This window comes from Candidatus Chloroploca mongolica, from assembly GCF_004762035.2.
GTDB lineage: Bacteria > Chloroflexota > Chloroflexia > Chloroflexales > Chloroflexaceae > Chloroploca > Chloroploca mongolica.
Genome location: NZ_SIJK02000030.1, coordinates 1 through 49,337, shown reverse-complemented (window position 1 = coordinate 49,337; position 49,337 = coordinate 1). Strand labels below are relative to the sequence as shown.

The following is a 49,337-nucleotide window of genomic DNA, read 5'->3' as shown; positions in this document are numbered from 1 at the left end:
CACCCCGGCGAGGCCAGCGCCATTCGCATCAGTCACCTGACCGCTGACCGTATAGGTCAACAGACGGGCCGCAAAATTCTGTCCGGTCACATTGCCATTGACCGTCACATTCCGTGTCGCTGGCTCAAAGCGATACCCCTCCTTCGTCGGGGTCAGCGTATAGGTTCCCGGTGGCACGTTGTTCAGCGTATACGCGCCCTCGGCGTTGGTCGTCGCACTGCGGGTTCCATCGCTGACCGTCACCCCGGCGAGGCCAGCGCCATTCGCATCAGTCACCTGACCGCTGACCGTATAGATCGTCCGCACAGTAAAGGACCAATTGGATGACCAGCCACTGCCCTCGGCACCATCACCGGCCTGCAGACGCCAGGTATAGGCTCCATCGGCTAGGTTGGTCTGCCAACGGGTCGTCGCGGCCCAGGGCATCTCAGCGACAACCGTGCCTGCGCTATTGATCACTTGCAGCACATAGTCACGATAGTCACGCGGGCGATTATCGGGATCACCAGCATCATTCCAGGTAAACGTAACCGTCGGCCCAACCAGGGTGACTCCATTCGCGGGTGTTGCGTGCGTCGGCATATTCGGGGGGATATTGACCACCGTAAATGTGCGCGTCTGCAGCTGCCACTCGCCGGTCACCGTGCTCCGCGCATAGACATACAACGTATGCTGACCAAGACTCAATTGAGCCGAATTGATCACAAACTCAAAGCCAACATAGCGAAAACGCTCGCCATGCGCAGCAGCAAGATCATCACGACGCGTACCATACGTCGCAGCCACACCGTGGGCCCCACTTCCAGCGGGCCCATCAAAATAGATATGAACCGCATCGACACCGGTGCCGCTTGCCGCAGCGCGATGCATCGCCCAGCCTCTGATGAGAATATCGCGATTGACCGAGGCTCCATGTGCCGGATTATCAATAGCCATCTCTGGGGGTGGGGGAACCGTCCCATTGTAACGGCGAATATCCGATATTCTGCCAGGATCAAGGACTGAAGGACCAAGAGTAGAGGTTGAATATGAACTGGGATTGTTAATCGTATATCGGCCATCACTCCGCCTGCCGATCACAACAACCCAGTGTGCTCCACCATCGACACCTACAATCACCGGGCGTCGGTTGCGGAGCTCCGTATCAATGTCACCAGATCCTGAGTATGTTACCCCCGCAGGCATACACTGATTGCGCCAATAGAGCAGACATCCATTCAGATACCCTCCTTTATTCGTCAGGCATTGATTCAGTGCAGCAGGGTCGGTAAACGAAGGCTGATAATAATTGAAGAGCATCGCCATAGAAGTCATCGCACATCCATGGCTTCCAATCGTTACACTACATGTTCCCAGTCGATGCGAAGCCCACCGCGCATCACCTTGATTGAAGTAGGGCACGCTGATAGGGGCGATTTCCTGAGCAAGCATTGGCGGTGCAGCCTCACGATCAATGAGAGTAAAACCTTGATCAGTTGCATCTGGCGCAAGCCCAGGAATGAAAGTGGCAACGATGTCCGCAAAAACCCCTTCTTGTGAACCCCCAAACGGATAAATGAACTCATAAACATCCGTAGCATACGTAAGCAACAGATGGGTATTCCAATGATCTCCAGCAAACAAGCGATACGCACACGCATCATGCTGATTAACCACTAGATGTTGACAGGCTGCGGCAGTAGCTGCAGAGCGATGGTTGGATGGTGAGTCTAACCATTCTTCCAGAGAGAGCTGATCCGGATTCGCAAACATTTGCACTACCAACGGGCTAGTAGCATGATCAACCAAGATGTGCAGCACTCCCTCAGGTTGATAGAGCGTCGCTTTCCCGGTTGAAGGATACCAAAGGCGATAGCCCTGTTGCGTATTGACGAGTGGCTGCCAGATAGCAGTACGCTCGCTCGGCGCATGCCGGATTAAAGGCAACCACACTTGGGTGCGTTCAACCTGAAGCGGAAGCTCTGTCAGCGTGGTTGTTGCCGTCATCGGCAAGGTCGCACGAAGCGTTGCGAATGCAGGCTCAGACAAGACAGGGTGAGTCTCAAACTGCGCTGGAACAGCGGGCAACGATTCACGAGCCAAGATAGTCGCACCTACCGTTGCGTGTCGCAGATTAGGTGCGGCGAGCAGGATAATGAGTATGGTGAAGATCACCAGGCTAGTCATTCTCGCGAGCAAGGACGGGCGATTCATAGCAAAGCCTTCCTACAATGATGCGAGGGCAATCAATCATCAAGCAAGCGGACAAGCAAAGTCACTGCTTTCTCTCGACACACTATCCCATGACATGGTAGGGTTCAATGCCGCGACGTGCTACCTGTCATTTTCATATAAGACAAAAGTCTTACCTGGCGATAGTACTCAACCGCCGCTGCAATGCGGTTAGGGGCACCAAGTTTCTGGCGCAGGCTGAGCATGTGCTGGCGCACGGTGGAGAGCGAGAGGTGCAGGTGGGCGGCAATCACGCGATCACTTGCACCGCTGGCAACCATTTCGATCACCATCTGCTCACGTGGGCTCAGTGGGGGCGCGCAAGAGGTGCATGCGGTGAGTGGCGTGCCATAATAGAGGTCATACTTGAGCGCGGCAACGGTACGGTTCGCCGCGCCAAGTTTGTGACAGGCATGCTGAACATAGGTGGTGACGGTCTGGAGGCCAAGATAGAGCTGGGCCGCAATCTGGCCGTCGTTGTGCCCACAAAGAATGAGACGCATCACGTCATGTTCACGTAGGGTAAGGTGAGGGCGGTTGATCGTTGGCATCGCTTTGCTCCTCATTATCTGGAGAGATAACGCTCTCTATCTCATCTGTACCAGAGAGGGGCAAAAGACTCTTGTTTTTGCAATGGCGGCACACATTGTTCGTCTGGCAACGAGGTTTTCTGATGATTTGACGCAAAGGCGCAAAGGCGCAGATGGTATACTTACCGGCATCGTAGGTGTCTCAGATCGCGAAGACCCTCGTGTGACGACAGCAAAGGAGCACGCATGCGTTACCGACGCGTTTCAAGGAGTTTTGTCGCCTTGCACCCGCGCCCGATCGGGGTGATTACGTTTTATGGGGGGCAGTTTTTTGGACAGTTGCCAACGACGGCGTATGCCCATTTTCTGGAGAGTCTGTTTGAGGCGGGGTATAGCCTGATTGTGGTGCCGTTTCAGTTCGGCTTTCGCCACGATCTGATTGCGGAACAGCTTCTGGTTGAGCGCGACACGCTGCGTGAACGGCTCCCCAAGCTGGCCGAACTCCCACAGGCCTGGGTGGGGCATAGCGTTGGCTGTAAGTATCTGGCCCTGCTTGAAGCGTTCACCGATAGTGCCACGGGCAAGTTTGTCTTGCCAGGGATGAGCCTGGCATCGGCAACCCGTACTGGTATTCTTGATGAGCCGTCCCTCTTGCTGGCCCCCGATATGTCAGACACCAGGGATGCAGTGCCGTTTCTACCAGTTGTGCCTCGCTTGTTGGATCAGTTTGGCCTGGGCGTGCGGCCTTCCCGGGCCGAGACGCAACGCTTGATTGAGCAGGATGATCTCTTTGGATTGACGGCGCTCATCTCATTTGATCAGGATACGATTGCCGGGCGCGCCCACGATTCGCCCGAGGTCAGCGATGTGGCCTGGTTCCTCCAGACACTGGAAGCACGAACCTCGTATCCGGTGCTGCACCGCGAACTGGCCGGTGATCACCTCGAGCCGGTTGGCATCCGTTATGGTGACATGGTCTATAGCCTGCGGTCGGCAAGCCTGATTGGGAGCAAGTCGGTGCCACGGGCGATCGAGCAGACCGCGCTGGAATTTCTCGCCGAGCTTGGGCGTCGCCGCGACCGTGCGCCACGCAGCCTCAAGGCACAGCTTGCGTGAAAAGCCCACCGGGGCAGTTTCACAATATGCAGCGCAGGTGGGGCGACTTAGACGTCGCCCCGCCTGCGCTGCATTATACCAATGGTACTTGGAGGATGTAGCCTTCACCACCTCAGGGATTGGCGAAAACCAGGTTGATTGGGGGGCGAATGCTTCGGCCTTACACTACCTTGTGTTGGACTGCCAGGCCAACGGCTTCGGTACGGTTGGCGACCGACAGCTTGCTGAGGATGTTGTGGACGTGATGGCGTACGGTGTTGCGACTGATGAAGAGTTGCTCGGCGATCTGCTCGTTGCTCAAGCCGGCAACCATCAGACGCAGCACCTCGCGTTCGCGCTCGGAGAGGTCGCCACCGGGGATTGGCGGGGCATTCAGGGCGCTCACCAAAGCCCTAGTAACATCGGGGCTGAGCACCGGTGTACCGGCGAAGGCCGCACGAATGGCTGCGACCAGATCGCTGCCCTGGGCGTCCTTCAGGAGATAGCCGATCGCCCCGGCTTGCAACGCCTGCTGGACGATCTCGCCTTCGCCGAAGCTGGTCAGTGCCAGGACACGTACCTGCGGAAAGCGCCGCCGTAGCTCCCGCGTGGCGGTAAGCCCATCCATCACCGGCATCATCATGTCCATAATGACCACGTCGGGCGCGAGTTGCGCGGCGAGCTCGAGCGCTTCGCTACCGTTTGCGCCCTCGCCGACAATCTCAATGTTGTCGGAGCTTGCGAGGAAGTAGCGCAGGCCTCCCCGCACCACAGCGTGATCGTCAACTAAGAGCACCCGAATAGGTGGGTTGGTCATAAACTCCTCCGCGCTGCTCATATTCGATCGGTCTCACGTTCTGCCTGCCAACGGTTGTGCGTCAATCCAACGCTCGGCGGCGTCCATCGCCTCTTGGAGCGCGTGACCAACACGTTCGTCCACGATGAAAATATTTTTTCGACCGAGGGCATACAACAGCCCCGTCCGCTCGAGCTGAATCTCGACGGAGGGTGCCACCCCTGACAGCATCAGCCGACTATTCTGCCCGCGCAGCGCCTCGGCATAGCGGGCAATTACATCCATGAAGGTGCTGCCTAACTCTGTCTCGCCCCGCAGCACCAGGATCACGACGGCGTTGCGTGAGCTTTCTGTGACCGTCGGAAGTTGCGCGTTGAAGACCGGGGCGGCGGCGAAGAAGAGGCTGCCGTAGGGAACCAGAATGGTCACCTGGCGACCAGGCACCTCTGCTGGTGGCTCACCCTCGACGGGGAACTGCCCCGGCTCGATCTTCAGGGTTACCACCCGCACCCGGTTCGACTGCTGGAACACGTACAGCAGCACCGCCAGGCCCACGCCCATCAACACGGCGTATTGCAACGGAACCAGCAGCCCGGCGCTAAACGTCAAGAGCATCACGGTCTGCTGAACCACCCCGGTCTTCCAGACCGTCACCACCTGGCTGAGCCTGAGCGTACGGAAACCGATCACGATCAGCAGTCCCGCCAGGGCGGGCATCGCTATCAGGCCCACCAACCGCCCGAAGAGCAGGATGCCCAGGGCGATCACGATGCCGGCCACGATGTTGGCCAGGCGTGAACGGGCACCCGCCCCGATGACCAGCGACGTGGCCGACATCGACGCACCAACCGGCATGCCCTGAAGCACCCCGGCGACAATGCCCGCTGCCCCTTGCCCAACGAAGTCGCCCGATGCATTCGGGAAACGGCCATCGGGGTTGGCAACTGACGCGCTGATGCTCGCGCCCTGCACCAACCCGACAAAAGCGAGCGAGAGCGCGGGGATGAGCAGCACGGGCACGAGCGCCAGCGACGGCAGCACGGGCATTGGCAGCGAACTGGGGATGTCGGCAATATCCCTCGCCAGAGCAATCTGCTCGGCACCAGCCAGGGGGACGATCAGCGAGACGAAGAAGAGCGCGATCACCATGCCCAGCGCCTTCAGTTGCGTCCGCTCGAGGGTCAGGATCAGAATGATCGTCAGCACCCCGGCCGCCAGGGTCGGCACATGAACCTGCTCCATGTTGCGCAGGAGATCGAAAGTTCTGACCACACGGTTCGGCCCCGAGCTATTGTAGCCGGTGAAGTCATCCAGTTGCCCCAGGATGATCAGCAGGGCGACGGCGTTGACGAAGCCGACCATCACCGAGTTGGGCACGAAGCGCACCAACTGGCCAAGCTTGAACAAGCCCGCCGCGAGCATGAGCACTCCGGTCAACAGGGCCAATGTGAAGAGCGGGACGTTGGGATCCGACGCCTGCGTCACCAGGGGCACGCTGGCGATGATCAGCGCCATTGCACTGGTGGCCTGCACAGACATAAAGACCGAGCTGGTGAAGAACGCGCCCGTGATCACGCCGGTCATGTAGCTGTAGAGGCCGTAGACTGGATTGACCAGCGCAAGCAGGCCCGCGGCCAACCCACCGGGGATGCTCTGGATGCCCAGCACCAGACCGGCGCTGAGATCCTCGCGGACGGTGGCGCGGTTGAAGAACTGCCGACCCCGGAACGGAAGATTCATGGTTCTCGCTTTCCAAAAACCGTTGCGTGCAGGATTTACGCCCAATTAGCTGCTGACATCGTACGTGCTCACATGTCGGGTAATCCTGGGCGCGAGGGCGTCCCGCCCTCGAAGGCTCCCCGAGGGCAGGACGCCCTCGCTCCCAGGCAAAGATAGTTACCCGACGTCCGGGAAGACCTGACGCCAGTCGTCGCGCATGCTGATCACTGTCCAGCCCTGGGTATGGGCCGCTTCCAGGGCGTGCTCGGCACCGGCTGTATAGGCGAACTCGCGCTCGGCATCGTCGTGCAGCAGGAGGAGGCGCAGCGCCGGCAGCGCAAGGTCGCCCGCGTACTGGAGCATCGCCAGGTCGCCGTTGGAGTTGCCTGCGGCAAGGATCGGGCGGCGCCCAACGACACCCCAGATCTGGATGGGCTTATTTGGCCCGTCGTCAACCACATCAAGCTCGGCCTTCTGCACGATCGTTCCGACACCGTCACGCACTTCATAGGCATAGGCCACCGTGCTGCCGATCACGCGCTCACGGGGGATGGCGTAGAGTGCCTCGGCGATGCCACGCAGAAACTCGCGCCCGCTCCCCGAGACGATATAACAGGTGAAGCCGTGGCTTTCGAGAAAACGCAGCAACTCGAGCATCGGTTGATAGACCACTGCGGCATAGGTACGGCCGAGGGTGGGGTTGCGCTCATGGGAGACAAAGGCCGCAGCCTCGGCCTCGACCTCTTCGACGTCCCGGCCATCAGCGAGGGCGAGGATGCCGTTAAGCATGAGCCTCACGTCGGTGTGATCACCCTGGTAATAGCGCGTGATCGCCCCCCCCAGCCAGGCGTAGTCTTTGTGATACGCTGCCTGCCACGGTTGTCGCGCACGCAGGGCCGGGTCTTGCTCGGCCTGCGTGACCAACTTGCGTAGCAACAGATCGAGTTGCGCGTAGAGCGGCTTTTCACACCAGAGCGTGCCATCGTTGTCGAAGACGGCGACCCGCTCGGCGGGCGGCACGTAGCACGAACTGGTTTCGTCGGTGACGGCGTCCACGAAATTGAGGATCGCCTGGCAGGTCGGCGTGTCGTTCCAACTGGCAAGGTTGTGAGTTGTCATAGATTAAGGGAGTGTGGGAGAACCTGGTTCTCCCACACCATAGTTTAGTTATTGCTCAACGCCTCTTCCATCTTCGCCATCACCTGATCGATACCGAAGCTGGCCGCCTTCATGCGCGGCGGGAAGGCCATGAAGCTCGCGAGGAACTGCTGCACGATGAACTGGGCCGCGTAGATCATGTAGGCCCGGTCGATCATCCAGTCCCAGTAGGTGTTCGAGGTGATGTCCGCCCGTTCATACGGGTCAGTGCGCAGGTTGAAGATCTTGGGGATGCGCAGGAAGACGAACGGCTCGGCCCAGATCTGGACGGTTCCGGCCATGCGCTGCTCGGCGAAGACCACCTTCCAGTTGTCGTAACGCAGCGACACCAGGTCGCCATCGTCCGAGAAGTAGAAGAAGCCTTGGCGCGGCCCCTTTGCCTCCTCGCCAGTGAAGTGTGGCAGGAAGTTGTAGCCGTCCAGATGAACTTTGTACGTCGTGTCGCCGACCTGGTGGCCCTCCTTGAGCTTGGCCCCGATCTCTGGCTCACCGGCGGCGGCGAGCAGCGTGGGTAGCCAGTCCTCGAGGCTGATGATCTCGTTGGAGATCGTGCCTGCCTTGATCTCGGCAGGCCAGCGCACCAGCATCGGGATGCGATAGGCACCCTCCCAGTTCGAGTTCTTCTCGTTGCGGAAGGGGGTCATCGCGCCGTCGGGCCAGGTGTTCATGTGCGGGCCGTTATCGGTCGAGTACATCACGATCGTATTGTCAGCGATGCCAAGCTCGTCGAGCAGGTCGAGCACGCGGCCCACGTGTTTGTCGTGTTCGACCATGACATCGTGGTACTCGGACTGCCAGCGCCCGGCCTGGCCAAGCACGTGGGCCGGTGGATGGACGCGGAAGTGCATCCAGGTGGTATTGAGCCAGGCGAAGAAGGGCTTGTCGTCGGCATGGGCGCGTTTGATAAAGTCCTGGGTAGCCTCAACGAACTCGACGTCGCAGGTCTCCATGCGCTTGCGGGTCAACGGGCCGACTTCCTCAATGCGCTGTTTGCCGACGCGACCCCAACGCGGATGCTCGGTCGGGTCGTCCTCGTCGGTGGCCCACGAGCGGATCATGCCGCGTGGCCCGAACATCTGCGTGAAGTTAGGAAAGTCCGCCTCGGGCGGGTAGTCCACGTGCTCTGGCTCCTCTTCGGCGTTGAGGTGATAGAGATTGCCAAAGAACTCGTCAAAGCCACGGGCGGTGGGCAGGTACTTGTTGCGGTCGCCGAGGTGGTTCTTGCCGAACTGACCGGTGGCGTAGCCCAGCGGCTTGAGCAACTCGGCGATCGTGGGATCCTCGGGCTGGATGCCCTTATCCGCCCCCGGCATGCCCACCTTGGTGAGCCCGGTGCGATAGGGACTCTGGCCGGTGATAAAAGCCGAGCGGCCCGCGGTGCAACTCTGCTGACCGTAACTGTCGGTAAAACGCATGCCCTCGTTGGCAATGCGGTCAATGTTGGGCGTACGATAGCCCATCAACCCATCGCTGTAACAACTCAGGTTGGTGATGCCGATATCGTCGCCCCAGATGAGCAGGATATTCGGTTGCTTGTCGGTCATCTGCAAGTCCTCACTTTCCGGATAGACTTAAGACACATTCAAAAACGGGCAGTAAATAGTTCCGTGTGGGCGCTTCCCTACCAGAGCTTGCCCCTACGCACAGGGTTGATGCAAAGTCCTTCTGATCGTCCGCAGATTACGCAGATTACGCAGATTAGGGCTTCCGCATCTGCGTAATCTGCGTAATCTGCGGATGCTATCTAACCCTACTGGGACTTTGCATGAGCCCTGCGCCCGCGCAGGCAGTGCCGTTAGCGTGACGCTTGCTCAGCTTGGCGTTTCATCGCCAGTTCTTGCTGGAGTGCGAATCGCGAGCCCGGCTTGGCTGGCAGGATCGCGCCGATCAGCCAGAGGATGGGGAAGAAGATGCCGATGATGCCGAGTATCCCGTAGCCCTTCTGGAAGGTGAGACGGCAGACGGTAAACACGGCGGCGATGTAGATGCTGAGCAGCGTGACCGATAGGATCCAAAGCATCCAATCCTGAAAACTCATAAAAGATCTCCTGCCGCGTGCAGCGGCGTTATCAGACACATAGCATTCGGTTGGGCCAGGCAAATGATGCTGGATAGGCAATTGTCGGTCACGGAAACGATAGGTTATACCAATTCCGCTTGAAGGTGCCGCATTGTCATGCTGAGCGCAGCGAAGCATCTGTGTCGTCGGGACGCCCGAGACCCTTCGCTTCGCTCCTGAGAAACAAACCTCATGGTCGGATCGCAACGCCTCTGCGGTCATTCCGAACGAAGCCGCAGGCGCAGTGAGGAATCTGCCCTGATCGTCATGGAAGACCCCTCACGTTCGTTCGGGGTGACATGGGCGGGCCGGTGCAACACCCTGGTTGCTCACGGCATCACTGGCCCACAGGCCATGTGGTACTCAGAGTGACAATGCGGCCTCCTCAACGGTAAATGGTATTAGTGGGCGAGTCCGCCCCGGTCTTCGCCCGAGCAGGCTGCGCCCCGTGACAGTGCTTGAGCTTGCGCCCACTCCCGCAGGGGCAGGGGTCGTTGCGCCCTGCTTTTGCCAGGAGGCGCGCAAACTCGGCGTCGGCGCGCGCGAGGATCGGCATGACTTCGGCGGCGCTGCGCCCCTGACGAAGCAAGCCGGCGATGATCCGCAACGGCTGATCGATATGAGTGAAAAAGGCTTTGTAGCCCGCGCAGAGGTAGTTTAGCCCCGGTTCGCCATCGGGGGTCAGGATGAAGCGGTTCTTTGGGCATTCGCCGTTGCAGGCAAAGCGCACCGGGCATTGCCGACAGTATTGTGGGAGCGTATCGCGTTTGTCCTGGCCGAACTTCTTCATCTGATCCGAACTCACCAGTTCGATCATTGGCACGTCTTTGATGTTGCCGAGCTTGTGCTTTGGCTCAACAAAGTGATCGCAGGTGTAGAGGTCGCCGTTGTGTTCGAGGGCCGGGCCGAGGCCACAGGTCTGGTCAAAGACACACATCCGCGGGCTAAGACCGAGCCAGCTACGAGCGGCTGCCTCGAAGGTCTGCACAAAGACCTTGCCCACGTCGTTCCGCACCCATTCATCGAAAATCGTCGTTAAGAAGCGCCCGAACTGCTCGGCCCCTACCGAGCGCTCCGAGACGGTATCGCCCTCCTGGATCAGCGCCCGCCCGTCGGTGTTGATCCGTTCGACCACCGGGATGAACTGCATCCAGTCGGTGCCAACTTCGTCACGCAAGAAGCGATAGACCTCGAGCGGATGCTCGGCGTTGGCGCTGTTGACGGTGGTGAGCACATTGAAGTCGACGCCATGCTGTTGGAGCAAGCGCACGCCGCGCATGACCTTGTCGAACGTCGGCTTGCCGCCCTTATCATAGCGATAGATGTCGTGCAGGTGGGCGGGGCCGTCGAGGCTAATGCCGACCAGGAAGCCGTGTTCCTTGAAGAAGGCACCCCACTCGTCGTCGAGCAGCGTGCCGTTGGTCTGAATAGTGTGCTCGAAGCGCATCCCTGGGCGGCGGTGGCGCTCGGCGATCGCCATGGCGTGACGGAAGAAGTCGAGACCCATCAGGGTCGGCTCGCCGCCCTGCCAGGCAATCGTGACGTGGTCACTGGCGTGACCGGCGATCAACTGGCCGATGTAGGCCTCCAAGACATCGTCGGCCATGCGGAACCGGGAACCGGGATAGAGTTGCTCTTTGGCGAGGAAGAAGCAATAGGCGCAGTCGAGGTTGCAGATCGCCCCGGTGGGCTTGGCAAGGACGTGAAACGCGGACGGTCGCGCCCCGTTGGACGTGACCGGCGCGGTGGGATTGGCACCTGTGCTGAGGGCGACCATGCCTCCTCCTTCTATACGACAGCGCGGCTTACCAGTCCTGGCTGAGCTCAGCGAGGATGGCATCGGCGGTGGCACTCGCCTCATCAAGCGTAGCTTCGCTGATCAGTTCGGCGTCGACCAGGATGTCGATTGCCTCAGGGGCATCCGCCTCGGTGAGCAAGCCGGCGACGACGAGGGCGCGCACGGCCTCGGCGGCGACGGTGGAACGGAACGCTTCGACGCCAACGACAGTGGTAATCGCCGAGGCCATCGCCTCGCGCTGAACTTCTTCGGCGGCAGTCAGCGTGGTAAGGGTATCAAGCAGTGCCGCACCACGCGCCGCAGCCGCCCGCTCGATGGCGACCTCGGCCTCAACGATCGCGTTGAGCTCTTGACCAACGGCGAGCAACGCATTGCGGGTGAGGAAGCCCTGGGTAACCATGTGGCCCCCGGCCTCAGTGATTGCGGCCCCAAGACCAAGCGCCCAGGCGTGCTCTACCAGCACGAGCGCGGCGGCCGTTCCGGGCGCAAGGTCAGTGACCGCCGCACGGATCACATCAAGGTCAAGCCCAGCCCCGTGCTCGGGGCTCAGCATGGTCTCGGCTCCTGGTGCTTGCTCGGTGTAGGTCTCGACCGTCGCCACGAGGCCGAGCAGCGGGTCGATCAGGGTACCGAAGCTCCTCACACTGCCATCGGGCAAATCCCGCTCGTGGAGGGTATGAACAGTGCCATCAGCCTCTTTCAGCACAAACTGCAGGTCAAGAATCCGGATCATGCCGTGGCTGCGCAACTCGTCGAGCTCACGCAAAATCTGGCCCTCGAACCGGTCAACGCGGTCAAACGCAAATGTAAGCACCTGGATTGGTCCGCTTTGCATTGCTGTTCCTCATTTCCATTATCGTTGGTGGGCGGGCGAAGCTTCGCCCGCCCACCAACGAAAGATTCTATCGTCCACCGTGAGCCATCATATCGATCACAATCGCCACCGCGAGGATCAGCCCCTCGTTCTGACCTGGCTCCACCGCGACACCATAGGTATCGCGCAGACGAAACCACTTCTTCGAGACCTCGGCAATCTTGCGGTCGCCGTCGCCGATGGTATATTCGTGGTGGAGAATATTGCCCTGTACCTCGAGGTCAGGCCCACCGCCGATCTTCACGGTCCAGCGGTCGCGCACCGGAGTGATGAGCGCCTTACGCACCGTTGCCATGGTCTTGCCATCAGGCCCCTCGATCTCCATCGTGTCGCGCACGCGGAGCATCCGCTCCTGGACTCGACACTGCAGGTTGCCCTGAAGATCCTCAATAAGCAAGGTCTTGCGGATGCGCAGCGCCTTGCCGTCAACCTTATACGCACGTCGGCCGTCGCTATCTTCGATCCAGAAATCGTCGCCGATAGCGACCATCCGCTGGCGTACCTGGTAGCGCACCGCAGTTCCACGGCGTCCGAAGGTTTCACGCTCCTGTTGGCGATCTTCGCGCCGAGCTTGTTGTCGTCCGCGCATTGTTTGCTCATCCTTTCGTTCTTGGTATGAACCAAGGTTTCAGGCTCGTTGACCGTTCTGAGACCTCAAAGGTCTTGAAGACCTTTGAGGTCTGACACTCAGGCGTCCCCACACCCGAGATGCTTCGCTACGTTCCGAAGCAACAGGTGCTACGTACACCATAGTAGCGCGGGCTTCCAGCCCGCAAACCCCACGCGGGCTGGAAGCCCGCGCTACCATATGCGCTACCAGATGACACGGTCGCGAGCATGTCAGGAAACGTCGTTGACAGATTATTCATGTAGATATCAGTACGTTGTGCTCAATGATTATATAACAGTCGCGTCCGTGGCGGAAGAACTGTTTGCTTGGTTTGCTGATGGCTCTTGTAGATAGTTAGAACGGGGCAGATGAGGACAAGCATCCGCCTATCCAAGAGGATAGTCCGCCCTCCGTCATACGACCTTATACTTCATCGTATGCACAGCTTCACCGGTTCTCCCATACGTGCATACGCGTGCGTCACACGCTGGGCGGTAGTTGTCGTCCTGATGCTGATGCTGCTTGCCCCTGTCCACAGTGTCGGTGCGGGCGAGGCGGCTATGGCTGCGGGGCAATTAAAGGTGCGGATGCTGAGCATTGCCGAGGGGCTTCCCCACCCTACGGTGTATGCTATTGCCCGCGACCACTTCGGCTTTCTCTGGCTCGGCACCCTCGAGGGGTTGACGCGCTACGACGGCCATCGTTTTGTCATCTACCGTCCCGATCCAACCAACCCGAACACGCCCGTCAGTGGTCAGATCGAAACGCTCTATACTGACCGTGAGGGCATGCTCTGGATAGGCACGCTCGCGAGTGGCCTCAATCGCTACGACCCACACAGCGAGCAGTTCACCCTCTACCGCCACGACCCCACCGACCCAACCAGTCTGAGCAGCAACGCCGTGCGTGCCATCTTCGAGGATGCGGCGGGCACCCTCTGGGTCGGCACACTGGATGGAGGCCTGAACCGGCTCGACCGTGCGACGGGACGTTTCACCCGGTACCGCCACGACCCGAGCGACCCGTTCAGCCTGAGCGATGATCGGGTTACAGATATACTCGACGATGGGCGCGGCGGGCTCTGGGTTGCCACAGGGGGCGGGCTGAATCGGTTCGAGCCTGCGACCGGATGGTTCACGACCCAGCGCCATAACCCCGCCGACCCGAACTCGATCGGTGGCGATGCGGTTGCGACACTCTTTCGCGACAGCACCGGAGTGCTGTGGATCGGCGTCACCGGTGCCGGCCTCTACCGCTACGACGAGACAACCCAACACTTCACCAGCTACGCCGGACTGCCAAACAGCAACGTGGTGGATCTTGCCGAGACAACCCCGGGCGAGCTCTGGGTCGCCACGTATGGCGGCGGTCTTGTACAGTTCGACGTAGCAAGCGGTCGCTTCACCAACTTCAATAGCCTCGTGGTGCAAGGTGGTGGGCTGGCGACCGAGAGCATCGAACGACTCTTTCCGAGTGAAGATGGGTTGCTCTGGGTCGGAACGGAGGATCGTGGCGTTGCGATGGTGAACCTCCAGCCAGGGCCCTTCACGGTTCACACGGCGAGCCCCGACCCGCAGGCCCAGCCCAACGCCCTCCGGCCTGGGATGATGCGGGCCACCGCCGAAGATCGAGACGGCGCGCTCTGGCTCGGCGTGGCCGAATCGGGCCTCGCCCGCTTCGACCGTGAGCGAGGCGTAGTGACGCACTACCGCCACGACCCTGCCGACCCCAACAGCCCCGCCGGCAACCGGCCCCAGGCCCTGCTGCTCGACAGGAACGGGACGCTGTGGATCGGCTACCACACCGGCCTCGACCGCTTCGACCGCACGACCGGCCAGTTCGTCCACTACCCCGCCAACCCCGCCAATCCTGAGGCGCTGAGCCACGGCGACATCTTCGACCTGTACGAGAGCCGCGACGGGGCGATCTGGATCGCCACGCGGGGCGGCGGACTGCTTCGCCTCGATCCACAAACCGAACGCTTTACCCGGTATCGCCACGATCCTGACGATCCGACCAGTATCAGTTCGGACAACGTCGGCGCGATCGTCGAAGACCAGTGGGGCAACCTCTGGCTCGGCCACGAGGGTGCCGGGGTGAGTCATCTCGACCAGGCGACTGGTCGCTTCACCAACTATCGGCACAATCCAAACGACCCGAACACACCGGGGTCGAACACCGTCCTGGCACTCTATGCCGACCCGGCGGGCATGCTCTGGGCGGCTACCTGGAATGGCGGGTTGAATCGAATCGACCCGGCTACCGGACGCTTCACGCGCTACACCGTCGCCGAAGGGATACTGAGCGCCAAGCTGAATGGCATCCAACCGGACAACGAGGGCAACCTCTGGCTCACGTCAAACCAGGGTCTGATCCGCTTCGACCCGCGCACCGGCAAGAGCGTGGCCTATACCGCTGCCTCGTCAGGCTTACCACCAGGGGGCTTCCCGCTGAACGGCTCGGCACGCACGCGCTCTGGCGAACTTATCATGGGCGGGTTCGACAACTTGGTCACTTTTTTTCCTAGCGACGTGCGACCGCAGACCGACGTCGCACCGGTGGTGTTTACCAATGTGCTGGTCGCCAACCAACCGCTTGTCGTCGGCCCTACGGCACCCCTGACCACCACGATCAATGCGGCGAGCGAACTGCACCTCACCTATCGCGATCAGGTGCTCAGTCTCGAGTTCACCGCCCTCGACTATCGTGCGCCCGATGCGGCACGTTACCGCTATCGCCTGGTTGGCTTCGCGCCAGAGTGGGTCGAGGTCGACAGCGAGCGCCGCCTCGCCACCTACACCAACCTCAACTCGGGCAGTTACACCTTCGAGCTTCAGGCCGCCAATGGCGAGGGTGTCTGGGGTGACGCGCTACGGCGGCTACGCATCACCGTTGTACCGCCCTGGTGGCAAACGTGGTGGTTCACCCTGCTGAGCGGTATGCTCATCCTGGGGAGCGCCGTTGGTGGGGTGGGTCTGCGCCTGCGAGGGGAGGAGCGCCAGCGTCATCGGCTCGAGGCCGAAGTCGCTACCCGCACCGCCGCTCTCGCCAACGCCAACAGCAGCCTGGAACGCCAGGTGCAACTCGAGCGTACGCTGATCATGAGCCTCGATCTCGATGCGCTGCTCGGCGGTATCCTCGATCAGATCGGGGAGGTGGTACCCTTTAGTACCGGAGCAATCTTCACGCTCAAAGAACAGACGCTGACCCTTCGCGCCTTGCGAAGCCAGAAACTCGCGCAGCGCAGTGACCCACTACACCTTGATCTCGGCCAGATCCCGTTGCTCCATCACGTCCTTGCAGCAGGAACGACCCAGGTGCTCAGGACTGCCGACATTGATGGCAAAGCACTGGACTATGTTGGCACGATGCTCGGGCAGTCGGTGAGTGCCCAGGCATGGCTGGTGGTGCCACTGCTCGTGCAAGAGCGGGTGATTGGTGTCCTGGTGCTCACCCACCCGCAGCCAGATAGCTATGGTTCGCTGGAGATCGCGCAACTCGAGCCCTTTATCAGCCCGGTCGCGCTCGCGCTCGAGAATGATCGCCTGCGCGAACACGCGCGGAGTGCCGCGACCCTGGCAGAACGCGCCCGCGTGGCCCGCGAGTTGCACGACGCTGTCACGCAGACCCTCTTCTCTGCCAGCCTGATCGCCGAGGCTCTGCCCGATGCCCTGGCGCGTTCGCCCGAACGGGCCATTGTCGGCGCAGAAGAGTTGCGCCGACTGACCGCTGGTGCGTTGGCCGAGATGCGTACGCTGCTGCTGGAGTTACGGCCCAAAACCTTAACCGAGATGTCCCTGGGGCGGCTCGTGCAGATCCTTGCTACCTCGCTGCGCGGCAGCCACAGCGCCGTCACGATCACGGTGAAGATCGCCAATGACTGTACTCTGGCCCCGGACGTGCAACTGGCCTGCTACCGCATCGCACAGGAAAGTCTGAACAATGCGGTCAAACATGCCGCCGCTACGACGATTGTGGTGAGCCTCGATTGCAGCCCGGATGAGGTCTTCTTACGGGTGAGTGACGACGGCCGAGGTTTTGCTCCAACGCATGGGTCACACAGCGGCCTGGGCCTAGAGATTATGCAAGAGCGAGCGAGCGAGATCGGGGCACAGCTCACGCTTGACAGCGAGCCCGGCGGGGGCACGACGATCAGCTTGCACTGGCAAGCGAAAAACGTCAGGCAATACGACTAGATGCGGCGTTCGGCAGGGCCTGGGATGGCAACCTGCGGATGGCTCTCGACGAATGCCGCCAGGTGCTCGCCGGTCAGCGTTGATCGCGCCGCCACCAGGTCAGCCGGCGTACCTTCAAAGACGATCCGTCCACCGTCGTGGCCCGCGCCCGGGCCGAGATCGATGATCCAGTCGGCATGCGCCATCACTGCCTGGTGATGCTCGATCACGATGACCGATGTTCCCGCTTCGACGAGCCGATCCAGCAGATCGAGCAACTGCTTGATGTCGGCCAGGTGCAGCCCGGCGGTCGGCTCGTCGAGCACGTAGACCCTGGCGTCGCCACCCATGTGCGTTGCGAGCTTGAGCCGCTGCCGCTCGCCGCCCGATAGCGTCGTGAGCGGTTGGCCGAGCCGCACGTAGCCCAGTCCTACGTCGGCCAGACGCCGGAGAATCGCCTGCGCAGCCGGTGTACGCGCCGCGCCGTCAGCGAAGAAGCCGACCGCCTCATCGACCGTGAGGTCGAGCACCTCAGCAATGTTGAGCCTGCCGAGCCGATACTCCAGCACCGACGCTTGAAACCGGCGACCCTCGCACTCCTCGCAGACGGTGGTGACGCCGGCCATCATCCCCAGGTCGGTATAGATCACCCCGACACCATTGCAGGTAGGGCAGGCGCCCTCGGAGTTGGCGCTGAACAGCGCTGGTTTCACGCCATTGGCTTTCGCAAACGCCGTGCGAATAGGGTCAAGCAGACCAGTGTAAGTCGCCGGGTTGCTCCGTCGCGAGCCGCGGATCTGGGCTTGCTCGATCGCCACCACGCCGTCCCGTCCCGACACCGAGCCGTGGATCAGCGAACTTTTGCCCGACCCGGCCACGCCGGTCACGACGACGAGCACGCCGAGTGGAAGGTCAACATCGACATGCTGCAAGTTGTGCGTGCAAGCACCGCGCACCGCCAGCACTCCCGACGGCGTCCGTACCGATGCTTTCAGCGAGGCCCGGTCCTCCAGATGACGCCCGGTGAGCGTGCCACTGGCCCGCAATCCGTCAACCGTGCCCGCGAAAACCACCTCACCACCAGCGGTACCGGCGCCAGGACCGAGGTCAACGACGTGGTCGGCGATGGCGATCACCTCTGGCTTGTGCTCAACGACCAGAACCGTGTTACCCTTATCGCGCAGCCGCAGCAGCAGGTTGTTCATGCGCTGGATGTCGTGGGGGTGCAGCCCAATCGTCGGCTCATCGAAGACGTAGGTCACGTCGGTGAGCGACGAGCCGAGATGCCCGATCATCTTGGTGCGCTGCGCCTCGCCACCCGACAGGGTACCCGACGGACGGTCGAGGCTGAGGTAGCCCAGCCCGATCTCCACAAACGAATCGAGCAGGTGTTGGAGCTTGGCGAGCAGCGGGGCCACCGACGGCTCGTTCAGGTCGCGCAGCCACACGGCCAGATCGTTGATCTGCATCGCGCAGACATCGGCAATGTTCTTGCCGTTGATCGTGGACGACCGGGCCCCTTCATTGAGTCGGGTACCGTTGCAATCAGGACAGATTGTGAACGTCACCGCCCGCTCCACGAAGGCACGGATATGCGGTTGCAGCGCCTCGATGTCCTTGGAGAGAAACGATTTCTGCACACGGGGAACGAGCCCTTCGTAGGTCAAATTGATACCGTTGAACTTAATTTTAACCGGCTCCTTGTAGAGAAAGTCGTGGAGCTCTTGGTTGGTATATTGGCTGATCGGCTTGTTCGGGTCGAAGAAACCCGATTCGGCGTAGATCCGCACTTCCCAACCACCCGCCTTATACCCCGGAATCGTGAACGGCCCCTCAGCGAGCGACTTGCTCGCATCGTACAGCTGGCTCAAGTCGATGTCGCTGATGCTGCCCATGCCCTCACAGCGCGGGCACATGCCGCCGTGGTAGACAACATCGCGCACCACGACTTTCTCGCCTTTGCCCTTGTCAACGCTCATTGACCCGCTGGCAGTACGCGTCGGGACGTTGAACGAGTAGGCGGTAGGAGGCCCAATGTGCGGCTGAGCAAGGCGGCTGAACAGGATCCGCAGCATCGCGTTGGCATCGGTGGCGGTGCCGACAGTGGAGCGGGCATGCGCGCCCATACGCTCTTGGTCAACGATGATCGCCGTCGTCAGCCCTTCCAGCACATCAACCTCGGGCCGCGCCAGGGTTGGCATAAAACCCTGCACGAACGCACTGTAGGTCTCGTTAATCAGGCGTTGTGACTCGGCGGCGATGGTACCGAACACCAGCGACGACTTGCCCGACCCCGAGACCCCAGTAAAGACCGTCAGCCGACGCTTGGGAATCGCAACATGGACATCCTTCAGATTGTTCTCGCGCGCACCCTTGACGCGAATCAGATCGTGGCAATCGGCGGGGTGCTGATTGGAAGGAGCCATACAAACCTCCGCAGGGAACCATTACATGGTGCAAACCGCTATACTTCGCGGCATTATAGCACATATGAACGCACAGCACACCCTCACCGTGCATTCCAACCAGGGCTGGTGCAAAGTCCCAGTAGGGTTAGATAGTGTCCGCAGATTACGCAGATTACGCAGATTAAAGCTTCCGCATCTGCGTAATCTGCGTAATCTGCGGACGATCGAGATGACTTTGCATCAGCCCTAGCATTCCAACCAGGGCTACGCTGAAAATGGGGGAACGTGGTTCCCCCATTTTCAGCGTAGCCCTTCCAATGTCACCGGGCAACGTATGCGTGGCGGTGCGGAGCAATGGTACAATCTCAGCAAGCCGCCATTTTGTCAGGAGAGCCATGTCGTGAGCCAACCCACCAGCTTTGAGCAACTCCCCGCCGACCTGCCCGTTCCCGAGGACGACGGTGCATGCGCCCACCTTGTCGGCTGTGCCGTGCCATCACTGGCGCTCACCGCGACCGATGGAAGCACGGTCAACCTTGCCGCACTGCCCAGTCGCACGCTCGTCTATTGCTACCCGCGCACCGGCGTGCCCGGCCAGGCGCTCCCTACCGACTGGGACACTATCCCCGGTGCTCGCGGCTGCACCCCAGAGGCATGTGGCTTCCGGGATCACCATGCCGAGCTTCGCGCTCGGGGTACGACGGTCTTCGGCCTGAGCACCCAGGATACCGCGTATCAGCAGGAGTTTGCAGCGCGGCTGCATCTGCCCTTCGCCATCCTCAGCGACGCCGAGTTCCGCTTGACCACCGCCTTGCGGTTGCCCACCTTCACCGTCGACGGGATGCGCCTGATCAAACGCCTGACCCTCGTGTTGCACGACGGAGTGATTGAGCACGTCTTCTACCCAATCTTCCCGCCCGACACCCATGCAGGGCAGGTTGTCGCCTGGCTCGCCGACCACCAGTCAGACCTGTCAGGTGTGCGCCGAGACGATCCTCCGGTACCCCCAGGATCGCTGTGGCGCACACCTGGCAGGTCTCCTGATCCAGCCGGATAGGTGCGCACCCATTCAACTGGGTCGGAGCGAAACCATCATTGTGCCGCGTATCAACTGCTCGCGCATATGCTGTAATATAGAGTAGCCCAACTCTACGCTCCCGATATACGCCAATTCCCTGGCAAAACGATGGGAGCACGAGAGTCGATCACAACGTGAGCCGCTCATACCAAGGAGAATCTCCATGAACGCCCTGTTTGGCGAACTGCTGCCGATGATCCTCGGCAACGTCCTGGCCCCCATCTGGCTCATCATTGTCCTGTTGCTGCTCGCCAGCCCGGGCGGCCTGCTCAAGGCCGCCGCCTTCGTCCTCGGCATGACCTTCATTCGCGTGGCCCAGGGATTGCTCTTTGGCGCATTACTGGCAGCTTCATCAGACGATGCAGCGGGAGAGAGCGGTCTCGTGGCTGCAACGCTGAAGCTCATCCTTGGCATCCTGCTCCTGATCGCTTCGTTCAAGAAATGGCGCAAGGAAGAGGATCCAGACGAACCACCGCCAAAGTGGATACAGTCACTCGACCAGACCACCGCCCTCAAGGCTTTTGGCCTGGGTGCGCTGGGCATCGCGATCGGCCCGAAACTCTGGGCCTTCACCCTCTCGGCCCTTGCCATCATCAACGGGGCGGAGATCGACCAAACCAGCGCGATCATCGCGTACGCGGCCTACATTTTCTTCGCACAGATCCTGCTCATCCTCGCAGTGCTTTTCGTCGCAGTTGCACCAAAGCGTTCCCGTGCGTTCCTTCAGCGTGCGACCGCATGGCTCACAACCTACAATCGCCCGATCTCCATCACGGCCGCGCTGGTGTTCGGCTTGTTATTCACATGGGACGGCGTAAATGGCTTCCTGAATAGATAGGCCGTCCAAAGGAGAACTATGGCACTGTTGCGCAGAATCTTCGCGGGCATTCTTTTCGTCCTTGCGCTGCTGACCTTCCTGCTCGCTGCGACCGGGACGATCGGGGCCTGGATCGCCAAAGCCACCGTCGATGAGACGACACTTGCCATGGTCGATGTCATTACCGACTACCTCGATCTGGCGATTCAGACAATTGACACCCTTGACAGTAATGTTGCTGAGGTAGAAGAGAGGCTCAGGTTGGTGCAAACCAGTTTGGCCTTCTTGCGTACCGAACGGGCCAATGGGCCAGTGGCGCAACAGATGCAGCAGGTCGTTACTGAGGAACTGCAACCTGCGCTGGAACAACTCACCTCTCGTGCCCAACGCCTCCGTGAGGGCTTAGAGCGCTTTAACCAGCGCATCGAGCAACTCAACCAGTTGCCCTTTCTCGACGTGCCCACCCTTGCCAATCCGCTGACGACCCTTGATAGCGAGATCACTGCCGCCCGCGATCAGACCCGTCTTGTGCGTACGGCCATCGAAACGCGCGATAACGTGCTCCTCCAGTCTGCCACCGACCGGCTCGAAGAACGCCTGAGCCAGGTGCGCGCCACGCTTGCCGAGGGCAGGGAGCGCACCAGCACCGTGCAATTGGCGCTGATCGATGTTCGCCAGGCCCTCACCTTCTGGTCAACGGTGAGTACAACCACCATCAGCGCCCTCCTGGTACTCTTTGCCCTCGGCCAGCTCAGCCTTGCCGCGCATGCCTGGGGGTGGATGTTCGGTCGGCAGCGCGAGGAGCGAAGCACCCGTCCCGCCCGCCGCCGCTAGTGGCACCGTACTTTGGCGTGCGGTTGATTTGACGCAAAGGCGCAAAGGCGCAAGGTTTTTCGCGTAGGTGAGCGCACCCTTCACGCCTTTGCGTCAGCTTAGTTGATTTGACGCAAAGGCGCAAAGGCGCAAAGGCGCAAGGTACGTCACCGCCTACTCATTGGCCTGTGAACGAGTTTCACCGGTATCGTCCGCAGCACGCTTCACGCCACGCAACCAGAACCACGCGACGGCGGCAACGGCCAGGCAGACGGCACCTGCCAGGATCAGGGCCGAGGCGACGCCAACACTAAAGGCTTCGCGGTACGCCGCCATTAGCCCAAGACCGACGATTGCGCCCGGTGCCTGGGCAATGTCGTCGGCGGTGATACCCTGGCGAAGAGCCGTATCAACGGCTTGCAGCGCGACGGCTTGCTGCTGCGGGGTCAGCGTCAGATCGGCCATGCGCAGCTTGAAGTCGGCAGTTCCGCTCAACGCCAGGACGGTAGCGAGCAATACGCCGGACAGGCCACTGCCGATGAGCCCGGCAGCCCGGTTGAGCCCTGAACTGAGGCCGATCAGGTCGGCTGGCAGGGCCGCAAAGAAGAAGTAGGCCCACGAGGCCGAGGCGATCAGGAAGCCGATGCCGAACAGCATCATCATCGGGATAATGAACAGGTAGGGCGTATTCGGGCGCGCCAGCGCGGTGAGCAACATCGCCACGCCCATCGCCGCCAGGCCGCCGCCCACCGATACATAGGCCGGCTGACTGGTGGTAAAGCGGGCGGCCCAACGTAGGATGAAGAGATTCCCGAGGAAGACCGGTGCCAGTGCGACCCCAGCAATGAAACCCGGAAGCTGCCGCGCAGTGAAAAAGAAGCCGTACAGCATCTGCGCATAGCCCACCAAGCCAAAGCTGAGGGCCGCCGAGACGAGCAGCAACAGCGACAGGAAGTGGCGCGGAACCTCGTTTGCCGCACCACGAAAGAGGTTCTGCCGACGGGCAAATTGGGTCCAGACGATCAGCAGCAGCAAGCCGAGCGCACTGAAAACGCCCGCCGTGACGGTGATCGGGTTGAACCAGGTGCCGCTAAGGCGGGCCATCACGAGGCCAAACATGGCGGCCAGAAAAACCATCGCCCATGCCGCAGCGGTGAGCGCTTCGAAGCGCCCGAAGCCGCCCTGGGCACGGCTTTCTGGAACATAACGCCAGGCAAGGTAGAGGCCTATCGCACCGACAACGATCGGCAAGACGAGCGCCGCACGCCAGCCCCACCAATACTCAAACGGAATGCCAAGCAGACTCGCCAGCACCCCCACACCCGTCACAAAGGTGTAAATCACCAGCGCCCGCGTGCGCTCGGTGCCCTCAAAGGTCAGGCGGATCAGCGCCAGGGTAAGCGGGAAGGCCAGGGCACCCATCACGCCAACCATCGCCCGTAAGAGGGTGAGCGCCAGCAAATTGGGGGCGAGCAGCGAGAATAGGTTGAAGAGCGTCGCCCCCACCGCGCCGATCAGCAGGATCTTGCGTCGGCCAAGCAGATCACCCAGGACGCCGCCGATAATCTGGAAGGCCACAAAGAGCAAGACACCCAGACTGGCGAGAATACGGTACTCGTTCCAGCCTGTCCCGAAGGCCGACGAAGGAATCTCGTAGCCAATCATCCATAAAAATGGCTCGGCTTGCAAGGCAAAGGCGACCGTGCAGCAAGCCGCCAGAATCCACCAGCGCTGCGGGTCGTCGTACTGGCGCGGTGATGGTACCGTCGGTACGTCCGTCACCGTTCTTCTCGTATCAGCCACATCGCCTGAATCGCTTGCCATCGTCACTCAACTCCTTCAATTGAATTGGGGTCACCAAACATCGTGTCCCACGTTGGGTACGAAGGAGAGATGATAAACAGAGCGTATGCAAAGTTGGTCAGTACTGCACCCGCCAGACGAACAGTTTTTGGCTCATCCCCATGGACATACAGGGCCTGCGGCCCCAACCCTTCAAGATCTGTTTTGTCTTAAGCGGCAACGCTCACCATCCTGGCATTGACAGGAAAAACCTGACCGCGAACAAACCGTTTACCTGCTACCTGCTTGCTACGCCCAGGATTATACTTAAGAATCATCAGCATTGTCAGCGCATTCCTCGGCGGATTAAGGTTCAACTTCATAAGGGCAGCAGCACAAGCAACAACAGTCACTTCAGCGGGCAAATGAAAGGATATAAGAAGATGGATAACGGAACTGAGCGCGCAAAGGGCAAGGTGGAGGAAGTCAAAGGGGCGGTGAAGGAAGGCATCGGCGATCTCATAGGTAACGAGCAGATGCAGGCAGAAGGACACGTTCAGAAGGTCGAGGGCCAGGCTCGCCAGGCCGTGGCGAAAGCGGATGAGCAGATCAAAGGCATCGGCGAGGAGGTCGGGGGCAAGGTTGAAGGCACGATCGGAAGCCTGATCAACAACGAGCAGATGCAGGCAGAAGGCAAGGCCAAAGAACTCAAGGGCAAAAGCCGCCAGAAGGCGAACCAGTAGGCTTTATCAATAGGCCGTATCACACACCAGGCCAACGTGCTGCTCTGCATATGCAGAGCAGCACGTTGGCCTGGTGATCATGTTGCTGCGTCTACGCGAATTTCCTGGTCAGCGCTGCGTTTTTTCTTCTCGGGCCGCTAGACCCTGGGCCTCAAAACTCGTGTACTGGTCAGTCCCCAGATATTACATCGTCTAACAGTCTGATAGCGCCCAAGCCACGCTTCTGATAAGATAAGCACAGCCATTGCGTTTGGCTTGGATGGGTATCGAGCGACATGCTGGTGGCATTCCGCTCCAGATGCCCTCAGCATCACACCACAGAAGGTAGCACGATCAGTATGACCTTTGAAATTATCATTATCCTGGTATTGATTCTGGCCAATGGAATCTTTGCAGGCACAGAATTGGCCATCCTGGGCGCAAAACGGGGACGGTTGGAGCAGCAGGCTGCCGATGGAAGTATCGGTGCGACGGCGGCCCTCCGGTTACAAGACGATCCCAATCGCTTTCTCTCTGCCGTCCAGGTTGGCATTACGCTGATTGGTATTCTCACCGGCGCGTTTGGCGGTGCCAGCATTGCCGCACGTCTGTCGCCGTCGCTAAGCAGCCTGCCTGTGGTTGGGCCGTATGCGACCCAACTCGCGTTTGGCATTGTGGTTCTGGTGATAACCTTCTTCACCCTGGTTTTTGGCGAACTGGTGCCCAAGCGGCTTGCGTTGCTCAAGGCTGAGCAGTATGCCATCCTGATTGCAACCCCAATGACCTTCATTGCCCGGCTGAGTAGCCCGGTAGTCAGCTTGCTCGCCTTTTCTACCCAACTGGTGCTGCGCCTCCTCGGTCTCGATAAGACCCTCCCGGCGCAGGTGACGGAAGAAGATATTCAGGCCCTGGTTCGTGAAGGTACGTCTGGGGGCGAGGTCACGTTGCACGAGCAGCAACTCATTGAGAGTATTTTTGAGTTTAGCGATCAGCAAGTGCGTCAGATTATGACCCCGCGGCGCGACATCGTTATGATCGAGGCTGAGGCAACCCTGGGTCAGATCATGCATCAGGTGCTGGAGGAGGGCTACTCGCGCTTTCCGATCTATCAGGATACGCCTGACCAGATCATTGGCATTGTCCATGTCCGTGATTTGCTGATGCTCTATCACCGCGAAGGCAACGATGCGCTGGTGCAGAGCGTCATCAGCCCGCCCCTCTATGTCGCCGAACATAGTCTGGCCGCTCAACTCCTGGCGACGTTTCGCAAACAGCAGCGGCATATGGCGATTGTCGTTGGCGAAGAAGGTGGGGTGGAAGGTCTGATCACGCTGGAAGATGTGCTCGAAGAGATTGTGGGCAACATTGAAGATGAATTTGATGAACCTGAACCCGAATTCATTGTGCGCCGCGAGGATGGTTCATGGCTCATTGATGGGCGTCTCCCAACTGATGATCTGAAAGTACTCCTGGAGGTAGAAGACCTGCCAGACGAAGCGATCTATCGTTATGATACGCTCGCTGGCCTGGTCATCACGTTGCTCGGCCATATTCCCACTACAGGCGATTATGTGGACTGGGATCGCTGGCGGTTCGAGGTCGTCGATATGGACGGACGGCGCGTTGACCGCATCTTGCTGACCAACAAAACCTAGAGGTGCGCACCCCTTCGCGTGCGCTTCTTTGACGCAAAGGCGCAAAGGCGCAAGGGTTTTCGCGGAGGTGCGTACCTCTTCGCGCCTTCGCGCCTTCGCGTGCGCTTCTTTGACGCAGAGGCGCAAAGGCGCAAAGGCGCAAAGGCACAAAGGTTTTCGCGAAGGTGCGTACCTCTTCGCGCCTTCGCGTGCGCTTCTTTGAAATGGTCTTAATGGCTAGCCGAGGCCCCGATCGCAAGCGGTAGCTGCATACGAAAGGCGGAACCCTGACCCACCCTGCTCTGTACCGCGACGCTGCCGCCGTGCGCTTCGACAATGTACTTCACAATCGCCAGGCCCAGGCCCATCCCACCGGTGGTGCGCGAACGTGTCTGTTCGACCCGATAGAAACGATCCCATAGATGCGGTAGATGTTCGGGCGCAATGCCTGGGCCGTTATCAATGACGGTGATGGCGGCCATATCGTTGGCAAGCGCTTCCAAGTGTACGGTCACCTCTGTGCCAGGCGGCGTATAGCGGACAGCATTCTCGATCAGGTTGCGCAAGGCCTGGGTCAAACGCTCGCGATCACCCTCGATCACGAGGCCGGGCGCGATGACGGGGGTAAAGCAGTGGGTCGCAAACAGCCGTACACTGGTCGTCGTCAGTTCGGCCACGAGCATATCCAGCGACACCGAGGCACGCGCAATCACCTGCGTGGCATCGGCCTGCGCAAGGAGCAGCAAATCGTTGACTAGGCGGCGCATGCGCTGCGCTTCATCGCTCGCCTCATCGAGACACAGTTGGCGTTCGGCGGGTGCGAGGTCACGCCGCAACAAAGCGAGGTTCGCCAGTACCACGGTCAGGGGTGAGCGCAGTTCGTGCGACGTGTCAGCCAGGAGGCGACGCTGTTGTTCCAGGGTCGATTCGACGGTTGTAACAAGATCATTGATTGTTGCCGCAAGCTGGCCCACCTCATCGCGGCGCGCAGGATCAGGCAGTCGCTCGTGGTAGTCGCCAGTCGCGGCAATCGAGGCCGCCGTGCGGGTCAGGCGCGCCATTGGTGCGAGGGCGATGCCCGTCAAGACGGCAGCGCTGCTGGCAGCAAACAGCAGCGCTCCGATGCCGCAGATCAGCAACAGGATCCGCGCTTGCGCCAGCGTACGTTCAATCGGTTCGAGCGACTCGGCGACGAGCAGCAATGCATCCGGTGCAAGCGTGGCTGGCGCACGGGTAACGAGTAACCGCAGATCTTCGTGATCGCCGGCCTGGACAGTTTCAATGACCTGGGGGCCTTCCAGGGCCGTGGCGAGCAACGGCAACGCCTCTGGCAGGCGATCCGCGCCCAGATTCGGTGAAGAGGCGAGCAGATCGCCAGACGGCGCACGCAGTTCCACGTAGATGCCCGGGGCGCTGAACTCGACCAGAGGCGGCAGATTGGGCAGGTTGGTGCTCGCCCCCGACAGTTTGGCCGCAATCAACTCCTCGCGCACCAACGCTGCCCGCTCCTGGAGCCGCACATCAATCTCAGCAAGCAGGTTGGCCTGCAAGATCAGGTAGAAGATCAGGGCAAACAAGCAAATGGCCGCTCCCGTCAGCACCGTGACCAGGATTGTAAGCCGGAGGCGGAGCGAGGCAGGGCGCTTCATAGGGCTTCCTCGCGCAGGCTATAGCCAATCCCACGCATGGTGTGAATGAGGCGTGGCTCGTGATTGCTCTCGAGCTTATCCCGTAGGCGTGCGATATAGACTTCGACCACGTTGCTTTCAACGTCATAGTTGCCCCAGACGCGCTCCATGATCTGTTCACGCGTCAGGACATGACGTGGTGAGCGCATGAGAATGTGCAGGACAGCGAATTCTCGGGCCGTCAAATCGAGCCGCCGCTCGCCCCGGAAGGCCTCGTAGGTCGCACCATTCAGGCGTAGGTCAGCAAAGACGAGCAGGTCTCCCGAGGCAGGCTGAGTGCGGCGCAGCAACGCACGGACGCGGGCCAGCAGTTCGTCGAAGTCAAACGGTTTGACCAGGTAATCATCGGCACCACTGTTCAATCCTGCCACCCGATCCGGCACCGAATCACGGGCTGTGAGCATAAGGATAGGCGTGTTTGTCCCGCGTCGCAACCGCCGACAGACTTCCAGGCCATCAATGTCAGGCAGCATCACGTCAAGAATGACCAAATCCGGCGGATCGTCGCGTGCGATGCGCAAGGCTTCTGGACCATTGACGGCCGTATGAACCGCGAAGCCTTCAAAGCGTAACCCTCGACTTACGACGCGGGCAATCTTTAAGTCGTCGTCAACCACCAGGATCGTCGTCATCACCCTTCTCCTTTTAGACCCACTACTCTTGCAAAGAAGGCAGCTATTTTGACGCAAAGGCGCAACGGCGCAAAGATTTTCGCGTAGGTGCTCTCACCCCTTCGCGCCTTCGCGCCTTCGCGTGCGCTTCTTTGAAAAAGATTGCTTTTAGACATGGTTTCAGAAGGGCCGGATCAGCTTTACCCTCGACGGTAGTGCCGACTTCAGTCGGCTTCCAGTTCAGCCGAGTGAAGTCGACACGACGATGAGCGCTAACTGGAAAGCTCCCTGAAACCTTGGCTTACGGTTGCATCGGAGTCAAGTATAGCATGTCCCCCTGTTAGCTTCTTGTTACGTCGTATTCATCACGGTGAAAGCTTTTGTTGGTATCATATGAAGTATGCAGAGTCGCTGGATGGTGGCTGAGATCAACACAGTGCGTATTTTTTTGGATCCGTTTTTTGATGCTACCCTTGTCGTATTAAGCAGCTTGCTCGCTGCCATGGTACTTATTCTCACCCATCGGCTGTTCAGATTCAACCTTTATCAGGCCTGGTTGGTGCTCCGCCAGATCGTAGGTTGGCTATTGATCATCATCGGGATCCTGGGTATGATTTTACCAGGGCCAGGCATCCCGTTCTTCGTCCTTGGTGTTCTGCTCGTTGGGCGACGGCATCATTTGATCCGCCGGAGTTGGGTCTTGTTGCGCTTGAACCTGCGTCGCCTCGGCCAACGTCCTGGACTGCTTGGGCATGCCGCACAGTTCGCGTATCGGCAAATTCAACGCACGCGTGCGCAGATCAGACCGATGCTCCGCAATGTGAGCGCGAGACACCACCGCCAGGGTGAGCATCGCCGCTAAGTAACACTGGCTTGAAGGACCTTCTTTTTGTAGAGCTACGGCACGTATCAACCCATATGAGTTTACTCTTTTTCATCATCTTCCTGACGCTGAGTGTCTCAGCCGTTTGTTCTGGAGCCGAAGCGGCGCTCTTCTCGGTCAGCATGGTGCGGGTTCGCCAACTCGCCGAAGGCGGTGGGGCTTCAGCTAAGGCCCTGTTGCAGATCCGCGAAAACATGGCGCGTCCGATCAGCACGATTGTGGTGCTGAATAATGTCGCGAATATCGGCGGGAGCCTGCTGATCGGTAACCTGGCGACGGAAGTCTTTGGCAGCCAGTGGATTGGCGTCTTTTCAACCTCGCTCACACTCGCCGTGATCATCTTTAGTGAGATCATCCCAAAGACGCTTGGCGAGCGTTATGCCGCGACGATCGCGCCAATCGTGGCCAGGCCTGTCCAGTTCTTGACGATCCTCTTTACGCCGATTGTCTGGCTCATCGAACGCATCGTTTCACCGATTGTCAGCACGAACCAGGCACCCACGACGAACGAAGCCGAAATTCGCCTGCTGGCGCGGATTGGTCAGCAGGAAGGGGTCATCGAGCGTGACGAGTCGGAAATGATCGAGCGCGTCTTCCGTCTCAACGATACGGTCGCCGGCCATATTATGACCCCGCGGGTCAGTATCACCTATCTCCTCGCCGACGATACGCTTGCTGAGGCACGCGAAACGATGCTGAATGCTGAACATTCGCGGCTGGTTGTCATTGGTGATTCCATTGACGAAGTGCGCGGCATCGCGTTACGAAGCGAACTGCTCGCGGCGTTGTTAGCTGGGCAGGAACAGCAGGTCGTCTCAGCGCTGATGCGCCCGGCAAACTTTGTGCCCGCCAGCATTCGGGCCGACAAACTGCTGGAAGTCTTCCGCCAGACGCGCCAGCACCTCTCGGTCGTCATTGATGAGTATGGCGGCCTTGCCGGCGTGGTCTCGCTTGAAGATGTACTTGAGGTGCTCACCGGCGAAATTGTGGACGAAACCGACCGGGTCGCCGACCTGCAAGCCGAGGCGCGCCGGAAGAATCAGAACCGCTTTGAGCAACCATCCGAGACCTGATGCGGTGAGGGTTGCCTGGATGGAACCCACGTTTCGCCGCATCTGATCGTGTGCATTGCCCCAGACCTGTGAGGAGGTTCACGATGTTTGAACGTATCGCCTTCGCGACCGACGGTTCGCCAGTATGCGAGCGAGCAGTCGACTATGTCGCCTCATTAGCGCATTGTTACGCCGCGCATGTCCTGGTGTTGAACGTTGCCGCAGCCCCACCAGTTGCGATGAGCGAGCCCTACCTCCATTATGCCTTGTTAGCCAGACGCCAGGAAGCCGCCGCCTGCGTCGATCAGGTACGCGAGCGCCTGCGTGGCATGGGGATCATCGAGGTTGAAATGGCCGTGCTTGAAGGCCGTCCTGACGAAGCCATCCTTGAACAGATCGAGCAATGGGGCGCCACCTTGCTTGTGATCGGATCGCACGGCGAGCACCCGTGGCGCGATCGGATCTTGGGCAGTGTGAGTCTGGCCCTAACGCAGCGTGCTCCATGTCCAGTTCTGGTGATGAAGTGACGGCTCCCAAGCGTAAACGCTTGGGCTTCAGAGACTGCCGCCCCAGTCTCGTCCTCCGAAGAGAACATGGGTGGGGTGTGGCCTCTTCGATGCGCTTGTCTGTGCTGACTCTCAGGTTGGCCCCTTCCGCCGAACCAGCGCGCCACATGACCATGAGCTTTTTACCCGACGATGGATTCTTCGTCGGAACGCCCAAAACTCAGTTGGAAACGTGCATGAGATGCGCACACCTCATGACGAACAAGTGTACCATGGATACGTGCTTGGTGCAACACATGAGCGAAAGCCGCTCAAGCAGGGTGCTTCATCCCAGGCGTGAACGCGCTGGGCTTTCGCACCTAAAGGCGAGCATCTGTAAAGCGAGGGGCGACCGAAGCGGCTTGCACGCGGGTGACGAACTTCGTCGGTGAGTTTGACGCCCACGCGCGCTCGCCAAGATCTGCAATTCTGCGAGTAGGCCATGACCGGCGCGGCAATACGACCTATCTGCGTGATGCCGATGGCGCTGAGGTCGTGCGATCGCGGCGCAAAGCCGTGCTTACCCGCCGTGCTGGTCGCGATCTGGTCACTGAGATTACGGTGCGCGAGAAGGAAATTGATAATGATCTGCCTAAGAGCTGTCTAGATCAAAATCCTTTCGTTATAGCCAAACAGACTCCCATTAGCGACCACAACGGGCACCGCGGCGGGTCTGAAAACGCCCATCGCCCTGATTAAACCAGACCTGGCAGCCGCGCACATCCGCGACCACAATGTCCGGCAGGCCATCACCATCCATATCGCCCACGCCTACCGCGTCATTGGCGCTGTACCGAATGCGCGAACGAATTTCGCGCAACTGCCCCTGGCCGTCATTGCGCCAGACGCGTGCGCGGGTGTTGCCGGCCGTCACCAGATCCAGGACGTCGTCGCCATCAAGATCGACGAGGAACACCTGCCGGGTTGGGCCATTGTTCACTTCGCCAAGCAACGTAAAGAAGCCCTGCCCATCATTGATCCAGATCTCATCGGGGCCGGCGTTGCCGACCACGGCGTCCAGGAATCCGTTTCCGTTGACATCCCCGAGCGCCACGGCCCAACTCTCACGCTGCCCTAACGCTTGCAGGCTATCGGTAAACATGCCGTCGCCGTCGTTGAACCAGACCTCGTTGGGCGTTTCCCACACGGGGTCGCCGTGAATCTGGAGGAACGTCAACCCGTTGGCGACAAAGGCGTCGGGGCTGCCGTCGCCGTTCAGATCGCCCAGGGCGACCGCCGTACTCCCCGCGTGTCCCATGCGCTGACCGGAGTCGTGGAAGGCGCCGTTCCCAGCATTGAAGAACACCATGTTCTCCGGGATCAAGCGGACGGGGGCACCGGCAGCAGGAAAGCTGACCCCACCGCAGCAGTTGGCGACAAAGATGTCCAGGCGGCCATTCCCATTCAGATCGGCAAGGGCGACTCCACCGCTGATCCAGCCCTCATGTTCGACGGCATGCGGGTGCGCCAACGTCCCTGCGCCATCATTCACAATGATCGTGGGGTTGGGCAGAAACACGGCGTCGATGAACTGATCTCCATCAACATCGCCAAGCGCCAGGGCACCGAAGCTCATCTCGACCGGCAGGCGTGCGCTGGCGGTGAAGTTGCCGGCGCCGTCGTTGTACAAGATCTGATACTGGATTTCACTGGGGAACGTGTACGGCTCGCCAAAACGACCGTTTGCCACGACGATATCCTGTGCGCCGTCGCCGTTCAGATCGGCGAGCGCGACCTGTCTGACCTGCGGTGGGCGCTCAAAGAGCCCGATACATCCGGTCAATACGAGGAGCGGCAACAAGAACAGCAAGCGATAGCGGCGGTTGGAGATAGCCGCCTTGACGTCATCCTCAGCCTTCAGCAAGATCTTCAGTTCATCCGCGGATTCCGTAATGGTCGGGACTATCCGGTTCATGGCACCCTCTTCGATACGAAACAGGTAGCTTCAGTTGCTGTACCGTGAAGCGGCGGTACCAGAGTACGGTATGAAGACCCTTCCTCTCGCCTCATGTGCTATCATTCCCCTCTGGGATACCATGGACGTTTGGCAGCGATCGACGATCGCACCGCGTATCAGCAGGAGCACCTCGATGCCGGTCAAAAAGGCGGGCCGCATCCTCGCTTCACTGGAAGATTGGGCGAAGTATGCCGGCCCCAAGCACGCACGTCAATGGGTTGAGGGCCGCAGTGCCCAAGAAGTCGCCCGTGCCTGGCTTGCAAGCGGTGAGGAGGTGCCGCCTGAAATTTCCGCCCTCCTTGCCACCCACGATCGCTTTGGGCCACTGCTGGCGTGGGACGCCGAACCGGAAGCGAAGCTCCGCTTCGACCGATTCCCCGGTGAACCAAGCAACGGGGATCTCGTTGTCTCTCTGGAGGATTCGTTCGGGCCGTATCTCATGACGGTTGAGGCCAAAGCGGACGAACCGTACGGGGCCACGGTTGCGCAAACCCTCCGTGCGGCACAAGCAAAAGGGCATAAGAATCCGCGGTCAAAAGGGCTCATCAGGGTCAAACAGTTAGCAGAAGCCTTGTTTGGACCGTGCGCCGACGAAGACCCTGGCTTTGGCGTGCTCCGCTACCAACTGCTGACCGCGTGTGCAGGAGCGCTGTGCGAGGCAGAGCGAAGGAACGACGCCCGAGCGATCCTGCTGGTGCATGAATTCATAACGCCCAAAACCAGCGATGCCAAGCATGCCCGCAATGCGGCTGACCTGGACGCCTTTGTCAGCGTACTCTCCGGTGGCAAGGTGCCCAACGTGACGCCAGGCAGCCTCGTTGGCCCATTCCATGTTCCAGGCCATCCGCTCATCACGACACCGGTGGATCTCTTCATCGGCAAAGCCTCCCGGACGCTGCGCTGAAGGGTTTGTTCACCTGCTGATGCACCTGGCCTTTGCCGTGGTGACCAAACGACGTCCGTTCGACCCGAGCGACAGGACGGCGCGTCTGTTCAGTCCGACGCCGTCGCTTTGCAACGAGCGACCTGTTCGGTCATCCACACCGGAGACGAGCTGTCCACACCCAGTAGCACAGCCGGAGTGGGGTGCCCGCAGCCTTCGAGAGGCTCGGCTTGGTGTGGGCAGGTCGTCTCCGGTCGCCGAAGGCGCCCCACCGAATTCGTGAGATTGGCCCTTGACAACCAGCACCGTATCTTCGTTCGTTCAGCCGCCATTCTACCCTACAAGCGAGGCCTGACATTAAACACACAGCAATTAAGGATTCGATTCACAGTATAACTGATCTCTATTGCATTCGCTAAAGCAATCTTGTTGGCGCCTATGCCCGATCCATCCGCATTCATCACATATATGTCTCTATGAAATGGTCTGGGGCCACCCCTGTTTGAGCTAAAGGCAATTCTCGTCCCGTCGGGCGACCAAGCAGGTCTTGTATCTTCCTGGGGATGGTTCGTCAGGTTGATTCGTTCGGATCCAGTCGTTGGTCAGAATCAGGCGATGGCCATGGAGATCCAAGCGCCAGCATTGGCTATGAGCCTTATCTATTTCCTACCTAGCATACCCCACTGTTGCAGCTTTGTTGCATGCAACAAAGCTGCAACAAAGCTGCAACAGCGAATGGCAACCCAAACCTTGATGGGAGTGGAGAAATTTGTACTAAAATAGATATGGTACGAGCAGTTTGATGCCGACCAGTGGGATGTCCAGATTGAAATTGTCATTCGCAGCGGCGCGGTTGAGCGGCTCGAACAAGAAGGAGGGCCGGCAATGAACAAGAGCGAAATCGCTACGTTGATCCACTTCAATTTTTGGGCAAACAACCGCATCCTTGCCGCATGCGAGCGTATTTCAGCGGACGAGTTTACCCGCGAACACACCCCGGATTCTGGCTGGGGGAGTGTGCGCGGTATGCTCGTGCATACGCTCGATACCGAGTACGGCTGGCGCATGGTATTGCAAGCTCAAGACGGGGATGCGATCCTGCAGGCCGACGATTTTGGCGATGTGGCGGCGCTGAAGCACCGTTGGCAACTCGAACAAGCTGCCTGGTTTGCGTACGTAGACGAATTGAGCGAAGACCATATCAATCAAGGGTATGGTGATGATCCACCTGAGCGGGGCCTTACTCGATGCCTTCGTATGGCCCGAGGAAGGTTGGGCGTGGCCGTGTGACATGGACATCAAGCAGGGCTTTCACCGTCGCCAAGGCTTCGCGCGCTGTGTACTGAGCTAGCACGGGCGGTGCATACCGGCCCCAATCCGGGACGCCAACGCCAACGGCATCTACCCCTAAGGCACGACAGGTATAGACGGCGCGGGGCATATGGTAGCGTTGGCTAACGAGCACGGCCTGCTCAACCCCGAAGATCGGCTGGAGCCGATAGCACGACTCGTAGGTCGAGAAGCCCGCGTAGTCAAGGGTGATGTCGCGCATCGGTACGCCGAGACTCGCAGCATAGCGGGCCATCACGGTCACCTCGTCATATGTGGCGTGGCTGTTGTCGCCCGTCATGAGGAGCTTCTCCACCCGCCCGAGGTGGTAGAGGTTGACCGCGCCCTCAATGCGTTCGGCCAGGATGCGCGTCGGGCGATCACCGCGAACGCCCGCCCCAAAGACGACCGCGACCCGCGTTGGGGGTGCGTCGGTCGGCGTGGTGACGCGGAACGGGGCTGTTGCGAGATGGCTGTAGCTCAGGGCGACGAGCGGAATAAGCAGGCTCAACCCGAGGCCCACAACGATGAGGCGGCGCAGGTTTTTGAACATGATCGGCATACATCGGTTCAGACGCTCAGGGCTCGCCAGAGGTTGCAGGCTGCGGTCGCCTTGCGCTCATTGAACGCAACATCCGTCTCTGCTTTCTCTTCCCCCGGCCCTTCGCATTGCGCGTTGTGCGCGTCGTCGTCGTGTGCGTGGCCTGAAGCGGCTGCGCGTGATGCGACCTGCCCATCACAGTGGGCCGTCGTCCGTGTCGACCAACCTGCTCCAGCAATCGACTGATGCGTACCTTGATCTTCGACTTTCAGGCGCGCGCCCTCGGCCTGTACGTCGCCACGCTAGCGATGGCCCTCGACCCTCAGTTCGTCGTCATCCTTATTGGGCCAGATGGTACAATAGCCCTGGCGGATGAAGGTAAGGCATAAGAAGACTCAGGAGACCAGTGATGCCATCCAAGCAGTACGCTCCCTTTCGTTTGATCATGCAGAAAATCGCGGCCTCGTCACCAGGATCCTGGTATTATGCCCGCACGCTTCATTTCGTTGACGGCATCGCCTTGCGGTTGTCGGGCGGTCGTCTGACGATGACCAGCTTGTTTACCGGCCTCCCCGTCGTTAGCGTGACCACGACGGGGGCCAAGAGCGGATTGCCGCGCACGGTTCCGCTGCTCTGCATCCGCGACGAGCGCGATCCGGCCAACTTTGCGATCATCGCGACAAACTGGGGCCAAAAGCAGTATCCGGCATGGTATTTCAACCTCAAAGCTAACCCGCGGGCCACATGTTCGCTCACCGGCAAAACGGGTACGTACCTGGCACATGAAGCGGTCGATGAGGAGTATGCACGCTTCTGGCAGTATGCATCAAACACGTATTTTGGCTATCCTCTGTACAAGCAGCGCATCCACGCACGAAGCATTCCTATTATGGTGATGACCCCAGACAAGCTGTAAGCCGACCAATGGCTTCCTGATCAGGCATCAATCCAATGACAAAGGCTCGATCACTGCTCACCTGCTTCGCCCTCAGCGCCCTCAGCGGCACTCTGCTGGCGCTCACGATGCCGGGCATCGATATGGGTTGGCTTGCCTGGGTGGCGCTGGTGCCCTTGCTGATCGCTCTTGATGATCGCTCGGCCAGCGCCGCCTTCGGTATCGCCCTCCCCTTTGGTCTGATCTGGGCGATCAGCGCTCACCGCTGGTATCCCTTCGTCCTTGGTCCGTCAGGCTTTGCGCTGATGGTGCTCGTCGGCTTCTTTTACGCCGCGCTCATCCAACTTGGTGTCTGGCTGCGTGGCCAAGCTGCTGCACACGCGCCCAGCAGTGTACTCCTTGGCATGCTCGCCCTCCCTCTCGCCTGGACGGCCGCTGAGTTCCTGCGCTACGCCGCGCCAGTCACCGGTGCCTGGTGGTTCGCGTTGCTCGCCAATAGCCAGTGGCAAAACCCGCCCGCACTGCAAGTGCTCACCCTGACCGGACTCCCTGGCCTGGCCTTCATGCTCATGCTGGCGAATGTCGCCCTGGCGCACCTCGTGAGTGTGCTGCTTCGCCGCAAGACGTTCACCCTCGAGCCAATCATCGCCCTGACCGCTGTGGGCGCCATCGTCGGCTGGGGCTATCTGACCATAGACCCCCTGCCGCCCAATGGCTTTACGGTCGTAGCAACAGTCGATCTCGCCAACACCGACCCGGTGATCCAGGCGAGCGGTGAAGCGGACGCAGCCGGGTACCAGGCCAGTACGCCTGCCCAGTCCCAGGCGATCTTTGCGGTCAATGCCGCCCTCACCCGTTCGGCCAGGGCCGCAGACCCGGCCTTTGTCGTCTGGCCCGAACACGAGATCGCCGCGATTGATGATGCCCTGATTCGCCCGCAACTCGCCACCCTTGCCCGTGAGTTGCAAACCTACCTGGTCGTGGACATGGTCTGGCAGACGCCGACGGGCAAGTACGATACCGCTCTCTTGATCGGGCCAGACGGCACCGAGATCGGGCGTCAGGCCAAAGTCAATATCACGGATGGTGAGCGGGCCGCAGGGTTTCAGGCAGGGCCATCGAACCATCAGGTCTTCACGACGCCCTACGGACGTGTGGGGCTTGGGGTCTGCTGGGATCGCCACATCACGACCATCACACGCCGCCTAGCGCAGCAAGGGGCACAGATCGTATTGATGCCCGATGACTCTGACTTTGGCACGCCATGGTTCCCGCCGTACCACGCTGCCGATAGCGTTTTTCGAGCGGTCGAGAACCGGGTGGCATTCGCGCTCGGCTCAGTGTCTGGTATCGCCCAGGTGATCGACCCCTATGGGCGAATGAGCGCCCAGAGTAGCATTGATACGCGCCAGGTAATCACAGGAACGACCTTTGTGCTCGACGAGCGTACCTTGTACACGCGCTGGGGCGACTGGTTTGGCTGGCTGACCGTAGGCATCGTGGTGATCCTGATTGGTCTCCGCGTGCTTCCAGGGTGAGCACGCCGGTCCAGCCAAGATCACGCCCATCACGACCGATGACCGCCCAAGCAGCACAGCGGCCAGGGCGCATTGGAACCAGGGCTGCGGCAAAGTCATCCCGATCGTCCGCAGATTACGCAGATTATAATATGTGCTATTATGTCAGAATTCGCACGTGACTTCAGTGACATTCAATGTCGACAACGTACGTTTTCTGCTCTGCTGCCGAAGGGAGTGCCGGCTTCAGTGGATGGTTGAACTGCTTGACGTGCTGCTGCACGAGGCAATGTGAGGGGTACGATGGGATTGCTGTTGGGTTTGCTTGTTCTCTTCATGATCGTGCTGGCGTTGCTGCTTGGCCTGAGCATTGGTCTCGCTTTCCTGCTTACCTGGATGCTGCCGGGGGTGGGGCTCGAGATGGCTCTGTTGGTCGCGGTGATCGCGGCAGGTCAAGCATTCCTCTTCTTCGGGCGGATGATGAACTCCTTGCCGCTCGGCCCCGAGCCGGAGCCGGACGTGGATGACGAGCCGTCGATCATCATTCTTGATCGGGATCTGAACGTGCCGCGCCGACGCCGGAAGCGGACGTAGTGAGCGAGCCTTACCCCTTCTCTAGCTCTGCCGCGACACTGCGGAACTGTTCTAGCGCCGCTTCCAGGTTTTCGACGATTTCGGCGGCGATGAGGTCGGGGGCGGGCAGGGCATCGATGTCTTCGAGGCTGTCGTCCTTGAGCCAGAAGATGTCGAGGTCGTAATTGACACCGGGTGCCTTTGCTAGGGCGTCACCCTGGCGGACGGGGCTGCCGCCGTTGCCGATGCCATGCAGATAGAGGTTCATTGCGCAGAGGCGCACAACTTCGTCCACGATGTCTACGCCAGTCAGCGCGTGGCTGCGTAGCTTGCGCAGCAACTCTTTGTCGTGGGACTGGCTCTTCATACATTCGTAGGCGGCGAGCAGAAAGCCGCCGGTGCCGCACGCGGGGTCGCACACGGTCTCACCGATTTTGGGACGGACGCATGCGACGATCGCCTCGATCACCGGACGCGGGGTAAAGTACTGGCCCGCGCCAGACTTTACCTCTGCGGCGTTCCAGTAGGCCCTCGTAAATCTGGCCTTTTACGTCCACGCCGATGCCGATCCACGGGCCTTCGCTGGCAATCAGCGAGACGATGCGCTTGAGCTTGGCCGGATCGGTGAGCTTGTTCTGGGCCTTTTTGAAGATGGTGCCGATGAGTCCCGGTTCGCTACCCAGGTTCTCTAGCGTATGGCGGTACTGGACTTCCAGCGCGTCGCCGTCCTGGGTGACCAACTGGTTCCAGCGGTATGCGGAACCTAACACCGCTGTCCTGAGAAATCCCTCCGGTCATGGGGCTTCCACGGGAGCAAGTGTGTCCGTAGCGGGCACGAGGGCGAGCTGGTAGCCGAACTTCTGTGCGCACCGAGCAAGTTGCTTGAGCTCATGCTCGTTGGGCTGCTCCTCGTAGGCGGCCGTGGTCTCCTCACAGAACGGCTCACCGCGCAGCAGCATGGAATAGACCGTGCGCACGAGCTTGTGGGCTGTCGCCGCGGTGGCCTGCTGCGGCCCCTTGCGCGCCCGCATCGCCCTGAAGTAGGCGTCAAACGAGGGTGCGGAAGGCACAGATCGCCACGTCAGGCCGGAACGAGGTCTGGAGCAGCCCAAGGGCATGGAGCTTCTGTCGCCACTGGGCGTCGTTCCAGTCGCTCTTACGCCCCGGCACCATCGTGACGTGGCGACCGTTGACCAGATAGGGCGTGATGCCCCGCTGCTCCAGCAATTCGTCGATGGGCACCCAGGCGACCCCGGTCGACTCACGTGCCACGGTGTCAATACCCAGCGAGACCAGCCAGTCGACCAGGGCGTGGAGGTCAGGAGGAAACGTACCGAAAACTCGTACGGGCTCAGCACAGCGATCGGGCGCAACCACAGCCAAAATCTCGGTGCCGCCGATATCGAGACCCACGGCGTTGGGAAAGACACAGGGCATACCTTCGATGCGACCAGGCTTGGTAGGCGCGGGGACTCGAGACATTGCAACTCTCCTGAAACAATGATGGAATGGTGATGACCAGCCCTGCCGCGTCGGGAAGGACTGTCCTGGTCGCAGGGCTGGCCGCCCTGCGGGTAGGGTCGTCTGGGTCGTCAACGTGCCCCGCTTGCGTTGGGCACACCACTTCGAAAGATGGGAGGTGGACAGCCCGTGGCGGCGAAGCAACGCACCCCGCCGGGGGGCACCGTGAGGATAGGCATCATCCTCGTCAAGGATGGCGATGCGTTGGGCGGACGACCAGGATGACGGAGGCTATACCGGGGTTTCTGTGTCAAGCGTTTCGGCGGCGGGACCTGGCTGTTCGGGGCGGTGGGTCGTCATCACAACGATCCTCTCGCACCGCCCTGCATACAACGGGTTTTTGGGAGCATGGTGTCCAAGGGTAGTCTAGCACATAGGGTGCAACCAGCGGCGCAAACGGCGGCACCCGGCAACAACGAGGCACCCGCCAGGGGTGCCCCTACAGGGCCGGGGGTCGGGCCCCGGTGTAGGGGCACCCCTTGCGGGTGCCCTGGCGGGTGCCCTGGCGGGTGCCCTCGCGGGTGCCCTCGCGGGTGCATACACGGAAGATGCAATCGCCCTGACCCGCACGCGGCAGCAGGGCTTGAGCAAAGTCAGAGCCGACCGGCGGCGAAGGCTGTCCGGGCGAAGGCCCGGTCGATCGCGTAGGCAAACTGGTGCTGCACTGCGGCCAAATTGGTTGCGCCACTGGACAGCACGAGGCTGATAACCAGGTTGTTGAGTGCGGCATTGGTCTGTGGTGCCCGTCCTCGTCGTAGTTGACAGGCGTCTTCTTCGAGCGTCACATCGCGCCGGTCGTGTAACCCGTTCTCAATGCCCCACTCCGCACGCGTGATCTGCAGCAGGACGGTTGGAGCCGCAATCCGGCGCGGGAGGCTCGTCAACCCGTAGCGCACCTCGTCGTGCTCGCCCTTCGCGTCCCACCAGCGCCGTTCAAGCTTGAAGACCTGCGCCAGATAGGGCCAGGGGGTGTCGTTTTGCAGCATACTGCTCACCGTGATGATGCGCTCCTCAACCCGTCCGTGGCCGCTCTCACAGCTCCGCGCGGTCTCGAAATCCGTCGGCGGGAGGCTCCAACCCTTGGTCACCTCGGGCTCGACAAACAACTGGCTAATATCATTGAGCACGGTGGGTTGGTTCTGGTCCACAAACCATAGAAAGTCACCCTTGGCTTCCACAATCTTGATGCTGATGGCCCGTTGCGTGTGGAGCGCATCGCCCACGACCACGACCCCGTTTAAGGGCAACCGGGCTAGGAGCGTTGGGGCGACCACGATTTCATTTTCTTTCCGCTCAACTTCGGCCTGGGCCAGCACAATGCCCTCGGCGGGGAGAAAGGCCGCCAGCAGATGGACCCCACGGTTCTGCCCAGCCGGAATGGTGCCACGCAGGGTTTTGCCGTCGAGGGCGAGCACGATGCTCCCGCGTTCCGGCACCTCGGCACATTGGCGTTGGGCCAAGAAGAAGTCGGTCAGCCGCGCCTCGAAGTCGTTCAGGTCGATCGCGTGAGCAAAGACACGGCTCCAGGTCGCCTGGTGGGGCATGGTGGGCCGCGACAACCCGAAGAGCGCGGTCAGGTCGGCCGCCCGCAGGCGCGCCCAATCGCTGAGGTCTTCAAGACGAGCATAGCCAGCAAGTTTGGCGAGCACGGCGATCACCAGCAAGGGAACGAGTGGATACCGCTTGCCCCGGCGCTTGCGCTGATCCACCAGCGGTGCAAGATGTTCGGCCAGGGCGGTCAGGCTAAAGGCAAAGGGGATCTCCGTCGGCAGGTCAAACGTCATGGGCTCGGTGGTATCATGCATGGTGAACACCTCGTTTGTCAGCATGGTTGTCATATAGCTCCATACGAACAGACCGGGTGTTCTTTTGTAGCCGAACGTACGGACTTTGCTCAAGCCCTGCACGCGGCAGACCCCGGCCTTGACATCCGGCGTAGCTCTGCTATACTTATCACGAATTTTTTATCGGCAGTTCAGGCGACAGAAGAAGGTTATCGTTATGCAACGTACTATCCGCAAAGTGTTGGTAGCCAATCGTGGCGTCCCGGCGGTGAGGATTATGCACACATGCCGTGATCGCAAGATTCCCACGACTGCGGTGTACAGTACGCCTGATCGCCTCGCTTACCATGTCTTCATGGCTGACACTGCCATCCACATTGGCGATGCGCCGCCGATCGTGTCGTATCTCAACGCCAACCGGATCATTGAGGCCGCGCTGTGCAGCGGCTCGAACGCGATCCACCCCGGTTGGGGCTTCCTCGCCGAGAATGCCGACTTTGCCCAGCAGGTGATCGATGCTGGCCTGATCTGGATCGGCCCTTCCCCCGAGGTAATCCGGCTGATGGGCGATAAGATTCGGGCCAAGGAGATCGCCAGACGCTCGAATGTGCCGACGGTGCCGGGGATCGAGCATGTGACCAGCGCTGAGCAAATCAGCACCTGGATGCGCGAGCAAGAGATCGCGTTTCCGATCATTATCAAGGCGGTCTCGGGCGGCGGCGGCAAGGGCATGGTCAGGGTCGATCAGCCGGAACAGATCGCTCAGGCCCTCGTCCAGGCCCGCTCTGAGGCCAAGAAGTCCTTTGGCGACGATGCTGTGCTCGTCGAGAAGTATATCGAGCATGGCCGCCATATTGAGGTGCAGATCGTGGCCGATGAGTACCGCCACGTGGTGCATCTCTTCGAGCGCGAGTGTACGCTCCAGCGGCGCAATCAGAAGATTATTGAGGAGGCACCCTCGACCCTCGAGAATGACCTTCGCCAGGAGATCTGTGTCACGGCGGCGCGCCTGATGCGCCGCATCGGCTACACCTCGGCAGGCACGGTCGAGTTCATCTTCGAGCCTGCAACCCAGAGCTTCTACTTCCTTGAGGTCAACACCCGTCTGCAGGTCGAGCACGGCATTACCGAGTTGATCACTGGCCTGGATATCGTCAGCATTATGCTCGATGTCGCTGAGGGCAAGCCGCTGCCGATTAAACAACTCGATGTCGTCCCGAACCGCTGGGCGCTCGAGGTGCGCCTCAACGCCGAGGATCCCAAAACCTTCGGCCCGTCGTTCGGCAAGATTACCCGCCTGCGCACGCCCCTGGGCCCCAATGTGCGCGTGCTGCTCGGTACCACCGAGGGTGAGGATATCCCGCCGTACTACGACTCGCTCTTCATGCTCCTGATGGCCTCGGGGGCCGACCGGGCCGATGCGTTGCGCGTGATGGATCGCGCCCTCACCGGCGATCTGCGCATTGAAGGGGTCAAGACCCTCGCCCCGCTGCTGCTGAGCATCATCAGGCACCCCAAGTTCGTGTCTGGCGATTTCTCGACTAAGTTTATCGAGCAACACCTGCCAGAGCTCGTCTCGGGCTTTTCCGAGCGCACCAGCGAGGATGAGATGCTCCGGGTCGCCCAGTACGTGGCCGAGATCTCCGCCCTGGGTTCGCAGAGTTGGATGTGAGGAGAATTATGGAGACGAGCACGACGATCCAGCCCACTGGTGCCCAGGGGGATTACACCTTCGTTCGTCCGGGGATGACGGCACGCGAGCTTGTTCAGGCCGTGCGCGACCTTGATGGCGTCTGCCTCACCTCGGTGAGCATGCGCGACGCGGGACAGTCGGACTTCAAGAATCGCCACCGCATCTTCGACCTGAAGGCGCTGGCTCCGCTGTTCAATACGATGGGCCTGTTTAGCGCCGAGACCCATGGCGGGGCGCGTTGGCACGTCGGGATCATGAACCGCCGCGAGAGCCCCTTCGAGGAGACCCGGCTGCTGCGGCAATTGATGCCAAATGTCTTGCTTCAGACCCTGATTCGCGAGACGAATATGTGGGGCTACCGGCCCTACCCAAAGAATGTGATCGAGTACGCCGTCTCGCAGGTGGATATTGATGTCTGGCGTTGCTTCTCCTTCCTCAACGATGTGCGCAACATGCGCACCGTCGCCGAGACGGTCATGAAGCGCGGGCGTCTGTTCGAGCCAGCGATCTCGTTCACGGTCGCCGACTGGGCTACCGATGCGTATTATCTGGGTGTCGTGCGCGAGATCGTCGCCCTCTGCGGCGGTGTCGATGAGATCATGCTCTGTATCAAGGACATGGCCGGCGTCGGCAACCCGGCGCGGATCGGGCAATTGGTGACGACCATCAAGCAGCACTACCCCGAGTTGCTGATCCACTACCACCGCCATGTCACCGACGGGTTGGCCCTGCCCGCGCTCTTCGCCGCCGCTCAGGCCGGGGCCAAGATCGTCGATGTGCAAGAAGACGCGCTGGTGCGCTTCTACGGCCACCCGCCGATCCTCGGGGTGCAGGCCTACTTCGAGGAGGGTGGCATCCATGTCCACCTCAACCGGCCAGTCGCCGAACAGGCCAACCAGAAGGTGCGCGAGTGGATCGGGCACTACGAGTGGGCCGAGTCGCCCTTCAAGGGCTACGACCACGGCGTGACCAAGCACCGCATGCCCGGCGGAGCCTTCCCCAGTTCGTTCGAGCAGGCCGAGAAGGGCGGCTTTCTGCACCTCATGCCGGCAGTGCTGCGCGTGATGGGCCTCTACAACCAGATCGTCCACTACTTTGACGTCACCCCCGGCTCGCAGATCACCTGGGTTACCTGCAGCGGGATCGTCAACCGCTACGCGAAGGAGCAGGGCGAAGCCGGGGTCAAGCGGCTCATCACTTTGCTCAGCACATTCGTTGAGGAGCAGGGGCAAAACCTCGCGGCGATGAGTGAGGCCGAACGCGATGAGTTGCTACAACTCTTCCGCAACGCGCCCGGCGACTTCAAGAACCTACTGGTGGGGAGCTACGGGCGACTGCCTGTTGGCTGGCCAGCCGACTGGGTCTACCAGAGCGCCTTCGGTGACGAGTGGCAGACGAAGATCAAGGGACGCACCGATCTCTCCCCCCTCGAGACACTCACGGACGATAACCTCGCCAAGATCCGCCAGAGCCTAGCCGAGGCCATCGGGCGCACACCGACCGAGGAGGAGTTCGTCCTCTATCTGATGCACCCGAAAGATGCCCTCAGCTTCATCGAGTTCCGTGAAAAGTACGGCGTGGCCCCCCTGGTGCTGCCGACCGATGTCTGGCGCAACGGGCTCCTGCGCACCGGCCAAAAGGTCAACTTCGAACTCGACGGCAAACCGTGCTGCATTGAACTGGTGTCGGTCGGGGCCGAGCACGAGGGCGTGATCCATGTCGTGATGAAGGTCAACAATGTGACCCGCGTCTACCCCGTCGCAACGCCCCGCGCCAAGAAAGTTGAGATCCGGCGCGCCAAAGCCACCGGCGACATCGGTGCCCCGATCAACGGCAGCGTGTGGCGGATCGGCAACCCCAAGCGCGGCCCGATCCAGGTCGGCGATATCATCCGCAAAGGCGAGGAGGTAGCGAACCTCGAGGCGATGAAGATGGAGAATGCCATCCTCGCCCCCTTCGATGGCCGCATCGCCGAGATCTGCGTCAAGCTGAACGACATCGTCCAGGAAGGACAACTGCTGCTGGTGATCGAGAAGACGGTCTGACCGCACACGACCGCTTGCTACGCCACCTAGGGCAATTGCATCTTCCGTTGGTGAGGGCCGTCAGAGTGTCAGAACGCGCCCATCCGCCCCCACCGTCGGCGTCAACGCCTCGGCTACGGAGGGCAAAGCCGGCCTTCGCCGGCTGGATCAGGCCACGAAAGTGGCCTTCGCTCGCAGGGCGATTGCATCTTCCGTGCATGCACCCCACCAGGGCACCCGCAAGGGGTGCCCGTACACCGAGCCCGGCGCCCGGCCCTGTAGGGGCCCCCCTTGCGGGTGCCCTATGGCACCCCTTGCGGGTGCCCTATGGCACCCCTTGCGGGTGCCCCTACAGGGCCGGGCGCCGCCGTGTGCGCCACTGGTTGCATGCACATGCTGCCACAGAGAGCCTATTTTTATCCGGTTTCGTATGATGCAATCGCCCTGCCTTCGCTCGCCAGAAGCCGAGCCGTTCACGGCGACGGAAGAAGATGCAATCGCCCTGCTACGCCACCAGGCCTAGGCGGCGAAAGAGCAGGGGGGCACCAAAAGCGATCCAGAAGCCGATCAGGGTATAGCGCACATAGCGCAGCATCCCTGCCACAAAGGTCGCATCACGAGGGAAGAGCGCGCCCAGGCCCGCCCAGAGCACGATCACGACAATGATCCCCAGCACAAAGCGGAGCCCCCGCTGCCACCAGGGGCCGCGCACGTCCAGTCCTCCCTGCGTCCAGAGCAGCAAGGCCCCGGCGGTAAAGCCAAACCAGGTACCGCCGACGGTCACCGCTGTTTCGAGTGACCAGGGATGGATCGGATCGTTGGGTAAGGCCATGGCCGCATTCTCAAGCCAGATGGCAGGCAGATCGCGCTCACCCAGCAGCGCCAGCACCAGGGTTGGCACGGCGACCAGCACCAGCGAAGCCAGGAAGGTCAGCGCGAGCTTCACGTTCAAGGCTTGATCCTTCACCCGCTGCCAGATCGGCTCGCTCCAAGCCATAAACGCCGCCAGCGTCAACCCTCCCAGCAGCCAACCCAACAGCACATCGCTCGGAAAATGCACCCCCAGGGCCATCCGCGAGAGGCCGACCAGGATCGCCAACACCCCCACCCCGGCCCAGGCCCAGGGGCGAGCAATGCCGGTAGCGAGCGCCCCCCACACCCCAACCGTATTCTGCGCATGGCCCGAAGGAATGCCAAACGAACCCTCAGCGGTCAGCGCCCGTACCTCCGCACTGTACCAGAAGGGCCGCGGCCCCGCCAGAGCCAGTTTGAAGGCCGTGTTGACCGTGGTATTGAGCAACAATACCATGCCCACGCGAATGCTCAGGATCGGGTTGATACACCAGAAGAGCAATGGCATCAACAACAGAAAAAAGACCTCATCACCAAGAACACTCAAGGCCCGCCAGAACAACGCGAGTGCACCACTGTCCGGCTGGAGGGCTAAAACCAGCGCGCTACCCCACTCCCAGATGGCTTCCATGATTGCTCCTTCTCGAGACTGGTCATTATGTGACACCGATTATACACGGCCTTCTCGGACGCATTCCAAAGATGCACCTCCCACGCGGGCAAGGGAGTAGATTTACTATGCAACGCTGATTTGTTTTCTACGTTACTTTAGGATGTCTTTACCAAGCACGTGCGTACGCTATGCTATACTCGCCATCCCCGGACCGGGAGGCCCCTTCGCCGATACCGTGCGCCCCCGTTGGGGCACGGCGTCGCCGTGCCCCCACCATCCCCACCCATCCACCCGTCACCGAGGATCGCTCCATACCTACGGCAGGGCGCAGCAGCGATGTGATGGACGGGGCGGTTGAGGGAGGCGCATGGGCTGCTGCGCCCCGACGCTTCCGCTTGCCGAGACGTCATCCGAGGCCAGGGGATCGCCGGGCCGTTACCCGACATCGCCGGGGTGGGGGCACCCCGCCACGGATGCGGTTGTTCGCTGTAAGGGCGCAGCAGTCCATAGCCCACCTGTTGAACCCAGGCCCCTCCCCATCGCTGCTGCGACCATAGGTTCGCTTGCTGCGCACCGGCCTCCGGGTCGATGCGCAGGAGTTATCGTCCTATTGTTCACTCTACGCATTCTTGCCTCCGTGTGCTGAGGTCTGGCATTCGTATTTCAGATTCCATATAATGACCTGCATCAAACCATGCTCGATCGTATGGCTAGGGGGCCATTATGACGCAAGAAAACCCAAAAAACCAGGCGGGTGAACCGGTCGTGGTGCAGTTGAATGTCGGTGGAGCGCGCCCCAGAACGGGCTGTATCATGAGCTTCATCATGCTCATCGTCACGGCTGCCACGCTGATCGGGCTTGGCGCGGCGGTGCTGGCCGTGTTTGCCCCGAATATCCTCACGTCGGTCGTCTCGCGGGTGACGGGCTATGAAACTATTCAGTCGCGCCCCGTCCAAGGCGACCCCGCCAACTATGATCCCATCGCCGCGTATGCCTCCCTGCAAGCCTTCGCAGGTGAGGGCGCGCAACTCATCAGCCTCGATGCCCAGTTTGTGCGCCCAGATGGCACGCTGGACTTGACCGCTAGCTATACGCCTTCGCCCAGAGTCAACGCCGAGTTTGCACTGGAAGTAGCGCCACCTGCGGATGCGCCGCCTATTGGCGCAGGAGGCTTGGGGACATGGTATCGGCGCGTGACGATTCAGGCCTATCGCCCCGGTCAACAGGGACGCGTTTCGTCGCGCGGTTCGGGCGGCAGCGTGACCTACACCTACGTCAATGAGGGCATGACCCGCGACATTGATGCCCCCGCCACTGATACGTTTACCTTCCTGCCCGCCCCCACCTGCGCCTTTGCCGACCTGTGGCAGGTGGCGCTAGAGCGCGGCGCGCCTGCCAATGCCGTAGCGACCATTGAATATGACGATGAAGGCTATGATTTCCGCATCCGCGACGTGAATGTTCGGGTTCAGTTTGACAGCGCGTGCCAGGTAAAAGATTAAAACCACGTTCTTGGCCGCAAAAGAACGCAAAGAACGCAAAAGACGGCCCATCGCATCGCAGATGCAGGGATCCGTTGATGGATAGAGCATCGCATACGGAGGAGTACACGATGAGCACATATACGTGGAATGAGCATTTTGAGGCGCAAGAGGTTACGTATATTCTTGAGCTTGGCGATGAAATTATTGTCGTTGAGCACGTTCCGGCACGCGTCAATGTCGAAACGGGTGAACGTCTGTTTGCGCCGGAAACTGTTGTGCGCCTACAGGCTATTGTCCAGTCACGACCGGCCCCTCAAAGGGTGCTGCGTGCGCCCGTCTTTGATTTTGCTGCGTAACGAAGCTGTAGGGCGCAGCAGCGATGTGGTGGGCGATGCGGTTACGGCACGCGCCATGGGCTGCTGCGCCCCTACTCGTCGGCCCGTCACCCGCCATCGCCGTGATCGCCGGCCCGTCACCCGCCATCGCCGGGGTAAAGGCCCCGCACCACGGATGCGGTTGGTTCGCTGTAGGGGCGCAGCAGCCCATGGCCCCCCCGTTTGTTAAATGTCAACTAGATTTGCCGCCTGGTGTCAACTAGATTTGCCGGTTCCC

General features: G+C 60.6%; 42 protein-coding genes. 20 read left to right on the top strand and 22 right to left on the bottom strand.

Features of this window, described 5'->3' with window-relative positions; translation table 11 throughout:
* Window positions 1-2,193: carboxypeptidase regulatory-like domain-containing protein (locus EYB53_RS16120; RefSeq protein ID WP_205712670.1), on the bottom strand; the 2,193-nt coding region annotated here is incomplete at its 3' end.
* A gap of 104 nt (window positions 2,194-2,297) precedes the next feature.
* On the bottom strand, window positions 2,298-2,762 hold the full coding sequence (locus EYB53_RS16115) for a LuxR family transcriptional regulator (protein WP_167857439.1): 465 nt from the start codon (window positions 2,760-2,762) through the stop codon (window positions 2,298-2,300).
* 225 nt (window positions 2,763-2,987) lie between these two features.
* On the opposite strand from EYB53_RS16115, the gene EYB53_RS16110 reads away from it, so the two are divergent.
* Entirely contained in the window at window positions 2,988-3,857 is an 870-nt protein-coding gene (locus EYB53_RS16110) for a DUF1350 family protein (RefSeq protein WP_135479451.1), read from the top strand.
* 160 nt (window positions 3,858-4,017) lie between these two features.
* Here the strand turns inward: EYB53_RS16110 and EYB53_RS16105 are convergent, their stop codons facing one another.
* The 8 genes from EYB53_RS16105 to EYB53_RS16070 form a co-directional block, all read right to left on the bottom strand.
* A complete protein-coding gene (locus EYB53_RS16105; RefSeq protein ID WP_167857438.1) occupies window positions 4,018-4,653 on the bottom strand; it encodes a response regulator in 636 nt (211 codons plus the stop codon).
* 33 nt (window positions 4,654-4,686) lie between these two features.
* A complete protein-coding gene (locus tag EYB53_RS16100; RefSeq protein WP_135479449.1) occupies window positions 4,687-6,372 on the bottom strand; it encodes a SulP family inorganic anion transporter in 1,686 nt (561 codons plus the stop codon).
* Window positions 6,373-6,528: 156 nt separating this feature from the next.
* The gene (locus EYB53_RS16095) at window positions 6,529-7,470 is read right to left on the bottom strand and encodes an HAD family hydrolase (protein ID WP_135479448.1); all 942 of its coding nucleotides are present in this window, start codon (window positions 7,468-7,470) and stop codon (window positions 6,529-6,531) included.
* Between the two features lie 44 nt (window positions 7,471-7,514).
* On the bottom strand, window positions 7,515-9,053 hold the full coding sequence (locus EYB53_RS16090; RefSeq protein WP_135479447.1) for an arylsulfatase: 1,539 nt from the start codon (window positions 9,051-9,053) through the stop codon (window positions 7,515-7,517).
* Between the two features lie 251 nt (window positions 9,054-9,304).
* Complete coding sequence (locus EYB53_RS16085) at window positions 9,305-9,547, bottom strand: hypothetical protein (protein WP_135479446.1); 243 nt, start codon at window positions 9,545-9,547, stop codon at window positions 9,305-9,307.
* A 406-nt stretch (window positions 9,548-9,953) separates the two neighbouring features.
* Window positions 9,954-11,345, bottom strand: coding sequence for an anaerobic sulfatase maturase (locus EYB53_RS16080; RefSeq protein ID WP_135479445.1), 1,392 nt, complete (start codon window positions 11,343-11,345; stop codon window positions 9,954-9,956).
* 28 nt (window positions 11,346-11,373) lie between these two features.
* Window positions 11,374-12,201, bottom strand: a complete 828-nt coding sequence (locus tag EYB53_RS16075) for a hypothetical protein (RefSeq protein ID WP_135479444.1) — start codon at window positions 12,199-12,201, stop codon at window positions 11,374-11,376.
* A 67-nt stretch (window positions 12,202-12,268) separates the two neighbouring features.
* A complete protein-coding gene (locus EYB53_RS16070; RefSeq protein ID WP_097653712.1) occupies window positions 12,269-12,829 on the bottom strand; it encodes an LURP-one-related/scramblase family protein in 561 nt (186 codons plus the stop codon).
* A 530-nt stretch (window positions 12,830-13,359) separates the two neighbouring features.
* Between EYB53_RS16070 and EYB53_RS16065 the strand changes: the two genes are divergently transcribed.
* Complete coding sequence (locus EYB53_RS16065) at window positions 13,360-17,046, top strand: two-component regulator propeller domain-containing protein (RefSeq protein ID WP_167857437.1); 3,687 nt, start codon at window positions 13,360-13,362, stop codon at window positions 17,044-17,046.
* Here the strand turns inward: EYB53_RS16065 and EYB53_RS16060 are convergent.
* The gene (locus EYB53_RS16060) at window positions 17,043-19,451 is read right to left on the bottom strand and encodes an ATP-binding cassette domain-containing protein (protein WP_135479442.1); all 2,409 of its coding nucleotides are present in this window, start codon (window positions 19,449-19,451) and stop codon (window positions 17,043-17,045) included. The genes EYB53_RS16065 and EYB53_RS16060 overlap by 4 nt on opposite strands.
* A gap of 382 nt (window positions 19,452-19,833) precedes the next feature.
* On the opposite strand from EYB53_RS16060, the gene EYB53_RS16055 reads away from it, so the two are divergent.
* From EYB53_RS16055 to EYB53_RS16045, 3 genes are all read left to right on the top strand, one after another.
* Window positions 19,834-20,490, top strand: coding sequence for a peroxiredoxin (locus tag EYB53_RS16055; RefSeq protein ID WP_205712669.1), 657 nt, complete (start codon window positions 19,834-19,836; stop codon window positions 20,488-20,490).
* Between the two features lie 184 nt (window positions 20,491-20,674).
* Window positions 20,675-21,349 carry a GAP family protein gene (locus EYB53_RS16050; protein WP_135479440.1) on the top strand — a complete coding sequence of 225 codons (675 nt, stop codon included), beginning with the start codon at window positions 20,675-20,677 and terminating at the stop codon, window positions 21,347-21,349.
* 18 nt (window positions 21,350-21,367) lie between these two features.
* Window positions 21,368-22,162 (top strand): hypothetical protein, encoded by a 795-nt coding sequence (locus EYB53_RS16045; RefSeq protein ID WP_135479439.1) that lies wholly within the window; start codon window positions 21,368-21,370, stop codon window positions 22,160-22,162.
* A 153-nt stretch (window positions 22,163-22,315) separates the two neighbouring features.
* Here the strand turns inward: EYB53_RS16045 and EYB53_RS16040 are convergent, their stop codons facing one another.
* Window positions 22,316-23,965 carry an MFS transporter gene (locus EYB53_RS16040; protein WP_135479438.1) on the bottom strand — a complete coding sequence of 550 codons (1,650 nt, stop codon included), beginning with the start codon at window positions 23,963-23,965 and terminating at the stop codon, window positions 22,316-22,318.
* 401 nt (window positions 23,966-24,366) lie between these two features.
* On the opposite strand from EYB53_RS16040, the gene EYB53_RS16035 reads away from it, so the two are divergent.
* Window positions 24,367-24,666, top strand: a complete 300-nt coding sequence (locus tag EYB53_RS16035; RefSeq protein WP_135479437.1) for a CsbD family protein — start codon at window positions 24,367-24,369, stop codon at window positions 24,664-24,666.
* 338 nt (window positions 24,667-25,004) lie between these two features.
* Window positions 25,005-26,300, top strand: a complete 1,296-nt coding sequence (locus EYB53_RS16030; RefSeq protein WP_135479436.1) for a hemolysin family protein — start codon at window positions 25,005-25,007, stop codon at window positions 26,298-26,300.
* Window positions 26,301-26,509: 209 nt separating this feature from the next.
* Here the strand turns inward: EYB53_RS16030 and EYB53_RS16025 are convergent, their stop codons facing one another.
* Together EYB53_RS16025 and EYB53_RS16020 are read right to left on the bottom strand one after the other, a co-directional pair.
* Window positions 26,510-27,928, bottom strand: a complete 1,419-nt coding sequence (locus EYB53_RS16025; RefSeq protein WP_135479435.1) for a sensor histidine kinase — start codon at window positions 27,926-27,928, stop codon at window positions 26,510-26,512.
* Window positions 27,925-28,599, bottom strand: coding sequence for a response regulator transcription factor (locus EYB53_RS16020; protein WP_135479434.1), 675 nt, complete (start codon window positions 28,597-28,599; stop codon window positions 27,925-27,927). Before EYB53_RS16020 ends, EYB53_RS16025 begins: the two co-directional genes overlap by 4 nt.
* Before the next feature lie 379 nt (window positions 28,600-28,978).
* On the opposite strand from EYB53_RS16020, the gene EYB53_RS16015 reads away from it, so the two are divergent.
* From EYB53_RS16015 to EYB53_RS16005, 3 genes are all read left to right on the top strand, one after another.
* Entirely contained in the window at window positions 28,979-29,440 is a 462-nt protein-coding gene (locus tag EYB53_RS16015) for a hypothetical protein (protein ID WP_135479433.1), read from the top strand.
* 56 nt (window positions 29,441-29,496) lie between these two features.
* Complete coding sequence (locus tag EYB53_RS16010) at window positions 29,497-30,534, top strand: hemolysin family protein (protein ID WP_135479432.1); 1,038 nt, start codon at window positions 29,497-29,499, stop codon at window positions 30,532-30,534.
* 83 nt (window positions 30,535-30,617) lie between these two features.
* Window positions 30,618-31,040 carry a universal stress protein gene (locus tag EYB53_RS16005; RefSeq protein WP_097653723.1) on the top strand — a complete coding sequence of 141 codons (423 nt, stop codon included), beginning with the start codon at window positions 30,618-30,620 and terminating at the stop codon, window positions 31,038-31,040.
* Between the two features lie 661 nt (window positions 31,041-31,701).
* On the opposite strand, the gene EYB53_RS16000 is transcribed toward EYB53_RS16005, so the two are convergent.
* Entirely contained in the window at window positions 31,702-32,973 is a 1,272-nt protein-coding gene (locus EYB53_RS16000) for an FG-GAP repeat domain-containing protein (protein WP_135479431.1), read from the bottom strand.
* Between the two features lie 175 nt (window positions 32,974-33,148).
* Here EYB53_RS16000 and EYB53_RS15995 point away from each other — a divergent pair, with 175 nt between their 5' ends.
* Together EYB53_RS15995 and EYB53_RS15985 are read left to right on the top strand one after the other, a co-directional pair.
* Entirely contained in the window at window positions 33,149-33,919 is a 771-nt protein-coding gene (locus tag EYB53_RS15995; RefSeq protein WP_135479430.1) for a DUF6946 family protein, read from the top strand.
* An 864-nt stretch (window positions 33,920-34,783) separates the two neighbouring features.
* Window positions 34,784-35,188, top strand: a complete 405-nt coding sequence (locus tag EYB53_RS15985) for a DinB family protein (RefSeq protein ID WP_135479429.1) — start codon at window positions 34,784-34,786, stop codon at window positions 35,186-35,188.
* Here the strand turns inward: EYB53_RS15985 and EYB53_RS15980 are convergent.
* Window positions 35,139-35,780: a SanA/YdcF family protein gene (locus EYB53_RS15980; RefSeq protein ID WP_205712668.1), complete on the bottom strand. Its 642-nt coding sequence runs from the start codon at window positions 35,778-35,780 to the stop codon at window positions 35,139-35,141. The two genes, EYB53_RS15985 and EYB53_RS15980, sit on opposite strands and share 50 nt — an antisense overlap.
* 233 nt (window positions 35,781-36,013) lie before the next feature.
* Here EYB53_RS15980 and EYB53_RS15975 point away from each other — a divergent pair, with 233 nt between their 5' ends.
* From EYB53_RS15975 to EYB53_RS15960, 4 genes are all read left to right on the top strand, one after another.
* On the top strand, window positions 36,014-36,157 hold the full coding sequence (locus tag EYB53_RS15975; RefSeq protein ID WP_254151102.1) for a hypothetical protein: 144 nt from the start codon (window positions 36,014-36,016) through the stop codon (window positions 36,155-36,157).
* Between the two features lie 20 nt (window positions 36,158-36,177).
* Window positions 36,178-36,684 (top strand): nitroreductase/quinone reductase family protein, encoded by a 507-nt coding sequence (locus EYB53_RS15970; RefSeq protein WP_135479428.1) that lies wholly within the window; start codon window positions 36,178-36,180, stop codon window positions 36,682-36,684.
* Between the two features lie 35 nt (window positions 36,685-36,719).
* Window positions 36,720-38,201 (top strand): apolipoprotein N-acyltransferase, encoded by a 1,482-nt coding sequence (locus tag EYB53_RS15965; RefSeq protein ID WP_135479427.1) that lies wholly within the window; start codon window positions 36,720-36,722, stop codon window positions 38,199-38,201.
* Window positions 38,202-38,483: 282 nt separating this feature from the next.
* The gene (locus EYB53_RS15960; protein ID WP_135479426.1) at window positions 38,484-38,774 is read left to right on the top strand and encodes a hypothetical protein; all 291 of its coding nucleotides are present in this window, start codon (window positions 38,484-38,486) and stop codon (window positions 38,772-38,774) included.
* 10 nt (window positions 38,775-38,784) lie between these two features.
* Here EYB53_RS15960 and EYB53_RS15955 read toward each other — a convergent pair whose 3' ends face one another.
* From EYB53_RS15955 to EYB53_RS15935, 5 genes are all read right to left on the bottom strand, one after another.
* Complete coding sequence (locus EYB53_RS15955; protein ID WP_371879122.1) at window positions 38,785-39,222, bottom strand: HsdM family class I SAM-dependent methyltransferase; 438 nt, start codon at window positions 39,220-39,222, stop codon at window positions 38,785-38,787.
* Window positions 39,179-39,493: a hypothetical protein gene (locus tag EYB53_RS15950; protein ID WP_205712667.1), complete on the bottom strand. Its 315-nt coding sequence runs from the start codon at window positions 39,491-39,493 to the stop codon at window positions 39,179-39,181. The genes EYB53_RS15955 and EYB53_RS15950 overlap by 44 nt, the downstream gene beginning before the upstream one ends.
* 54 nt (window positions 39,494-39,547) lie before the next feature.
* Window positions 39,548-39,823 (bottom strand): hypothetical protein, encoded by a 276-nt coding sequence (locus EYB53_RS15945; RefSeq protein WP_135479425.1) that lies wholly within the window; start codon window positions 39,821-39,823, stop codon window positions 39,548-39,550.
* On the bottom strand, window positions 39,801-40,235 hold the full coding sequence (locus EYB53_RS15940; protein WP_135479424.1) for an IS110 family transposase: 435 nt from the start codon (window positions 40,233-40,235) through the stop codon (window positions 39,801-39,803). Before EYB53_RS15940 ends, EYB53_RS15945 begins: the two co-directional genes overlap by 23 nt.
* A 632-nt stretch (window positions 40,236-40,867) precedes the next feature.
* Window positions 40,868-42,112, bottom strand: coding sequence for an ISAs1 family transposase (locus EYB53_RS15935; protein ID WP_135479422.1), 1,245 nt, complete (start codon window positions 42,110-42,112; stop codon window positions 40,868-40,870).
* Window positions 42,113-42,275: 163 nt separating this feature from the next.
* On the opposite strand from EYB53_RS15935, the gene EYB53_RS15930 reads away from it, so the two are divergent.
* Entirely contained in the window at window positions 42,276-43,730 is a 1,455-nt protein-coding gene (locus EYB53_RS15930; RefSeq protein ID WP_135479421.1) for an acetyl-CoA carboxylase biotin carboxylase subunit, read from the top strand.
* Between the two features lie 8 nt (window positions 43,731-43,738).
* Window positions 43,739-45,796, top strand: a complete 2,058-nt coding sequence (locus EYB53_RS15925) for a biotin/lipoyl-containing protein (protein ID WP_135479420.1) — start codon at window positions 43,739-43,741, stop codon at window positions 45,794-45,796.
* A gap of 484 nt (window positions 45,797-46,280) precedes the next feature.
* Here the strand turns inward: EYB53_RS15925 and EYB53_RS26070 are convergent, their stop codons facing one another.
* Window positions 46,281-47,258, bottom strand: a complete 978-nt coding sequence (locus EYB53_RS26070; RefSeq protein ID WP_135479419.1) for a phosphatase PAP2 family protein — start codon at window positions 47,256-47,258, stop codon at window positions 46,281-46,283.
* A 705-nt stretch (window positions 47,259-47,963) separates the two neighbouring features.
* Between EYB53_RS26070 and EYB53_RS15915 the strand changes: the two genes are divergently transcribed.
* Together EYB53_RS15915 and EYB53_RS15910 are read left to right on the top strand one after the other, a co-directional pair.
* Window positions 47,964-48,743, top strand: coding sequence for a hypothetical protein (locus tag EYB53_RS15915; protein ID WP_135479418.1), 780 nt, complete (start codon window positions 47,964-47,966; stop codon window positions 48,741-48,743).
* Window positions 48,744-48,853: 110 nt separating this feature from the next.
* Window positions 48,854-49,081 carry a hypothetical protein gene (locus EYB53_RS15910; RefSeq protein WP_097650336.1) on the top strand — a complete coding sequence of 76 codons (228 nt, stop codon included), beginning with the start codon at window positions 48,854-48,856 and terminating at the stop codon, window positions 49,079-49,081.
* Window positions 49,082-49,337 lie beyond the last annotated feature (256 nt).

Excerpts from the sequence above, each read along its gene's own strand:
- EYB53_RS16115 (WP_167857439.1), bottom strand. The coding sequence starts at position 2,762 with ATGCCAACGATCAACCGCCCTCACCTTACCCTACGTGAACATGACGTG.
- EYB53_RS16110 (WP_135479451.1), top strand. The coding sequence starts at position 2,988 with ATGCGTTACCGACGCGTTTCAAGGAGTTTTGTCGCCTTGCACCCGCGC.
- EYB53_RS16105 (WP_167857438.1), bottom strand. The coding sequence starts at position 4,653 with ATGACCAACCCACCTATTCGGGTGCTCTTAGTTGACGATCACGCTGTG.
- EYB53_RS16100 (WP_135479449.1), bottom strand. The coding sequence starts at position 6,372 with ATGAATCTTCCGTTCCGGGGTCGGCAGTTCTTCAACCGCGCCACCGTC.
- EYB53_RS16095 (WP_135479448.1), bottom strand. The coding sequence starts at position 7,470 with ATGACAACTCACAACCTTGCCAGTTGGAACGACACGCCGACCTGCCAG.
- EYB53_RS16090 (WP_135479447.1), bottom strand. The coding sequence starts at position 9,053 with ATGACCGACAAGCAACCGAATATCCTGCTCATCTGGGGCGACGATATC.
- EYB53_RS16085 (WP_135479446.1), bottom strand. The coding sequence starts at position 9,547 with ATGAGTTTTCAGGATTGGATGCTTTGGATCCTATCGGTCACGCTGCTC.
- EYB53_RS16080 (WP_135479445.1), bottom strand. The coding sequence starts at position 11,345 with ATGGTCGCCCTCAGCACAGGTGCCAATCCCACCGCGCCGGTCACGTCC.
- EYB53_RS16075 (WP_135479444.1), bottom strand. The coding sequence starts at position 12,201 with ATGCAAAGCGGACCAATCCAGGTGCTTACATTTGCGTTTGACCGCGTT.
- EYB53_RS16070 (WP_097653712.1), bottom strand. The coding sequence starts at position 12,829 with ATGCGCGGACGACAACAAGCTCGGCGCGAAGATCGCCAACAGGAGCGT.
- EYB53_RS16065 (WP_167857437.1), top strand. The coding sequence starts at position 13,360 with ATGCTGATGCTGCTTGCCCCTGTCCACAGTGTCGGTGCGGGCGAGGCG.
- EYB53_RS16060 (WP_135479442.1), bottom strand. The coding sequence starts at position 19,451 with ATGGCTCCTTCCAATCAGCACCCCGCCGATTGCCACGATCTGATTCGC.
- EYB53_RS16050 (WP_135479440.1), top strand. The coding sequence starts at position 20,675 with ATGAACGCCCTGTTTGGCGAACTGCTGCCGATGATCCTCGGCAACGTC.
- EYB53_RS16045 (WP_135479439.1), top strand. The coding sequence starts at position 21,368 with ATGGCACTGTTGCGCAGAATCTTCGCGGGCATTCTTTTCGTCCTTGCG.
- EYB53_RS16040 (WP_135479438.1), bottom strand. The coding sequence starts at position 23,965 with ATGGCAAGCGATTCAGGCGATGTGGCTGATACGAGAAGAACGGTGACG.
- EYB53_RS16035 (WP_135479437.1), top strand. The coding sequence starts at position 24,367 with ATGGATAACGGAACTGAGCGCGCAAAGGGCAAGGTGGAGGAAGTCAAA.
- EYB53_RS16030 (WP_135479436.1), top strand. The coding sequence starts at position 25,005 with ATGACCTTTGAAATTATCATTATCCTGGTATTGATTCTGGCCAATGGA.
- EYB53_RS16025 (WP_135479435.1), bottom strand. The coding sequence starts at position 27,928 with ATGAAGCGCCCTGCCTCGCTCCGCCTCCGGCTTACAATCCTGGTCACG.
- EYB53_RS16020 (WP_135479434.1), bottom strand. The coding sequence starts at position 28,599 with ATGACGACGATCCTGGTGGTTGACGACGACTTAAAGATTGCCCGCGTC.
- EYB53_RS16015 (WP_135479433.1), top strand. The coding sequence starts at position 28,979 with ATGCAGAGTCGCTGGATGGTGGCTGAGATCAACACAGTGCGTATTTTT.
- EYB53_RS16010 (WP_135479432.1), top strand. The coding sequence starts at position 29,497 with ATGAGTTTACTCTTTTTCATCATCTTCCTGACGCTGAGTGTCTCAGCC.
- EYB53_RS16005 (WP_097653723.1), top strand. The coding sequence starts at position 30,618 with ATGTTTGAACGTATCGCCTTCGCGACCGACGGTTCGCCAGTATGCGAG.
- EYB53_RS16000 (WP_135479431.1), bottom strand. The coding sequence starts at position 32,973 with ATGAACCGGATAGTCCCGACCATTACGGAATCCGCGGATGAACTGAAG.
- EYB53_RS15995 (WP_135479430.1), top strand. The coding sequence starts at position 33,149 with ATGCCGGTCAAAAAGGCGGGCCGCATCCTCGCTTCACTGGAAGATTGG.
- EYB53_RS15985 (WP_135479429.1), top strand. The coding sequence starts at position 34,784 with ATGAACAAGAGCGAAATCGCTACGTTGATCCACTTCAATTTTTGGGCA.
- EYB53_RS15980 (WP_205712668.1), bottom strand. The coding sequence starts at position 35,780 with ATGTTCAAAAACCTGCGCCGCCTCATCGTTGTGGGCCTCGGGTTGAGC.
- EYB53_RS15975 (WP_254151102.1), top strand. The coding sequence starts at position 36,014 with ATGCGTACCTTGATCTTCGACTTTCAGGCGCGCGCCCTCGGCCTGTAC.
- EYB53_RS15970 (WP_135479428.1), top strand. The coding sequence starts at position 36,178 with ATGCCATCCAAGCAGTACGCTCCCTTTCGTTTGATCATGCAGAAAATC.
- EYB53_RS15965 (WP_135479427.1), top strand. The coding sequence starts at position 36,720 with ATGACAAAGGCTCGATCACTGCTCACCTGCTTCGCCCTCAGCGCCCTC.
- EYB53_RS15960 (WP_135479426.1), top strand. The coding sequence starts at position 38,484 with ATGGGATTGCTGTTGGGTTTGCTTGTTCTCTTCATGATCGTGCTGGCG.
- EYB53_RS15940 (WP_135479424.1), bottom strand. The coding sequence starts at position 40,235 with ATGTCTCGAGTCCCCGCGCCTACCAAGCCTGGTCGCATCGAAGGTATG.
- EYB53_RS15935 (WP_135479422.1), bottom strand. The coding sequence starts at position 42,112 with ATGACAACCATGCTGACAAACGAGGTGTTCACCATGCATGATACCACC.
- EYB53_RS15930 (WP_135479421.1), top strand. The coding sequence starts at position 42,276 with ATGCAACGTACTATCCGCAAAGTGTTGGTAGCCAATCGTGGCGTCCCG.
- EYB53_RS15925 (WP_135479420.1), top strand. The coding sequence starts at position 43,739 with ATGGAGACGAGCACGACGATCCAGCCCACTGGTGCCCAGGGGGATTAC.
- EYB53_RS26070 (WP_135479419.1), bottom strand. The coding sequence starts at position 47,258 with ATGGAAGCCATCTGGGAGTGGGGTAGCGCGCTGGTTTTAGCCCTCCAG.
- EYB53_RS15915 (WP_135479418.1), top strand. The coding sequence starts at position 47,964 with ATGACGCAAGAAAACCCAAAAAACCAGGCGGGTGAACCGGTCGTGGTG.
- EYB53_RS15910 (WP_097650336.1), top strand. The coding sequence starts at position 48,854 with ATGAGCACATATACGTGGAATGAGCATTTTGAGGCGCAAGAGGTTACG.